This is a genomic window from Pseudoalteromonas sp. PAR1, assembly GCF_947311895.1.
GTDB classification, from domain to species: Bacteria; Pseudomonadota; Gammaproteobacteria; order Enterobacterales; family Alteromonadaceae; genus Pseudoalteromonas; species Pseudoalteromonas lipolytica_C.
In genome coordinates this window covers 1-57,671 of the sequence record NZ_CAMZMY010000011.1, presented here as the reverse complement: position 1 = coordinate 57,671, position 57,671 = coordinate 1, and the positions used below count along the sequence as shown (strand labels likewise).

Annotated in this window: 52 protein-coding genes; 34 read left to right on the top strand and 18 right to left on the bottom strand. The window is 40.5% G+C overall.

The window, feature by feature from the left end; genetic code table 11:
- Positions 1 to 369: 369 nt before the first annotated feature.
- From mraZ to lpxC, 16 genes are all read left to right on the top strand, one after another.
- Positions 370 to 828, top strand: coding sequence for a division/cell wall cluster transcriptional repressor MraZ (gene mraZ / locus QL229_RS11005; RefSeq protein ID WP_135923486.1), 459 nt, complete (start codon positions 370 to 372; stop codon positions 826 to 828).
- 30 nt (positions 829 to 858) lie between these two features.
- Positions 859 to 1,794 carry a 16S rRNA (cytosine(1402)-N(4))-methyltransferase RsmH gene (rsmH, locus tag QL229_RS11000; RefSeq protein WP_135923487.1) on the top strand — a complete coding sequence of 312 codons (936 nt, stop codon included), beginning with the start codon at positions 859 to 861 and terminating at the stop codon, positions 1,792 to 1,794.
- Positions 1,794 to 2,120 (top strand): cell division protein FtsL, encoded by a 327-nt coding sequence (gene ftsL / locus QL229_RS10995; RefSeq protein WP_135923488.1) that lies wholly within the window; start codon positions 1,794 to 1,796, stop codon positions 2,118 to 2,120. Before rsmH ends, ftsL begins: the two co-directional genes overlap by 1 nt.
- Positions 2,117 to 3,934 carry a penicillin-binding transpeptidase domain-containing protein gene (locus tag QL229_RS10990; protein ID WP_135923489.1) on the top strand — a complete coding sequence of 606 codons (1,818 nt, stop codon included), beginning with the start codon at positions 2,117 to 2,119 and terminating at the stop codon, positions 3,932 to 3,934. Before ftsL ends, QL229_RS10990 begins: the two co-directional genes overlap by 4 nt.
- Complete coding sequence (gene murE, locus QL229_RS10985) at positions 3,927 to 5,405, top strand: UDP-N-acetylmuramoyl-L-alanyl-D-glutamate--2,6-diaminopimelate ligase (protein ID WP_281546876.1); 1,479 nt, start codon at positions 3,927 to 3,929, stop codon at positions 5,403 to 5,405. The genes QL229_RS10990 and murE overlap by 8 nt, the downstream gene beginning before the upstream one ends.
- Complete coding sequence (murF, locus tag QL229_RS10980; protein WP_281546875.1) at positions 5,402 to 6,790, top strand: UDP-N-acetylmuramoyl-tripeptide--D-alanyl-D-alanine ligase; 1,389 nt, start codon at positions 5,402 to 5,404, stop codon at positions 6,788 to 6,790. The genes murE and murF overlap by 4 nt, the downstream gene beginning before the upstream one ends.
- Positions 6,784 to 7,866: a phospho-N-acetylmuramoyl-pentapeptide-transferase gene (gene mraY, locus QL229_RS10975; protein WP_135923492.1), complete on the top strand. Its 1,083-nt coding sequence runs from the start codon at positions 6,784 to 6,786 to the stop codon at positions 7,864 to 7,866. Before murF ends, mraY begins: the two co-directional genes overlap by 7 nt.
- Positions 7,867 to 9,192, top strand: coding sequence for a UDP-N-acetylmuramoyl-L-alanine--D-glutamate ligase (murD, locus tag QL229_RS10970; RefSeq protein ID WP_281546874.1), 1,326 nt, complete (start codon positions 7,867 to 7,869; stop codon positions 9,190 to 9,192).
- A complete protein-coding gene (gene ftsW / locus QL229_RS10965; RefSeq protein WP_135923494.1) occupies positions 9,189 to 10,364 on the top strand; it encodes a cell division protein FtsW in 1,176 nt (391 codons plus the stop codon). The genes murD and ftsW overlap by 4 nt, the downstream gene beginning before the upstream one ends.
- On the top strand, positions 10,361 to 11,434 hold the full coding sequence (murG, locus tag QL229_RS10960; protein ID WP_281546873.1) for an undecaprenyldiphospho-muramoylpentapeptide beta-N-acetylglucosaminyltransferase: 1,074 nt from the start codon (positions 10,361 to 10,363) through the stop codon (positions 11,432 to 11,434). The genes ftsW and murG overlap by 4 nt, the downstream gene beginning before the upstream one ends.
- 2 nt (positions 11,435 to 11,436) lie before the next feature.
- Positions 11,437 to 12,888, top strand: coding sequence for a UDP-N-acetylmuramate--L-alanine ligase (murC, locus tag QL229_RS10955; protein WP_135923496.1), 1,452 nt, complete (start codon positions 11,437 to 11,439; stop codon positions 12,886 to 12,888).
- Complete coding sequence (locus QL229_RS10950; RefSeq protein WP_199526636.1) at positions 12,885 to 13,805, top strand: D-alanine--D-alanine ligase; 921 nt, start codon at positions 12,885 to 12,887, stop codon at positions 13,803 to 13,805. The genes murC and QL229_RS10950 overlap by 4 nt, the downstream gene beginning before the upstream one ends.
- A gap of 1 nt (position 13,806) precedes the next feature.
- Positions 13,807 to 14,586: a cell division protein FtsQ/DivIB gene (locus QL229_RS10945; RefSeq protein ID WP_135923498.1), complete on the top strand. Its 780-nt coding sequence runs from the start codon at positions 13,807 to 13,809 to the stop codon at positions 14,584 to 14,586.
- Complete coding sequence (ftsA, locus tag QL229_RS10940) at positions 14,583 to 15,815, top strand: cell division protein FtsA (protein WP_036971185.1); 1,233 nt, start codon at positions 14,583 to 14,585, stop codon at positions 15,813 to 15,815. Before QL229_RS10945 ends, ftsA begins: the two co-directional genes overlap by 4 nt.
- A gap of 21 nt (positions 15,816 to 15,836) precedes the next feature.
- Positions 15,837 to 17,084, top strand: coding sequence for a cell division protein FtsZ (gene ftsZ, locus QL229_RS10935; RefSeq protein WP_135923499.1), 1,248 nt, complete (start codon positions 15,837 to 15,839; stop codon positions 17,082 to 17,084).
- A 104-nt stretch (positions 17,085 to 17,188) separates the two neighbouring features.
- Positions 17,189 to 18,100 (top strand): UDP-3-O-acyl-N-acetylglucosamine deacetylase, encoded by a 912-nt coding sequence (gene lpxC / locus QL229_RS10930; protein ID WP_135923500.1) that lies wholly within the window; start codon positions 17,189 to 17,191, stop codon positions 18,098 to 18,100.
- Positions 18,101 to 18,159: 59 nt separating this feature from the next.
- Here lpxC and yjjG read toward each other — a convergent pair whose 3' ends face one another.
- From yjjG to QL229_RS10915, 3 genes are read right to left on the bottom strand one after another with little or no spacing between them, the layout of a single operon-like run.
- Positions 18,160 to 18,834: a pyrimidine 5'-nucleotidase gene (gene yjjG, locus QL229_RS10925; RefSeq protein WP_281546872.1), complete on the bottom strand. Its 675-nt coding sequence runs from the start codon at positions 18,832 to 18,834 to the stop codon at positions 18,160 to 18,162.
- Between the two features lie 11 nt (positions 18,835 to 18,845).
- Complete coding sequence (gene yjjX, locus QL229_RS10920) at positions 18,846 to 19,385, bottom strand: inosine/xanthosine triphosphatase (protein ID WP_281546871.1); 540 nt, start codon at positions 19,383 to 19,385, stop codon at positions 18,846 to 18,848.
- Positions 19,386 to 19,433: 48 nt separating this feature from the next.
- Positions 19,434 to 20,333, bottom strand: a complete 900-nt coding sequence (locus QL229_RS10915; protein WP_135923503.1) for a phosphoribulokinase — start codon at positions 20,331 to 20,333, stop codon at positions 19,434 to 19,436.
- Between the two features lie 228 nt (positions 20,334 to 20,561).
- Here QL229_RS10915 and QL229_RS10910 point away from each other — a divergent pair, with 228 nt between their 5' ends.
- Both QL229_RS10910 and QL229_RS10905 read left to right on the top strand, forming a co-directional pair.
- The gene (locus QL229_RS10910; RefSeq protein ID WP_281546870.1) at positions 20,562 to 21,431 is read left to right on the top strand and encodes a hypothetical protein; all 870 of its coding nucleotides are present in this window, start codon (positions 20,562 to 20,564) and stop codon (positions 21,429 to 21,431) included.
- A gap of 64 nt (positions 21,432 to 21,495) precedes the next feature.
- On the top strand, positions 21,496 to 21,861 hold the full coding sequence (locus QL229_RS10905) for a hypothetical protein (RefSeq protein WP_135923505.1): 366 nt from the start codon (positions 21,496 to 21,498) through the stop codon (positions 21,859 to 21,861).
- A 38-nt stretch (positions 21,862 to 21,899) separates the two neighbouring features.
- On the opposite strand, the gene QL229_RS10900 is transcribed toward QL229_RS10905, so the two are convergent.
- The 6 genes from QL229_RS10900 to QL229_RS10875 form a co-directional block, all read right to left on the bottom strand.
- Positions 21,900 to 24,470, bottom strand: a complete 2,571-nt coding sequence (locus QL229_RS10900; RefSeq protein WP_281546869.1) for a M1 family metallopeptidase — start codon at positions 24,468 to 24,470, stop codon at positions 21,900 to 21,902.
- Positions 24,471 to 24,582: 112 nt separating this feature from the next.
- Positions 24,583 to 25,260, bottom strand: coding sequence for a hypothetical protein (locus QL229_RS10895; protein ID WP_135923507.1), 678 nt, complete (start codon positions 25,258 to 25,260; stop codon positions 24,583 to 24,585).
- A gap of 117 nt (positions 25,261 to 25,377) precedes the next feature.
- A complete protein-coding gene (locus QL229_RS10890; protein WP_054552718.1) occupies positions 25,378 to 25,728 on the bottom strand; it encodes a DUF2750 domain-containing protein in 351 nt (116 codons plus the stop codon).
- 17 nt (positions 25,729 to 25,745) lie between these two features.
- Entirely contained in the window at positions 25,746 to 26,324 is a 579-nt protein-coding gene (locus QL229_RS10885) for a glutathione S-transferase family protein (protein ID WP_138556730.1), read from the bottom strand.
- A 60-nt stretch (positions 26,325 to 26,384) separates the two neighbouring features.
- Positions 26,385 to 26,666 carry a peptidylprolyl isomerase gene (locus tag QL229_RS10880; protein ID WP_054552716.1) on the bottom strand — a complete coding sequence of 94 codons (282 nt, stop codon included), beginning with the start codon at positions 26,664 to 26,666 and terminating at the stop codon, positions 26,385 to 26,387.
- 73 nt (positions 26,667 to 26,739) lie between these two features.
- Entirely contained in the window at positions 26,740 to 27,315 is a 576-nt protein-coding gene (locus tag QL229_RS10875) for a glutathione peroxidase (protein WP_135923509.1), read from the bottom strand.
- Between the two features lie 75 nt (positions 27,316 to 27,390).
- On the opposite strand from QL229_RS10875, the gene QL229_RS10870 reads away from it, so the two are divergent.
- From QL229_RS10870 to QL229_RS10860, 3 genes are all read left to right on the top strand, one after another.
- Positions 27,391 to 27,882 carry a GNAT family N-acetyltransferase gene (locus QL229_RS10870; protein WP_135923510.1) on the top strand — a complete coding sequence of 164 codons (492 nt, stop codon included), beginning with the start codon at positions 27,391 to 27,393 and terminating at the stop codon, positions 27,880 to 27,882.
- A 144-nt stretch (positions 27,883 to 28,026) separates the two neighbouring features.
- On the top strand, positions 28,027 to 29,979 hold the full coding sequence (locus tag QL229_RS10865) for an ATP-binding protein (protein ID WP_281546915.1): 1,953 nt from the start codon (positions 28,027 to 28,029) through the stop codon (positions 29,977 to 29,979).
- A 15-nt stretch (positions 29,980 to 29,994) separates the two neighbouring features.
- Complete coding sequence (locus tag QL229_RS10860; protein ID WP_138556729.1) at positions 29,995 to 31,122, top strand: response regulator; 1,128 nt, start codon at positions 29,995 to 29,997, stop codon at positions 31,120 to 31,122.
- 1 nt (position 31,123) lies between these two features.
- On the opposite strand, the gene queG is transcribed toward QL229_RS10860, so the two are convergent.
- From queG to QL229_RS10835, 5 genes are all read right to left on the bottom strand, one after another.
- Positions 31,124 to 32,257: a tRNA epoxyqueuosine(34) reductase QueG gene (gene queG / locus QL229_RS10855; protein WP_138556776.1), complete on the bottom strand. Its 1,134-nt coding sequence runs from the start codon at positions 32,255 to 32,257 to the stop codon at positions 31,124 to 31,126.
- 70 nt (positions 32,258 to 32,327) lie between these two features.
- Positions 32,328 to 33,533 carry a methyl-accepting chemotaxis protein gene (locus QL229_RS10850; protein ID WP_138556728.1) on the bottom strand — a complete coding sequence of 402 codons (1,206 nt, stop codon included), beginning with the start codon at positions 33,531 to 33,533 and terminating at the stop codon, positions 32,328 to 32,330.
- A 96-nt stretch (positions 33,534 to 33,629) separates the two neighbouring features.
- Positions 33,630 to 34,328, bottom strand: a complete 699-nt coding sequence (locus QL229_RS10845) for a glycerophosphodiester phosphodiesterase family protein (protein ID WP_135923513.1) — start codon at positions 34,326 to 34,328, stop codon at positions 33,630 to 33,632.
- Complete coding sequence (locus tag QL229_RS10840; RefSeq protein WP_281546868.1) at positions 34,325 to 35,191, bottom strand: DMT family transporter; 867 nt, start codon at positions 35,189 to 35,191, stop codon at positions 34,325 to 34,327. Before QL229_RS10840 ends, QL229_RS10845 begins: the two co-directional genes overlap by 4 nt.
- Positions 35,192 to 35,298: 107 nt before the next feature.
- Entirely contained in the window at positions 35,299 to 36,147 is an 849-nt protein-coding gene (locus QL229_RS10835) for a DUF350 domain-containing protein (protein ID WP_281546867.1), read from the bottom strand.
- Positions 36,148 to 36,390: 243 nt separating this feature from the next.
- On the opposite strand from QL229_RS10835, the gene QL229_RS10830 reads away from it, so the two are divergent.
- The 5 genes from QL229_RS10830 to rlmB all read left to right on the top strand — a co-directional run bounded on the left by QL229_RS10830 (position 36,391) and on the right by rlmB (position 42,226).
- Positions 36,391 to 37,095 carry a tetratricopeptide repeat protein gene (locus QL229_RS10830; protein ID WP_171040380.1) on the top strand — a complete coding sequence of 235 codons (705 nt, stop codon included), beginning with the start codon at positions 36,391 to 36,393 and terminating at the stop codon, positions 37,093 to 37,095.
- A 74-nt stretch (positions 37,096 to 37,169) separates the two neighbouring features.
- Positions 37,170 to 38,255 carry a sensor histidine kinase gene (locus QL229_RS10825; RefSeq protein ID WP_199526627.1) on the top strand — a complete coding sequence of 362 codons (1,086 nt, stop codon included), beginning with the start codon at positions 37,170 to 37,172 and terminating at the stop codon, positions 38,253 to 38,255.
- Positions 38,252 to 38,854, top strand: coding sequence for a response regulator transcription factor (locus tag QL229_RS10820; protein ID WP_054561025.1), 603 nt, complete (start codon positions 38,252 to 38,254; stop codon positions 38,852 to 38,854). Before QL229_RS10825 ends, QL229_RS10820 begins: the two co-directional genes overlap by 4 nt.
- A gap of 145 nt (positions 38,855 to 38,999) precedes the next feature.
- Complete coding sequence (gene rnr / locus QL229_RS10815; RefSeq protein WP_135923515.1) at positions 39,000 to 41,483, top strand: ribonuclease R; 2,484 nt, start codon at positions 39,000 to 39,002, stop codon at positions 41,481 to 41,483.
- Positions 41,480 to 42,226 carry a 23S rRNA (guanosine(2251)-2'-O)-methyltransferase RlmB gene (rlmB, locus tag QL229_RS10810; RefSeq protein WP_135923516.1) on the top strand — a complete coding sequence of 249 codons (747 nt, stop codon included), beginning with the start codon at positions 41,480 to 41,482 and terminating at the stop codon, positions 42,224 to 42,226. The genes rnr and rlmB overlap by 4 nt, the downstream gene beginning before the upstream one ends.
- A 183-nt stretch (positions 42,227 to 42,409) precedes the next feature.
- Here the strand turns inward: rlmB and QL229_RS10805 are convergent, their stop codons facing one another.
- Positions 42,410 to 43,171, bottom strand: a complete 762-nt coding sequence (locus tag QL229_RS10805) for a hypothetical protein (RefSeq protein WP_281546866.1) — start codon at positions 43,169 to 43,171, stop codon at positions 42,410 to 42,412.
- 115 nt (positions 43,172 to 43,286) lie between these two features.
- Between QL229_RS10805 and QL229_RS10800 the strand changes: the two genes are divergently transcribed.
- The 6 genes from QL229_RS10800 (at position 43,287) to QL229_RS10775 (ending at position 52,544) form a co-directional block, all read left to right on the top strand.
- Positions 43,287 to 43,469 carry a helix-turn-helix domain-containing protein gene (locus QL229_RS10800; protein ID WP_281546865.1) on the top strand — a complete coding sequence of 61 codons (183 nt, stop codon included), beginning with the start codon at positions 43,287 to 43,289 and terminating at the stop codon, positions 43,467 to 43,469.
- Between the two features lie 192 nt (positions 43,470 to 43,661).
- Positions 43,662 to 43,952 (top strand): hypothetical protein, encoded by a 291-nt coding sequence (locus tag QL229_RS10795; RefSeq protein ID WP_281546864.1) that lies wholly within the window; start codon positions 43,662 to 43,664, stop codon positions 43,950 to 43,952.
- On the top strand, positions 43,949 to 45,643 hold the full coding sequence (locus QL229_RS10790; protein WP_281546863.1) for a type IV secretion system DNA-binding domain-containing protein: 1,695 nt from the start codon (positions 43,949 to 43,951) through the stop codon (positions 45,641 to 45,643). The genes QL229_RS10795 and QL229_RS10790 overlap by 4 nt, the downstream gene beginning before the upstream one ends.
- Complete coding sequence (mobF, locus tag QL229_RS10785; RefSeq protein WP_281546862.1) at positions 45,621 to 48,173, top strand: MobF family relaxase; 2,553 nt, start codon at positions 45,621 to 45,623, stop codon at positions 48,171 to 48,173. Before QL229_RS10790 ends, mobF begins: the two co-directional genes overlap by 23 nt.
- A 160-nt stretch (positions 48,174 to 48,333) precedes the next feature.
- Positions 48,334 to 48,609 (top strand): hypothetical protein, encoded by a 276-nt coding sequence (locus QL229_RS10780; RefSeq protein ID WP_281546861.1) that lies wholly within the window; start codon positions 48,334 to 48,336, stop codon positions 48,607 to 48,609.
- Between the two features lie 65 nt (positions 48,610 to 48,674).
- Entirely contained in the window at positions 48,675 to 52,544 is a 3,870-nt protein-coding gene (locus QL229_RS10775) for an N-6 DNA methylase (protein ID WP_281546860.1), read from the top strand.
- A 255-nt stretch (positions 52,545 to 52,799) separates the two neighbouring features.
- Here QL229_RS10775 and QL229_RS10770 read toward each other — a convergent pair whose 3' ends face one another.
- From QL229_RS10770 to QL229_RS10760, 3 genes are all read right to left on the bottom strand, one after another.
- Positions 52,800 to 53,369 (bottom strand): hypothetical protein, encoded by a 570-nt coding sequence (locus tag QL229_RS10770; RefSeq protein ID WP_281546859.1) that lies wholly within the window; start codon positions 53,367 to 53,369, stop codon positions 52,800 to 52,802.
- Positions 53,370 to 53,461: 92 nt separating this feature from the next.
- Complete coding sequence (locus QL229_RS10765) at positions 53,462 to 54,760, bottom strand: site-specific integrase (RefSeq protein ID WP_281546858.1); 1,299 nt, start codon at positions 54,758 to 54,760, stop codon at positions 53,462 to 53,464.
- Between the two features lie 152 nt (positions 54,761 to 54,912).
- The gene (locus QL229_RS10760; RefSeq protein WP_138558347.1) at positions 54,913 to 55,773 is read right to left on the bottom strand and encodes a YicC/YloC family endoribonuclease; all 861 of its coding nucleotides are present in this window, start codon (positions 55,771 to 55,773) and stop codon (positions 54,913 to 54,915) included.
- A gap of 179 nt (positions 55,774 to 55,952) precedes the next feature.
- Here QL229_RS10760 and rph point away from each other — a divergent pair, with 179 nt between their 5' ends.
- Both rph and pyrE read left to right on the top strand, forming a co-directional pair.
- On the top strand, positions 55,953 to 56,666 hold the full coding sequence (gene rph, locus QL229_RS10755) for a ribonuclease PH (RefSeq protein WP_063699765.1): 714 nt from the start codon (positions 55,953 to 55,955) through the stop codon (positions 56,664 to 56,666).
- Between the two features lie 22 nt (positions 56,667 to 56,688).
- Positions 56,689 to 57,333: an orotate phosphoribosyltransferase gene (pyrE, locus tag QL229_RS10750; protein ID WP_036973002.1), complete on the top strand. Its 645-nt coding sequence runs from the start codon at positions 56,689 to 56,691 to the stop codon at positions 57,331 to 57,333.
- Positions 57,334 to 57,671: the final 338 nt, after the last annotated feature.

The following is a 57,671-nucleotide window of genomic DNA, read 5'->3' as shown; positions in this document are numbered from 1 at the left end:
CTCTGAGATCAACATAATTTCTAGTAACTATTGCACAGTAGTTAAGTAAAAATTACAGGCTAAGAAAGATGTACGATTCATTTGTAATTATTCATTGGTTATTCATTAATCATTTTTCCCCAATTCGTCGCCAATAAAATAGTAAAAAAAATTTTTTTATTTGTTTTCCACTTTTTCCCACGTAATTCAGTGGCTTTGCTTGAAGCCTTATTTTTTCTGGCTTTAGAAGCCTATTATGATGATCAGCTTACTTGACAAAAAGCCTTGTCAAGCCCTAAACTGGAGCACTGTGGTAAAAAGTGGTTTTTAGTGGATCAAATTGGATCGGAAATAATCATTAACAATTTATAACCTATTTTAAGGCTAATTATGTTTAGGGGTGCAAGCTCGCTGAGTTTGGATGATAAAGGACGCTTTGCGGTACCAACCAAGTACCGAGACGCGATCTTGTCTGAAGATCAGGGAACGGTTATTTGCACAGTCGCACTGAATGAGCCTTGTTTGTGGTTATACCCACTAGCCGAATGGCTAGAAATTGAAGAACGATTATTAAAGATCTCTAACATGAATCCACGAGCACGCCGAATGCAACGTATGTTGCTTGGCAATGCTACAGAGTATCAACTAGATAAAAATGGCCGGATTTTGCTTGCTCCTTCTTTACGAGCTCACGCGGAACTTGGAAAAAAAATCATGTTGGTTGGCTTGATGAATAAGTTTGAAATTTGGGATGAAGATCGTTGGCATGAGCAAATGCGCCAAGATACTGAAATTGAACGCTTAGGTGAGTTTGAGGCAAATCCCGAATTCGATAACTTCTCGCTCTAACCACAATAATAAAAAGGCAAAAAATAGCTAATGACAGCGCAATTTGAACATGTCTCTGTACTGATGGACGAAACCATAGACGCTTTGGATATTAAACCCGAAGGCATTTATATGGATGGCACGTTTGGTCGCGGCGGACATTCAGGACAAATTCTTGCGCGCTTAAATGAGCATGGTCGTTTACAAGCAATTGACCAAGATCCACAAGCTATTAAAGCTGCTGAAAAGTTTGCAGATGATGCACGTTTTTCGATTGCCCATACCCGTTTTTCCAACCTTAAAACAGTCGCTGAAGACAATGATTTAATTGGCAAAGTAGACGGAATTTTATTAGATATTGGTGTGTCATCACCGCAGCTAGATGATGCTGAGCGCGGCTTTAGCTTCATGAAAGATGGCCCGCTAGATATGCGTATGGACCCAACCAGCGGCCGCAGTGCAGCACAATGGCTAGCTGAAGCTGAACTTGAAGATATCACTCATGTTATTAAAACCTATGGTGAAGAAAAGTTTGGCCGCCGTATCGCTCATAAAATCATTGAGACTCGAGAGCATACTCCAATCACTAGTACAAAGCAGCTTGCTGATTTAGTTGATGAAGCTGTACCAGTAAAAGATAAATATAAACACCCAGCAACACGTACATTCCAAGCGATCCGAATTTATATCAACAGCGAGTTAGAAGAAATTCAAACGGCACTACAAGCTGCTGTTGAAGTGCTTAAGCCCGGTGGTCGATTAGTGGTTATTTCGTTTCACTCGTTAGAAGATCGCATTGTTAAGCAGTTTATTAAAAAACAGAGTAAGGGAGAGGCGATACCCAGAGGTCTGCCTTTAACTGATGCACAAATAAATAAAAATCTGACGTTAAAGGCAGTGGGTAAAGCCATTAAGCCAAGTAAGGCGGAAATTGATGCAAATCCTCGTTCACGCAGTTCTGTGTTAAGGGTTGCTAAGAGGTTGTAATGAAAGCAAAAGCGACGAATCGCCAACCTAATTTATTTGTTGAAGTGTTTAAAGGTCTTGCTGCTAATAAGCTGACCTTAGCCTTGTTGGTTGTGATTCTCGCGTCGAGTTTAAGTGTTGTGCAGGTGACGCATTTAGCGCGTCAGCAGTTGATAACACAAGATGAGTTATTGCAAGAACGTGATGAGCTCGATCTCGAGTGGCGTTACTTGCTTGTAGAAGAAGAGTTTTATTCGCAGCATGCGCGCATTGAAGAAATCGCGACCATGCAATTAGAAATGAAACGGCCGACCAGCCAAGACGAACAGGTGGTAGTACTGCAATGAGAAGCAGAGGGAAAAAGCCAACTAATACCTTGATCACATGGCGCTTTATGCTTGTGTGCTCTGTGCTGCTTTTAGTCTTTATGACACTGGTTGCACGTGCCGCATTTTTGCAGGTTATTGAGCCCGATAAAGCACGTTCTGAAAGCGATAAACGTACTGTTCGCGTTGAAAAACAACATGTACAGCGCGGAATGATATTTGACCGTAACGGCAAAGAGCTTGCGGTGAGTGTGCCTGTTGTAAGTGTGTATGCTGATCCCAAGGCACTGCATAAATCATTAACGAGCAAGGTGCTGCGTCAAGCGCGTAAGAATGGTGAAGATCAAAATGCACTTGCTGAAAATACGGCTGAACTAAATAAGCGCATCGCTACTTATTATAACAATGACATTCGTTGGCGTGAGCTTGCGGATGTATTACGCATTGAACCAAGTAAAATCAACTCCCGTCTTCGTGATAATCCAAAACGCCGTTTTGTTTATTTAAAACGTCAAGTAACACCTGCAGTTGCAAACTATATTGGTGATTTACGTTTACCGGGTATCCATCTGCTGGATGAGTCTAAACGTTACTATCCGGCTGGAGAAGTGACTGCACATGTGATTGGTTTCACAAATATCGATGGTCATGGTATCGAAGGTATTGAAAAATTATACGAAAAATCGTTAACCGGTGTTGAAGGACAAAGAACAATCCGTAAAGACGCACAAGGCCGAGAGGTCGAAGTGCTTGATGAGCGTGAACGTGTTGAGCCAGAAAATATCCATTTAAGTATCGATCAACGTATTCAAGCGATTGCCTACAAGGCGATAAAATCGGCTGTGCTGACATATAAAGCGACCTCGGGCTCAGCTATGGTCGTGGATGTAAAAACAGGCGAAGTATTGGCTATGGTAAATAGCCCGTCGTTTAATCCTAATAATCTTAATGATGCTGCTCCACATAAGCGTCGAAATCGAGCAATTACTGATTTGTTTGAGCCAGGCTCAACTGTTAAGCCGCTAGCCATTTTAGCTGGTTTAGACTACGGCTCAATTCAACCGGATTCAATTGTTGATACTTACCCTGGCTGGATGCGTGTTGGTGGCAGCCTTGTCCAAGATACGCGTAACCATGGTGAAATGACATTAAGAGAAATCTTAAAATACTCAAGTAACATGGGTGTGACTAAAGTTAGCCAAGACTTACCAAAAGACTATTTTGTCGGGCTTTATCAAAAAGTCGGATTTGGTAGTGATAGTGGAACAGGCATGGTCGGTGAAAGTAGCGGCTTGTTTTACCCTAATCGTCGTTGGTCAGATCACGAAATAGCGGCATTATCATTTGGCTATAACTTAGCTGTGAGCACCGCACAAATGGCACGTTTTTATGCCATGTTAGGTTCTGGTGGCGTGATGCGTCCTCTTACTGTACTTAAGCAAGAGTCAGTGCCTGAAGGTGAGCGCATTTTTCAGCAAAAAGATGTTGAAGCTGTCGTCCATATGATGGAAAGCGTGTTCGAAAAAGGCGGTACGGCACAAAAAGTTCACGTCGATGGTTATCGCGCAGCTGGCAAAACAGGTACCTCTAAAAAAGCCGCTGTAGGTGGTTATGGTGATGAGTATGTCGGCTACTTTGCTGGTGTTGCACCGGCAAGCAATCCACGTTTAGCGGTAGTAGTATTGATCAATGAGCCGGGTGGAGATGTTTATTATGGCGGTGCGACGGCAGGCCCTGCATTTGCAGAGATTGTCTCCAATGCCTTAAGAATTTTAAACGTCGCACCGGATAAAGATGCGGTTGCGTACGTAGAAGGCAAAGATAACGATGCGTGATTTAAAACCAATTCTGAGTCAAATTGAAGTTGAGGCCACTAGTTTGCTGGTTAATCAACTACGTCTTGATAGCCGAGACGTAAAAACAGGCGATGTTTTTGTAGCTGTTAAAGGCCATCAACTAGATGGCGGACAATTTATAGATAAAGCCATAGAAAATGGCGCTGTAGCAGTCATTGCTGATAGGTTATGCGAATTTGAAAGTGATTTTGAATCGCTTTACTTGGTCACAGACCTCGCTAAGAAACTACCTGCTTTAGCTGCTGCGTTTTATCATCAGCCGTCAAAGCAATTAGATCTGGTTGGCGTTACTGGAACAAATGGTAAATCAACCACAACTGCGATGATCGCGCATTTAGCACAGCAATGTCATAAATCAGCAGCGGTGGTGGGGACGCTTGGCTATGGGCATCCAGAGCAATTAACTCCATTAGTAAATACCACACCATCAAGTGTTGATTTGCAGCGAATTTTGTTTGAATTACATGAACAGCACACCGATGTTGTTGCAATGGAAGTTTCATCACATGGCCTTGTGCAACAGCGTGTTGACCATTGTCAGTTTAAAGCAGCCGTTTTTACTAATTTATCTCGCGACCATTTAGATTATCATGGCACTATGGATGCTTATGGTGATGCAAAGCTGATGTTGATGCGTGATCACAATCCTGAGATTGTGGTTCTTAATCAAGATGATACACAAGTTGAGCAGTGGTTAGAAAAATACGACTTTAACAACTTAATTTGCTACGGCCATAAAAACTTAGCACCAGAAGGTGCGCGCTATGTTTACTTTAGCGATGTTGTTTATAGCAACACCGGGATTTCGGCAACATTCGAAACAAGCTGGGGTCAAGCACAGGTGCAGTCTGCATTATTTGGTGAGTTTAACTTGTATAATCTGGCTGCGGCGATGGCCACTCTACTTGGTATGGGGTATCCGCTGGCACAGTTAGTTGCTGCCTGCAAAACACTGCAACCAGTGGCTGGTCGTATGCAAGCGTTTAGCGTACCAGGGCAGCCAACCTGTATTGTTGATTACGCGCATACACCCGATGCGTTGGCATTAGCATTACAGGCTTTACAAAAGCATGTACCTGGAGGCGTAAGCTGTGTGTTTGGCTGTGGTGGTAACCGTGATAAAGGCAAGCGCCCAATGATGGCAAAAGCCGCTGAAGGCAACGCAGACCGTATTATTATTACTAGCGATAATCCGCGCAGTGAAGACCCTAATGCCATTATTGCTGATGTGGTGGCAGGTCTTGAGCATGCTGAAAAAGCCCATTGTGAAGCTGATCGCGCTAAAGCAATTAGTTATGCAATAGAGCAGGCCGGTGCTGATGATGTGGTTTTAATTGCCGGTAAAGGCCATGAAGATTATCAAATTATTGGCGATACACGAATCGACTTCTGCGATCGCCAATATGTACAACAACAATTAAAAGAAAAATCGCAAGGGGCGCAGTTATGATCCCTATGGATTTTGATTGGCTAGCAAAAGTTCTAGCAACTGATTACCAAGGTGGTAATCAAACGGTAAAAAATATTAACACCGACACCCGTACTCTGTGCGAGGGTGAAGTGTTTTTAGCGCTACAAGGGCCTAACTTTGATGGTCATAAATTTGTTGCGCAAGCAAAAGAGAAAGGGGCGATTGCAGCTATTGTAGCGCGTCCTGTTAATGTTGATATTGTGCAGTTTGTGGTGAGTGACACACGTATAGCGCTAGGCCAAATTGGCGCAGCTGTGATGGCACAGGTTGCACCAAAAACAATCGCTATTACAGGTAGTGTGGGTAAAACCACAGTAAAAGAAATGTGCGCGGCGATTTTATCAGGTCATGGTGAAGTACTGGCAACCAAAGGTAACTTTAATAATGACATTGGTGTACCTCTGACCTTGTTACGCCTTGAGCCACAGCATCAATATGCGGTAATTGAATTAGGCGCCAATCACATTGGTGAAATAGCTTACACAGTCGCGATGACTAAACCTGATGTTGCTGTGGTTTGTAATGTGGCTGAATCTCATTTAGAGGGATTTGGATCATTACAAGGTGTGGCTACCGCAAAAGGCGAAATCTACGACGGCCTGAAACCTGACGGTGTTGCAATCGTTAACAGCGACAGTGATTTTGCAGATTACTGGCTCGAAAAACTAACTGATCGCAATGTAAAACGTTTTTCTACTCAGCAAAAACTAGATTACTGGGCAGAAGATGTGGTGCTTGACGAGCGAGCGCGTGCGTCTTTTGTGCTTTGCAGTAAACAGCAAAAAGTTCCTGTTACTCTCGCATTACCGGGCAAACATAATATTGCTAATGCATTAATAGCGACAGCATTAACCACTGAGCTGGGTGTAAGCCTAGAAAGTGTTGCTAAGGCATTGGCTGGCATGGGAGAAGTCAAAGGTCGTGTCAATGTACTTAAAGTATCAGACACTCTAACCGTAATTGATGATACTTATAATGCCAATGTGCAGTCAGTAAAAGCGGCGATTGATTTATTAAGCGACATGCCGGGACGTCGAATTTTTGCGTTAGGTGATATGGGCGAACTTGGCGAAGAAGCCCGCTTTTATCATCAGCAAGTAGGCGAATATGCAAAACAAAAAGGCATTGATGAGCTATACAGTCTAGGCGTATTAAGCAAGTCGGCCAGTGATGTATTTGAAAAACCAAATCGTCACTTCTCGAACCGTGAACAACTATTACAACAATTACAAAGTGTGCTTACTGAATCTCAGCAAAAGACCACCCTTGTAGTAAAAGGATCGCGCAGTTCTCGTATGGAACTAGTGGTAGCAGATTTAGTTAATAGCCAGCAAGATGGCAACAATGGAGTATCGTCATGTTAGTTTGGCTGGCAGAGTATTTAACACAATATTATAGTGGCTTTAATGTTTTTTCTTACCTTACGCTGCGTGCGATTTTAGGTATTTTAACTGCGCTGCTTATCTCTCTTTATTTTGGTCCTAAGCTTATTCGTGGCCTACAAAAAATGCAAATTGGTCAGGTGGTACGTCACGACGGCCCCGAATCTCACCTATCTAAAAAAGGTACGCCTACCATGGGTGGCATTTTGATTTTAGGGGCGATTTTTACCAGTACATTACTGTGGGCTGACCTTTCAAACAAATATGTATGGGCAACCTTATTTGTGGTGGGGTCATTAGGTGTAGTTGGCTTTATTGATGACTACCGTAAAGTGATCCGCAAAGACCCTAAAGGCCTAATTGCGAAGTGGAAATACTTTTGGCAATCAGTGATTGCATTAGTGGTTGCCAGTGCGCTTTATTTTACTTCGCAACAAGGCAGTGAAACCTCGTTAGTTGTGCCGTTTTTTAAAGATGTGTTACCACAGCTAGGGCTGTTTTATATCGTGATGACCTATTTTGTAATTGTAGGTACTTCGAATGCGGTAAACCTAACGGATGGCCTTGATGGTTTAGCAATTGTGCCAACCATTTTGGTTGCTGCGGCGCTTGCTATTATTGCTTACTTAACCGGTAACGTTAACTTCTCAAGCTACTTACATATTCCGCATTTGCCATTAGCAAGCGAACTTGTGGTTGTATGTACTGCCATAGTTGGCGCAGGACTGGGTTTCTTGTGGTTTAACACTTACCCAGCACAGGTATTTATGGGTGATGTAGGCTCATTAGCACTCGGTGGTGCACTGGGTATTATTGCGGTGCTTGTTCGTCAAGAACTGGTACTTATCATCATGGGTGGTGTGTTTGTAATGGAAGCATTATCGGTGATTTTACAAGTAGGCTCTTATAAATTACGTGGTCAACGTATTTTTAGAATGGCGCCTATTCACCATCATTATGAATTAAAGGGTTGGCCTGAGCCGCGCGTAATTGTGCGCTTTTGGATTATTTCAATCGTGCTAGTTCTTGCTGGCCTTGCGACATTAAAGATCAGGTAAATGACAGTTATTAACGAGATAAAAAACAAACAAATCTCAGTGCTCGGACTCGGTGTAACCGGTCTGGGCATTGTGCGTTTTTTATTGTCTCAGAATATTAAACCAATTGTTGTTGATAGCCGCATGGCGCCGCCGGGTGCGGATTGGCTAAACGAGCATGCCAGCGAGTTAACTACGTTCTTTGGTGATTTAGAACAGGCAGACTTAGCCAGCAATGACATTATTATCATCAGCCCTGGTCTAAGCCTTGCTACACCGGCTGTTGCAAAGGCCATTGCTGCGGGCGTTGAAGTGATTGGTGACGTTGAGCTTTTTGCCCGTTTAACCGATAAACCAATTGTTGCGGTAACAGGTTCAAATGGTAAGTCGACAGTGGTTACCTTGGCGTTTGAAGTACTGAAAGCCGCTGGTTATAAAGTAGGGCTTGGCGGTAATATTGGCACAGCAGTACTTGATTTATTGTCGCAAGATTACGACGTTTATGTACTTGAGCTATCGAGTTTTCAGCTTGATACCACGCACAGCTTAAAAGCAAAAAGTGCCTGTGTATTGAATGTTAGCGAAGATCACCTTGATCGCTACCCAAGTTACCAAGCATACATTGACTCAAAGCAAAGTATTTATAACGGCTCAGAGCTTGCTGTTGTGAATGCCATTGATGTAGCAACCCATACAGCAAAGCAACCACAAGTAAGCTTTGCACTTGCAAATGCAGACTTTGCCTTAGTAGAGCATCAAGGTGAGACGTACTTTGCAGCACAAGGTAAACCTGTGTTACCTGCAAGCTGTTTGAAAGTTGTTGGCTCACACAATCAACAAAATGCACTAGCAGTTATGGCGCTACTAAGCCCGTTTAGCATTTCTACAGAGCATTATCAGCAAGCGTTTACTACGTTTACTGGGCTTGCACACCGTTGTCAGTTTGTCGCTGAAATTAATGAAGTGAAATACTTTAATGATTCAAAAGCGACCAACGTTGGCGCAACTATCGCAGCTATTGAAAGCTTAGCTGATCAAGCAAAGCAATTAGTTGTGATTGCTGGCGGTGATGCAAAAGGGGCTGATTTAGATGCCTTGAAACCCTATTTGAATGACAAAGTGAAAGCTCTTATTTGTTTTGGTAAAGATGCTAAAGCACTGGTGTCATTAACTGAAAAAGGTCATTTAACCACGAATATGCATGAAGCTGTGCAATTGGCAAAGCAGTTAAGTAGTTGCGGTGACATCGTATTGCTTGCTCCTGCGTGCGCCAGCATTGATATGTATAACAACTATATGCAACGTGGTGATGACTTTGCGCAGTGCGTATTGGCGGAGGCAATATGATCGCATTTGCCGACATTCGTGAAGCATTAACCCCTAAGCAATCGCCACAGCTTTATGATGTGCCGTTGTTGTATTGTATGTTGATGTTGATAGGTGTTGGTTTTGTGATGGTTACAAGTGCCTCAATGCCAACCGCAGAGCGATTATTTGATAATCCGTATCACATTATTATTCGCCATAGCATGTTTTTAATCATGGGCTTTTTTCTATTTTGGATTGCCACAAGTGTGCCTATGGACTGGTGGAAACGCAGTAATGCCTATTTATTGCTATTGGGTTTAGGTTTACTGGTGTTGGTACTTATAGTTGGCCGCGAAGTGAATGGTGCAAAACGTTGGATCCCCATAGGCCCTGTAGGTTTTCAGGTGGCAGAAGCCGCTAAGTTATTCTTTTTTAGTTATATTGCCGGCTATTTAGTTCGTAAGCGCGAAGAAGTACAAGAAAACCTAAAAGGCTTTTTTAAGCCACTCGTTGTCTTTGGTGTTTATGCATTGCTTATTTTAATGCAACCAGATTTAGGTACTGTTGTTGTACTTTTTGTAACCACTGTAGGTTTATTATTTTTAGCCGGTGCTAAGTTATGGCAGTTTTTTGGACTGATCTTAACGGGCATTGCAGCCATTGTGGTGCTAATTATCGCTGAACCATACCGTATGGCCCGTGTAACTGGCTTTTTAGAGCCATGGGAAGATCCGTTTGGTAAAGGGTATCAGTTAGTACAATCACTAATGGCCTACAGTCAAGGCGGTTGGTTTGGCCAAGGCTTGGGGAATAGCGTACAAAAACTGCAATATCTACCAGAGGCGCATAATGACTTTATCTTTGCCGTAATTGGTGAAGAGCTTGGCTTTTTTGGTGTACTGAGCATTTTGATAGTACTAGGTGTATTCGTATTTAGAGCCTTGTTAATTGGTCAAAAAGCCCTGAAGTGTGGCAAAGAGTACGAAGGCTATTTTGCCTTTGCAATAGGCATCTGGTTTGCGTTTCAAACTATGGTCAATGTTGGCGCAAGTGCCGGAATATTACCTACAAAAGGCTTAACATTACCGTTTATTTCTTACGGTGGTTCTAGTTTATTAATTATGACCATAGCAACAGGTGTACTTTTGCGGATCGATTTTGAAACAAAAATGGCGACTAAGCAGGCAACCTCACGTGGAGGTAAACGATGAGTAAAAAGTTACTTGTTGTTGCAGGCGGTACTGGCGGACATATTTTTCCGGGTATTGCCGTCGCTGATTTTTTAAAGCAGCAAGGCTGGCAGGTCAGCTGGATTGGCACGCCTGACAGAATGGAAGCGACAGTGGTACCTAAGCACCACATTGATATTGACTTCATTAATGTCAAAGGGGTTCGTGGTAACGGTATTAAACGCTTGATTAAAGCCCCGTTTATGGTGATGAATGCTATTTTTCAAGCGCGTAAAATTTTAAAAGCACAAAAGCCTGATGTGGTGCTTGCTATGGGTGGTTATGTGACCGGACCTACTGGAATTGCAGCTAAAAGCTTAGGCATTCCTTTGGTTATTCATGAGCAGAATGCAGTTGCAGGCATGAGTAACCGCTGGTTAGCAAAGTTTGCCAATAAAGTGCTTGCCGCTTTTCCATCTGCTTTTGCAAAAGAACACTGTGAAGTGGTGGGTAATCCGGTCAGAGCAAGTGTTGCAAATGTTACAGCTAAGCAGACGACTACGCCGATTAATGTGCTTGTGGTGGGTGGTTCGTTGGGCGCGCAGGTGCTCAATGAGACTTTACCTGCTGTATTCAGTGAACTTTCAGCGCTAACAACGCTTAATATATGGCACCAAACGGGTAAAAATAATGAACCGAATGTGACTGCCAGCTATCAACAGTTAGGACTAGCTGAAAATAGCAAAGTTGCTGAATTCATTGATGATATGGATAGTGCATATCAGTGGGCCGATTTGGTAATTTGCCGCGCTGGTGCGCTAACTGTTAGTGAGATTGCCGCAGCGGGTCGAATGGCGTTATTTGTGCCTTTTCCACATGCAGTGGATGACCACCAAACGGCCAATGCAAAGTATTTAGTGACTGAGCAAGCCGCGCTGATTATGCAGCAAAGCGAGTTTAATAAAACAGCGGTCGTTGAATTATTAACACCGTATGTAAACGCACCAGAGAAAATTTCAACAATGGCAAGTAAAGCAAAACAGCTTGCTATTTTAGATGCCACAGCCAATGTTGCCAAACGCTGTGAGCAACTAGCAGATAGAAGAGATTAGTAGTGAAAGAAAGCACGAAGAAAGAAAACAACACTCGTCCTGCGATGCGTCGTATCGACACCATCCACTTTGTTGGTATTGGTGGTGCAGGCATGGGTGGAATTGCCGAAGTACTTGCTTTTGAAGGCTACCGCATCACAGGTTCTGACATTGCGCACAGTGCGATGACTGAACGCTTAATTCAAGTGGGTGCAGAAGTATTTATTGGTCATGACGAAAACAACGTAAAAGATGCCAGTGTTGTGGTGGTATCAAGTGCTATTAATGAGCAAAACCCTGAGATTAAAGCAGCTAAAGCGGCGCGAATTCCTATTGTTCGCCGCGCAGAAATGCTTGCTGAATTAATGCGTTTTCGCCACGGTATCGCAGTGGCCGGCACCCATGGTAAAACCACAACAACCAGTTTAATTGCCAGCATTTATGCACAAGCCGGTCTTGATCCAACCTTTATTATTGGTGGCTTGTTAAACAGTGCTGGTAGTAATGCCAAGGTCGGTAAAAGCGACTTCTTAATTGCTGAAGCCGATGAGAGTGATGCGTCATTCTTACACTTACAGCCTATGGTTTCGGTGATCACAAACATTGAAGAAGATCACATGGATACTTACGGCGGCAGCTTAGAAAAAATGAAAGACACCTATGTTGATTTCATTCATAACTTACCGTTTTATGGTTTAGCTGTCGTGTGTATTGACTCTGAAGTTGCGGCAGAGCTTATTCCGCGTTTTGGACGCCCTGTTATTACTTATGGTGAATCGGCTGAAGCTGATTATCGCATGCTTGATTTTAGTCAAACTGCGAATACTTGTTCATTTAACGTAGTAAATAAGCAAGGCGAAAGCTTAGCTGTAACGCTTAATATGCCTGGCAAGCACAATGCACTTAACGCGACAGCGGCGATTGCAGTGGCAAAAGATCAAAACATTGCTAACCACGCGATTTTAGAAGCGTTAACAAAGTTTGAAGGGGTAGGCCGTCGTTTTCAGCATTACGGTACCTTTGAAAATGAGCGTGGTAGCGTGATGCTAGTTGATGACTATGGACACCATCCATCAGAAGTAGCAGCAACGATTGCAGCGGTTCGTGAGGGCTGGCCAGATAAACGATTAGTGATGGTTTATCAGCCTCACCGTTATAGCCGTACTCGTGATTTATACGAGGAGTTTGTCAAAGTACTGGCTGACGTTGATCAGTTATTACTGTTAGATGTGTATTCAGCAGGTGAAGAGCCTATTGTGGGAGCTGATAGTAAGAGTTTATGCCGTAGTTTACGCCAACGAGGTAAAGAACCATTACACATCGCTAGCAGCTCTGAGCTTGCGGGTGTTCTTGCAGATACCCTGCAAGATAATGATTTAGTTTTAACACAAGGCGCTGGTAACATAGGCCAGTTAGTGAAAAAGTTAGCAGCAACCAACTTGTCAGTTGAACAACTAAAGCAGGTAAATATATGAGCCAGTTAAGCGACAAATTTGGCAAAGTAGCGGTACTTTTTGGTGGCACATCTGCCGAACGAGATGTCTCGCTAAAATCAGGCCAAGCCGTATTGAACGCTTTGCAAAGCGTTGGCGTTGACGCCATTGCTTTTGATCCAAAAGATAACTCATTATGGCAATTAAAGGATTTAAATATAGAGCGCGTATTTATTGCGCTTCATGGTCGTGGTGGTGAAGATGGCACCATTCAGGGCGCTCTTGAATTTATGGGTATTCCGTATACCGGTAGTGACGTACTTGGTTCTGCGCTTGCGATGGACAAAGTTCGCTGTAAGCACTTGTTTAAAGCAATGGGCCTGAGCACTGCACCATATACTGTTGTTGATAGCCGTAATGAATTTGATAGCCAAGCAATTATTAATGAATTTGGCAAAGTGATGGTAAAACCGTCACATGAAGGCTCAAGCATTGGTATGGCAGAAGCAAGCAGCGCAGAACAGCTAGATGCCGCTTTAAACGCTGCATTTAAGTTTGATAGTCAAGTGTTGGTAGAGCAGTGGATCACTGGGCGTGAATTTACTGTAGCGGTACTTGGTCAAGATGTTCAGCCTGTTATTGAGATGACCACGCCAAATGGTTTTTATGACTACCAAGCTAAGTATCAATCGAACACAACTCAGTATCATTGCCCAGCTGATTTATCAGTACAAGAGACTGAGTTATTGCAAGATATGGCATTAAAAGCATTTGATTTAGTCGGTGCAAGTGGTTGGGGCCGTGTTGATGCAATGCGTGATCAGCAAGGTAACTTCTATTTATTAGAGGTTAATACTGTGCCAGGAATGACAGAAAAGTCGTTAGTACCTATGGCTGCAAAAGCAAACGGTGCTAGCTTTGAACAATTAGTGGTTCGCATTTTGGAGCAAACGCTTTAATATGCATCCGGTTTTAGAAAAAGCAAAGCAGTTAAAACAACAACTTAATTGGTCGTTGATATTTGGTGTGAGCTTTTTTTTAGTCGTGGTTTTTGGTCTAGTAAAAATCACGACAGGTGTGTCTGACTGGTTAGTTGAAAATAAAGATGCGCAAATAAAGCATTTATCGGTATTAGGACAACCCAAATATACAGATGAAAAAGCGATTATTGGCGCAATAAAAAAAGCGGATTTATCGAGTTTTTTTGAATTAGACGTGAAACATGTGCAACGCTTGGTACAAAGCTTACCTTGGGTTGCGACAGCTTCAGTAAGAAAGCAATGGCCAGATACTCTGCAAGTTTACGTAGTAGAGCATCAAGCAGTTGCGCACTGGAACAGTGGAGCGCTTTTAAATCAATCAGGTGAGGTATTTGAAGCAACTAGCGATAAGCTACCTGATACACTTCCTCAGCTTTATGGCCCAGAGGGAAGTGAAATTGAAGCCTGGACAGCATTTCGTCAATTTCAAGAAATGCTTAAGGTCAATAATTTAGAGCTGACAAGTTTAGCGCTTTCAGAGCGCTTTTCATGGCAGTTATGGCTTGATAACGGCATTCGCCTGAATTTAGGTCGTAAAGAAAAAGCAAAGCGTGTACAGCGTTTTATTGATGTGTATCCGCGCATGGAACAACGTGCAGATGCACAAATTGATGTTGTTGATTTACGGTACGATACCGGTCTTGCAGTGAGCTGGAAGCCACTTCAAGAAGAGCAATTAGAAAATAAGAGTAAGGCATGACTAAGTCAGCAGAAAGAAACCTAGTGATTGGATTAGACGTTGGCACATCAAAAGTAGTAGCCACCGTTGGTGAGATCACCGCAGATAATAAACTCAGTATTGTGGGTGTTGGCAGCCAAGTATCGCATGGTATGGATAAAGGCGGCGTTAACGACCTTAACCTTGTTTCTGAATCGATTCGTCGTGCTATTGACGAAGCGGAGTTGATGGCTGATTGCCGTATCAGCTCTGTTTACTTAGGTATATCTGGTAAACATATTCAATGTCAGAATGAAAGCGGTGTGGTTGCAATCAATAACACTGAAGTGACTGATGAAGACATCGAGAATGTAATTCATATCGCGCGTTCAGTGCCTATTTCGGCTGAACGCAAAATGTTACATGCTCTGCCACAAGAATACAGCATCGACATGCAAGAGGGGATTAAAAACCCATTAGGTATGAGCGGTGTACGTATGGAAGCCCGTGCACACATTATTACTTGCTCGAACGATATGGCAAAGAATATTGAAAAGTGTGTTGAACGTTGTGGCCTTGAAGTCGATCAGTTGATCTTTACGGCTCTGGCATCATGTTACTCAGTACTAACGGATGATGAAAAAGAGTTAGGTGTCGCTGTATTAGATATTGGCGGTGGTACAATGGACATCACTATTTATATCAATGGTGCGCTGCGTCATTCGGCTGTTATTCCGGTTGCTGGTAACCAAGTGACTGGTGATATTGCAAAAATATTTAGAACACCTATATCACATGCAGAGTCACTCAAAGTACAATACGCATGTGCAAGCAGCCAAATGGCAAGCAATGAAGACACTATTGAAGTACCAAGTGTAGGTGGACGTCCAGCGCGAATCATGTCGCGTCATACTTTATCGGAGGTTGTTGAACCTCGCTTTAGAGAATTATTTGAGTTGGCGATGGAAGAAATACGCCGCTCAGGTTTAGAAGACCAGATTGCTGCAGGTCTCGTCATTACAGGCGGAACAGCAAAAATGACTGGCGCAATGGAAGTGGCAGAAGACATTTTCCAAATGCCGGTCAGAATTGGCAAACCAATCGGGATTGTTGGTTTGACAGATTATGTAGATGATCCTTCGTACGCGACCGCGGTTGGTTTGTTACAATACGGCCGTACAATGCAATCGATGAATGCACAAAAGTCGAAAGCGGAAGGTGATAATAATTGGTGGAACCGTATTACTAAATGGTTCCAAGGTGAGTTTTAAGACTCAAGTCGGAGAGTAAACATGTTTGATATGATGGAACAGCACAGCGAAGAAGCTGTCATTAAAGTAATTGGCGTGGGCGGTGGCGGCGGTAACGCTGTTGAGCACATGGTAAAACAACAAATTGAAGGCGTACGTTTTATTGCTGCGAATACGGATGCACAAGCATTACGTAATTCGTCGGCTGATGTAACTGTACAGCTAGGCACACAAATCACCTCAGGTTTAGGTGCGGGGGCGAACCCTGAAGTAGGTCGAAACTCAGCAGAAGAAGACGCTGAGACAATCCGTGCCAGCCTTGAAGGTGCTGACATGGTATTTATCGCAGCCGGTATGGGCGGTGGTACAGGTACCGGTGCTGCACCAGTGGTTGCTAAAATTGCTAAAGAGTTAGGTATTTTAACGGTTGCTGTAGTAACTCGTCCGTTTGACTTTGAAGGTAAGAAACGCGCGGCAGCAGCTGAACAAGGCATTAATGAGTTGTCAGAAATTGTAGACTCGCTTATTACAATTCCGAACAATAAATTGCTTAAAGTTTTAGGTAAAGGCACTACACTATTAGATGCCTTCGCAAAAGCAAACGACGTTTTATTTGGTGCGGTACAAGGTATTGCAGAGCTAATCACACGTTCAGGTCTGATCAACGTGGATTTCGCCGACGTACGTACAGTTATGTCAGCGATGGGCACTGCAATGATGGGCACTGCATCAGCGTCTGGTCCTGACCGTGCACAAGAAGCGGCAGAAGCAGCTATTTCAAGCCCATTACTTGAAGATGTCGATTTAACCGGTGCTAAAGGTATCCTGGTTAATATCACAGCAGGTATGGATATTGCGATTGAAGAATTTGAAATTGTAGGTAATCACGTTAAGGCACTTGCATCAGAAAACGCAACAGTGGTTGTTGGTGCGGTAATTGACCCTGAAATGAGTGATGAACTACGCGTAACAGTTGTTGCAACAGGTTTAGGCGGCGATCGTCGTCCACAGTTTGGAATTGTTGATAATGGCTTTAAGAAAGCATCAGGCTCTGATGTACATAGCTCAATGAACCAAACGACTAGCAGCATGTATGTACCAAGCTTTGCAAGTCAAGGCAGCAGCGATGATGTAAGCATGTCTGCTGCACCTGAAAAGCAAGAGCCAGTACAACAAAGTACAGCGAGCAGCTCAGTATCTAGCAGCACTGAGAGCAGCAAAAAGTCTGATAAATCAGAAGGTGGCGATTATTTCGACATTCCTGCTTTCCTAAGAAAGCAAGCTGACTAAGACAGATTTTGTTGGTAATTTTGTTCGATAAATAAACAAATTGGCAGCTGAATGTATTTATGATACAATTTGCCGTCTAACTGTAACTATAAGTGAGCGAACCTATGATTAAACAGCGTACGATTGCAGAAGTAGTCAAAGCCATAGGAATTGGACTTCATAAAGGTGAGAAGGTCACTATTACTCTCCGACCTGCGAGCGCAAATACTGGGATTGTATTTCGTCGCGTAGACCTTGATCCGGTTGTTGATTTTGAAACAACACCTGAAGCCGTTGGTGATACGCAATTGTGTACCTGTTTAACAAACAAAGATGGCGTTCGCTTATCAACGACTGAGCACCTTATTGCGGCGGTAGCGGCAATGGGTATTGATAATCTAATTGTTGAATTAGACAGCTCAGAAGTACCTATTATGGATGGTAGTGCATTACCATTCATCTACTTGTTACAAAAAGGCGGCATTAAAGAAGTAAATGCAGCTAAGCGCTTTATTCGTATTAAAGAAAAAGTACGTATTGAAGAAGGCGATAAATGGGCTGAGATCGAACCATACGATGGTTTCCACATCGATTTTGAAATTGCGTTTGATCACCCTGCAATCAATGAAAGCCGCCAACGTATCGGTTTAGATATTACGACGCAAAGCTTCACAGAAGAAATCAGCCGCGCACGTACTTTCGGCTTTATGAAAGATATCGAGTATATGCACGCTAACAACCTAGCATTAGGTGGTAGCATGGATAACGCAGTTGTATTGGATGAGTTTAAAGTACTAAATCCAAACGGCTTACGTTATAGCGATGAGTTTGTTAAACACAAAATCTTAGACTGTGTGGGCGACATGTTTATGACTGGCCACAACATTCTAGGCAAAATCACGGCTTATAAATCAGGCCATGATTTAAACAATAAACTACTTCGTAAAATTATGGCGACTGAGTCAGCATGGGAATGGGCAACATTCGATACCCCAGTGACTATGCCAGCACCAGGCTTAGAAGTAGCGACAGCTTAATCGCAAGCATATTACAGTTATAAAAAATGACGCTTTAAGCGTCATTTTTTTTGTTTAGCTTATAAGCCTAGAATCGCTTCAAGCTCGACCAACTGATTGATTTGATAAGTTGGTTTAATATCTTCTGGTAACTCAACCCCAGGATGTTGCAACCAGCAAGTGTCGATACCAACATTATGACCGCCTAAAATATCGCTAGCAGCGGTATCACCCACCATTAAAATCTGCTCTTTTGGTGGATTACCCATTAATTGGAAAGTATGTTGAAAAATTTCTGGAGCAGGTTTGGCTTTACCGACTAACTCTGAAATAACCAGCCAATCGAACATCTCCTGTAAACCTGTATGCTCTAAACGCTTTTGCTGTAGTTTAGCAAAGCCATTGGTAATAATGCCTAACTTGGCGTGTGGCTTTAATTTGGTTAGTAGTTCAACCGCACCAGGTAGTGGCACACAAATAGAGGCCATAGCGTCTAAAAAGCCATCATTTAAGGTTTTTGCTGGCACATCTAGTTTATTAGCCCACTCTGTAAAGCGGGTGATCTGTAGCTCACAGGCAGTAATTTCGTGCTTTTGATAAGCAACCCAAAGCGGTTTATTAGTTGCTTGGTAATGATGATAATCAGACTCAGTAAATTCTACGCCATAATTGGCGAACATTACCCTGAGGCCTTCAAATGCATTAAAACTAAATAGTGTTTCATCGGCATCGAATAATACGTGGCTATACTTCATGGTTATCCTAATTACTGATTAAACAGGGTAGGGTGTAAAAATGGTGCCATTGCAAGCGTTAGCGCTTGTACATAAGTACTTTCGCGTGTCGCTAAGTGATTGGTCAATAAACCAATAGCGCCACCTTGCTGCTTGATATTAACAGTATTGAATGCATCATCCATTACATCTCCCAGCTCTTTACCGGCCAGTAAGGCATCATAAAAAGGTTGAGGTAAAGGTAGGTTGCTACTGCGGCCAACGCTAAATTGCTGCTTGTTTGCAATCACCACAAAGGCAAAGGTTGCTGCGCCATATCTAAATTGTTCTGCGCCTCCCTCCATTGCGGCATAAAAGTCGGCATCAAAGTGGTTTTGGCAATACTTAACACGGTTTTCAGCGCCGATACGGGTTTCATCTTCACCTAGTGGCTGATCTGGCACACCCGATGGTGCATGCTCACCTTTGCATTCAATGGTATAATCTGGGAAATAAAGACTAAAGACATGTTTAGCCGCGTTAATTTTTACAGGGTTCTTTGAACCGACAATAACACGTAATGTTTTTTTCAAGCTGGCGACTCCATTATTTCGGTTGAGCCAGCAGTGTACCCGAGTGAGTTAAATCGGCAAGTCAACTGGGGCTAAATTTTCAAGTGCGCGCTTTTTCAAAATAATATCTTTGATCAACGGTGTTAAGACCAATTCCATTGCAAGGCCCATTTTACCGCCCGGCACAACAAGCGTGTTTATGCGTGACATAAAACTGCCTTCAATCATGCGCAAATAATAGGGGAAATCTACGTCCTCTATGCCTCGAAAACGGATCACAACAAAACTTTCATCAAGAGAAGGAATATCTTTTGCACTGAACGGGTTGGAGGTATCAACCGTTGGCACCCGTTGGAAGTTTATATGTGTTCGTGAAAACTGAGGGGTAATATGGTTAATGTAATCATCCATACTGCGCACAATTGAGCCCATGACAGCTTCGCGCGAATGACCTCGTTCAGAGGTATCGCGGATCAATTTTTGGATCCACTCAAGGTTGATAATTGGCACCATGCCAATTAACAGGTCAACATGTTTGGCAACATCATGATTTTCATCAACAGCACCGCCATGCAGACCTTCATAAAACAACATATCGGTATTGGGTGCTAAGTCTTGCCAAGGCGTAAAAGTCCCCGGCAATTGATTATAAGGAACTGCTTCATCAAAGGTATGTAGGTAGCGCCTTATTTTTCCTTGGCCGGTTTCACCATAATGATAAAAAAGCTCCTCAAGGGCACCAAAATCGTTAGCTTCTCGGCCAAAATAGCTAATATGCTTGCCTTCTTGTTGTGCTTCACGGACCTTTTTATCCATTTCTGGACGTGTATAACGATGAAAGCTATCTCCTTCAATAAAGGCTGCATCAATATCTAAGCTTCTAAAAATATGCTTAATGGCATTGGTTGTGGTGGTGGTGCCAGCACCAGATGAGCCTGTAATTGCGATGATAGGGTGTTTAGCTGACATAATTATTCTCGTTATTTGTTGATACCAATCGACTTAAATATTGAAACATTCTAGCGCGCAGAATGGTCAGTAACTTAACACGATTGGTGTAGCGTGCATAAAATCAATCAGTCGAAACTGATAAAAAACGAACACTCCCTAGTTATAAAGGTCGAGCATGGTAAGGTCAAGTGACTGTCAGATTAATTAGCGCTATCATGGCATATAAAAATTAAAAGAGAGAACCCTATGAAATTGATTTCGTCTTTACTTTTCGTCGCCGCAGGGACATTTTTTACTAGTCACGTAAATGCTGCGATGCCAAAAAGCGAAATACTACTTGCTGATTTTGACACTCCTTACGGTATGAAAGTCTCGCGGATAACCGATAATAAAAGTTACAACAATCAGCCATTTTTAGTTGATTCAGGGCTGTATTACACCCATGAGGTTATTGCTGAAACTGGACAGTCACAAACAGATATTGTGTTTTATAACTTTGCAACAAAAACTAGCTTGAATATAACCAATACGGCTGTTAGTGAATATTCACCAACTCTAATGCCAAATCAGCAGGCTCTCTCAGCAATCGTTGTCGAAGAAGATGGCAAACAAAAGTTATGGCAATATCCGCTTGCTAATGAGCAAACTGCAAGCCGTATTTTTGAATGGATTGAACCTGTTGGCTACCATGCATGGGGCGCTGAAAACGACCTAATTATGTTTATTTTAGGTGAACCACATACCTTGCAGTACACGAGTATTGCAGCCGCTAAACCGCGAGTAATTGCAGCTGATATTGGCCGTACGTTAGTTTTTGATAAACACACAAACAGTTATTTATTTAGTTATAACAAAGATAATCAACATTGGGTTGCACGCTTTGCGCCGCAAACTGAAGAGGTCAGTGACTTATTTAGGTTACCTGACTCAGTGCAAGATTTTGCTTTAATTGATCAAAACACTTTGGCATATGCGGTTAATAACCGAATTTACAAGCGCAGCCTAACAGAGCCTGAAGTGGTATCACAATGGCTTGATTTAAGGCGTTTTTGTGAAGGATCAATTTCGCGTTTAAATTATAAACATAACAAACTGGCATTTGTGTGTAATAAATGAGTAACGGTTTTACACTGATTGCTGTACTGTGACTAATAATTAACGCTATTGATAAGGGACGCATTTGTCTTTTTCTGCCGAACAACTTAGTGTACAGCTGGTTAAAGCGGGCTGTCGCAGTAATTTTAAAATTAAGAATATTAACGAATTTATGCCTGCAAACTCAAAAGAAGCTTTTTATGTTCATGAGCAAGGTGGCCAAGCTAAAATCGTTATTAGACCAATTTTTGAAGTATTTAGTGCTGACTTTGATGCAATCGAAGGTATTACGCGTGTTAAAGACTATTTTCACAGCAGTGAAATGACACGCTTTCCAACGCGAATTTATAAAAGTGCGCATCCCATTCATTATGGTATCGCATTTAAAGTCACTTCCTCTGAAGCGGCTGAGCAATTTATAAATAAATTAAGCGCTATTTTGGCGCAATAAAAAGGGCCACATTGTGGCCCTTTTTGCATCTAGTAGGGTTAGCGTTTAAGGAAGCTATTTACTGAACTTAACTCACGTTTTTTCAGTGCAATACAATCATTAACGCTTTCTTCAAGCTTACTAAGAGAGCGTGCATACCCTGGTACTTCAGTGATTTTATCATTGAAGAAGGTTTTGGTTTTCTCTAGGCTTTGTGCATCACAGCTTGCGGTAGTGAAGAACGGCAAGTTTGGTACAAAGAACGGTGGTAAGTTCTTAGTGATCGCATCGTAATTGTTGTAAATCCATTCAATAAACAGTGCTTCACGTTCTTTACCATAGCCTAAACCACCTAACACCGTGCGCATATCTGAGGCTGTTACGTCATCAGTTAAGCTGTATTCAAGTACTGCTTTTTGTAACTCTGGTTTACCAAAGTAACCCATTGCTGCCAGCATCTTAGTACGTACTTGTGGATCTTTTGTGGTTTTAAAGGTTTGCTTGTACTTTTCAAGTAACTTCGCATCACCATGGTAAGCAGCAAGATTTAAGTAAGTTGATGCTAAGTATGGGTCTACATTTTCAGGATTATTTAAGTAAAGTGCTGCTTGCGCTTTTGCGGTATCAATTACTTTTTGATCTTCACCATCAAAACCTAAACGCGTAATCACTTGCGCACGTAATTGTGATACTGCCGCGTCTTCATCTGCTTTTGCTGTTAAACCATACTGCTTGGCAGCAGGTGAAATGCTGTTACGGATAAACTTAGGCCATAGCTCACGGTTGCTGTCGTCTTCGAATACACGTTTTTGAGAAGCAAGGTAACCTAATGCTGTATTTGCGACTAATGGGTGCGCATCACTTACGAAGGCTTCTAAAGTTTGCATTAAGTGAGCGGCAGAAATAACACCTGCATCAAGTAATGAATCAACAGCAGAAAGCAGCGCTAAGCGTTCACGAACCGTTAGTTTGTCAGCAGCGTTATCGAGTAGGGCATTGAACTGTGCGTCATCTAATACCCAGCGGTAATAGCCCATTGCACCTTGATCTGGGTAGATCCACTCAGGTTCAAAGTCGAGAGTCAGTTGCTGTGTTTCTTTGTTAAGCAGTACACTTGCGGTTTTAACTTTGTCGCCCGCACCATACTTAATCGCAACCGGAACATTCCAAAGTTGTGCAGGTGCATCAACGCCAGCATTTACAAAACGGCTTTGGCTGATATTAATTTTTTTACCATCTTGCGTTACTTTGATAAGTGGGAAAGATGATTGTTCGATAAACGATTTTAGAACACTGGCTACATCTTTATTAGACGCTTCGCCTAGTGCTTGCCATAGATCCGCGGCTTCTGCATTCTTATACGAGAATTTCTTCAAGTAAGCACGAATACCTTGCTGGAATGCATCTTCGCCAATCCAGTTTTCAACCATAGATAAAACTGCACTACCTTTGCTGTAGGCAAGGCCAAGGCCATCCATAATGTCAGCTTCAGTTTTGATTGGTTTACGAATAGGCTTGGTACTTAAACGTGCATCTAAGGCCATTACATAATTTTGTGGTAAATCTAAGTGCGACTCAAACTCAGGGTTAATTTGTGCTGTGATTTTCGCTGCCATCCAGCTTGCGAACGCTTCGTTTAACCATAAGTCATTCCACCATTTCATGGTCACTAGGTTACCGTACCATTGGTGGGCTAACTCATGGGCAATAATTGATACATTACGCTCTTTTTTGCTGCGCGTTGCTGTCGCTAGGTCTACCAGTAAAATGTCTTCACGGTAAGTCACTAAGCCTGCATTTTCCATCGCGCCAAATGGGAACTCTGGTACTGCCACTGAGTCTAGTTTTTTGTAAACGTAAGGAATGCCAAAATAATCTTCCAGTGCTTTTAACACGCGAGGCATATTTTCTTTTGCGTAATCAGCAAGGTGAATTTTACCTTGTGGAGTCAATACGCGGCCAGGGATCGGCATGCCTTTAATTTCAAGCTCTTCAAACGGGCCTACAGCCATGGCGACTAAATAAGAAGGAATAGGCGGCGTTTTATCAAAAAAGTGTGTTGTCATATCGCCATCAACTTTGGTTTTTAATACCGGTGTGTTGGCATACACTTTTTGTGATGTTGGCGCTGTGATTGTTAGCTGAAAAGGTATTTTATAACTAGGCTCGTCAAAAACGGGGAATGCACGACGAGCATCACTCATTTCAAATTGGGTGAAAAGGTAAGGCGTACCTTGGTCTAAGGTTTTATATAAACCAACACTTTGACGGTTATAAGGTGCGGTATAATCAACTTTTAAAGTGTATTTACCAGGCTGAATTTTTTCTTCACACGCGAATTTAACTTTGCCTGTTTTTAGCATTTCAGCGCTTAGGTCGCAGTTTTCTGCACCTAAAATTTTCGCCATACTAACGGCATAATCAATACCGTTTAATTCGATGTAATTCGTTGCTTTTAGAACTTCTAAAGCAATTTCGGTATGACCAGAAAAATTGTCTTTTGCAGGATCAAGCGTTAGTGCTACTTGTTGTGAGCTAGGCTTGGCAAGCTTTTCGATAACATATTCATTGGCATGGGCAGAGCTAACAGCAAGTGCAACACTTACCGTTAATAGGCTTTTTAAGAACATAAATATCCCTGATTTTTTGTTGTTAGAAAGGCACCTGCTATGAGGAGCGAATCACCATGCTATCAGGTTTTAATTTGAACAGTAATAAATAGTTAGTAACAAAGTTTGTCAGTTAATTATGACGGTCGATGAAACGTTGCCAATGCAGTTGCGGGTTTATTTGTCGGACGTTTTGTAGCACGGCATTTAATAACGGCATATCAGTAAAGCGTTGCTCGTTGAAATCTTTAAAACCAAGTAAGTAGTTAAAAGCATCTTTGCTGTTTGCTTGCAGGGCATGAATTCGCACTTGTTGTTCGAAGTTAAGCCGTAAGCTGCTAATTGCGGTTTTCATACCTTGTTGATCAACATTTGGAATCGCGCATTTTTGTAAATAACCAGCTCGCTCACCTTCGCCAGAAAACCAAATACGTACTTTTTCGCTATAGCGACCTGACTTAGCGGGTAAATCAAACATTAGTCGTTGCTGGTTTTGCTCGTTTAAAAAGTCTAAGTACTGATCAAGTCCTGCATCGAGTAATGCATTATGAATAGGCACATAGCGGGGCTTGATCTTGCCATGAGTATGAAAGTCAAAGCAGCGAATGCCATCAAGGGTCACTATATTATCAAGGGTTAAATGGCCAATTTCATCACTGTAGGCACCGGTGTAATAAGCAAATAAAGGTAGCCAAAAATGCCAATGCTTAGCTTGTTCACGAACTAAACGCTGATCACCATAGATGTAACCATTATACAGGGTATGTAATTCCATGGCCGAAAAGGGCCTACGACCAAGATGGGACTTCAACCTAAAACCTTGATAATAAAGATGTGTCCAGAAGAGTATACCTGATAAGTATCAAGTTGCCAGCTTAACGACACAGCCATAAATACGGCCGTGTCGTTGTAAGCTCAAGGATTGGAGTTAATCGCAAAGTGCTTTAGCTAGACCAACAGGTTCGATTTCAACGCATACTTGATCATCGTTCCAGTTTAAACCAACTAGCGCATCATCTTCGTTTAGGTCTTCAACCCATTCGTCCAAAAATTCATCTAGGCCAATTTCGACTGGCGTATAGTCTTGCCACTCGTCTTTACATTGTGCTTTTGCTGCGTCTTCAGTGCCCCAAAGTAATAGCACATCAGTGTCGCTAAATTGGTTTGATTCACAGACAACAAAACCACCATCTTCGGCACCCAGTGCCCACATAGATTCGTTCAAGCGAACTTTTTCAACAAAGCTAACTAATTCTGATTCAATTTCGATATCGCTCATTTGCGTAACCCTTATCTTTATTTTCGTGGATCTGTTTGTTGTACCGCCGCGTTATCTGCAAATTTATGATAAAACTCTACTAAGCGTGTTAGTTGACTAAAATCAGTTAATTCACGAAAGCGGATCCAATCTAGCAAGCAGTATAAACTGATGTTGAGGTATTCACAGCTTTTAAATACTGGCTCAGATAAATGATCATTTAAATAGGCTAATGTTTCAGCAATTCGTTCGTTTTGTAAATTAAAAAACAATTTATCGTCGTGGGTATTAAATCCAGAGCGCTGGCAAAGTAACATTTCTACGAGTGAATCATTGCAAGCATTAATAATGGTTAAATAATTTTCTTGTTGCCAACTGAGTAATGTTTGATCTGTATTTTCTAGCAAGTAGCGAATTATTGAGTTTGAGTCAAAAACATGAAAGCCTTTATCAATTAACACAGGAATTTTTCTAGCCGGATTATGAGCAATCATGGTTTTACGGTCTTGCTCAGAGAAAATATCTAGGTTTATAAATTCAAGAGCTTGCTTATTGAGTGCAGCCCAAATACGAATACGGCGCACAAAAGGTGAGGTGGTCGAGCCTAAAAGTTGCATTTTGAGATCCTTCGCAAAAAAAAGCCGCTGGTTAGGCGGCTTTCAAATATTCGTATGAAATCAGTCAGTACGGCTTGTTACTTCAAGCAGGTGGTAACCGAACTGTGTTTGGACCGGACCTTGTACTTGGTTAATGGGAGCTGAAAAAACCACTTTATCAAACTCAGGTACCATCATGCCTGGACCAAACTCACCCAGTGCGCCACCATCTTGCCCCGATGGGCAATTAGAGTGAGCGCGCGCAAGTTCTGCAAAATCAGCGCCCTGTTCAATTTGCTGTTTTAAATCTAAACAGTGAGCTTCACTGTCTACGAGAATGTGTCTTGCACTGGCTACTGCCATAACATCTCCCTACTATGTGTTTTAGTATTAAATTACTAGTCTAGTTCAATATTTACTGAACGAAAAATTAAATTTATTTTGCAGCTAGTTCTGCTTCAATCGCATCACGTAACTCTTTAGATTCTGGCTTGGTTTTACTGTTGAAGCGCTGCACTGTCTTACGGTCTGCAGACACTAAGTATTTGTAAAAGTTCCAGTTAGGTGAGCTGGTTACTTCGTTTAAATGTTTAAATATAGGGTTTGCATCACTACCGCGAACAGCACTGGTAGCCATCATATTAAAAGTCACCCCATAGTTAATAAAACAAACTTTTGCTGTGTCTTTTTCATCGTCTTCTTCTTGAAAGAAGTCATCAGAAGGAAATCCTAATACAACTAACCCGCGGTCTTTGTATTCCTTATGGATGGCTTCTAAGCCTTCAAACTGACCGGTAAAACCACAATTACTTGCGGTATTGACGATCAATAGCGGCTTGTCTTTAAATTCACAAAAGTTAATTGATTCTTTTGAGCGCAATTTTCGTAATGTAACGTTGGTGAAATCGTCGCATTGGCTAGTTGATTTTGCTGTTGGCGTCGCTTCTGTGGTTTGTGCTGCAAGGTTTGTTGTAATTAGACCTGCTGCAAGTAACAAAGCATATTTATACATACTAATTTCCCGCTAGTTATTTGTGATGAATATACGCTAATATGCGAAAAAGTGATCATTTAATTTCAGCTATTTATGACGATTCGTACAGCAACTCAAAACGATTTAACTGATATTGTCGCGATTTACAACGAGACAATTCCTGGACGTATGGTAACCGCAGATACCGAAGAGGTGACGGTTGCGGACAGGCAAGTATGGTTCGATAGCCACTCAGAAAAACGACCTATTTTTGTATGTGAACAGGCAGGAAAGGTGGTTGCGTGGATGAGCTATAAATCTTTTTATGGCCGTCCCGCTTATGATGGTACTGTTGAAATCAGTATTTATATTACCCAGCGAGCACAAGGACAAGGGCTAGGAAAACAATTGCTTACATTTTCAGAGCAACATGCAAAAACGCTTGGAATTAAGGTGTTGTTAGCTTTCATTTTCAGCCATAACATGCCGAGTATAAAACTGTTCAAGCGCTTTGATTACTTGGTGTGGGGAGAATTGCCTGAGGTGGCTATTATGGATGGAAAACCTTATAGCTTAACCATTTTAGGTAAGCATATTGACGCATAACATGCGGTAAAACAGATAAAAAGTGCTAAGTCATTTGTGATGCTTCGAGTTTTTAGACTACGCTAATATAGGTAATTATTCTTATAGTGGGTGTGGTTTACAGTGCGCAGAATCTTAATTGTTGATAGCAATAGTGTTTTAGCGATGCGAGTAAAAGTGCTGCTGGAGCTGATCGGCTGCAGGGTTGAGCTATTACACTTTTCTATGGTTGATGATTCAGTAGTAGAACAAGACTTTGATCTTGTGGCTGCTTCTCATGGTGTACCAACGACAGTTATTCGAAGATTAATGGGCGGGTTTTCGCATGACCGCTTTTTATTGCTTGCTCCAAAAGCACAGCGAAGCGACCTGCTTGAGCACTTCAGCGTGGTCAATCGATTACTGCCAAATGCAGTCGTTATTTATCCTTTTTTTGCCAATAAGGAAATTAGCTCTTTACTAGAAGAGGTGCTTGAGCTCGATAGTGACAATATTCTTCAACTTCCTAAAGTGCTACTTGTTGATCACTGTGCAGAGCGTCTAGAAAAAATAGCGCTTAACCTTAAAGGCGCACATATCGAGACGTTAACTGCTGACAACTCATCCTCTGCAATAGAACTTATCAAAGAGCATGATATTGATCTATTAATCAGTGATTTTACGTTTGCTGATGGCACGGGGCTTGAGTTATTCATAAAGCTTAAAGCGTTACAACCGCATAGCCGTTGTTTATTGTATACCTCAAAACCGGATCAGGTTTCTATGGTTGCTGCTATTCGACAAGGGGTTGAGGATGTCTTGATCAAGCCTGTTGACGATAATAGCTTATTGCAGTCAGTGCATAAGCTTTGGCAAACCGAGTTATTAAAGCGTCACAATGCTGAGCTTGTTGAGCGATTACAAAATACCGTTGATGCTCTTATCGAAAAAGACAGCTTACTGCGGGTTATTTTCAAACATACTCCCGATGCCATTATTTTATTTGATCGCCATGGCAAGATAATCGAAACCAATGATGCATGTGAACAGCTATTCGATAAGCCTTTGAAGGAGTTTGAAAACTGTTCAGTATTCGATTTTTTTGATGCAACATCTATTTTACGTATCAAAGAAAAAATAGCGACGCTAAATAAAAATCGTCAGTTTAGTTGTGATTTAAGGTTACTTAAAGAAAACGGTAACACAGTTCCTTTGGTGGGATCGTTCAATGAGATAGACCATCATGGTGAAATAGCGCTTGCGGTAATCTTTAAAAATGTGACGCACTTAAAAGAAAAAGAAGACCTACTTTTAGAAGCGAAAGATATGCTTGAGGAAGAAGTCAAAGCGCGAACGGCACAACTAGAGCACGCAAAAAATGTAGCAGAAGCTGCAAGCCTCAGTAAATCTGAGTTTCTAGCGAATATGTCTCACGAATTAAGAACACCAATGCATTCTATTTTAAGCTTTGCTCGTTTTGGCTTAGAAAAAGTTGCCAATGACGACTTAAGCAAAGATAAATTAAATAAATATTTGTTACGAATAGAGCAAAGCGGAGAGCGGCTTTTATCTTTACTTAATAACCTTCTCGATCTGTCAAAGCTTGATGTCGGTAAGTTTCCTTTTAATCCGCAAAAGCACAACCTCAGTAACATTATAAAAACCAGTATTGATGATGTTTCGGGCACCGCCCTTGAAAGAAACATTATTATTCGTTTATCGGGGGGAGAACAAGGTATTACCCTTGATTGTGATGAAGAGCAGATCAACCAAATCATGCGTAATTTATTAGGTAATGCTCTGAAGTTTAGTGAGCCTAATAGTGAGATTGAAATTAGTTTGTCGTCACAAGAAAAAATGGCCGAAATCGCTGTTATTGACCATGGTATAGGTATTCCTGAGCAAGAACTTGAAAAGGTATTCGCTAAGTTTGAACAAAGCAGTAAAACTAATAGCGGCGCCGGAGGAACTGGGCTTGGGCTTGCTATTTGTCGCGAATTTGTCACTTTGCATCAGGGCACAATTAAGGCACTTAATAATGAACATGGCGGTGCGACAATTATCGTTCGGTTGCCCCTGCAGATAGATTTACCAAAACACTTAACGAATGACACTAAACCAATAACACTTAATTCATAAAACGGAAGAAATAACATGGCCTTAAAGCGAATTTTAGCCGTAGATGATGAACCATTTAACTTAGAAATCATTGAAGAGATTTTTGAAGATCTCGATTTTGAGCTGAAGATGGTAAATAGCGGTCCAGAATGTTTAAACGTTGTTGAAGAATTTGCTCCACAAGTCATTCTGCTTGACGTAAGTATGCCTCAAATGAGTGGTTATGAGGTTTGTCGCAAACTAAAAGAGAATCCAAGTACAGAAAAGATTATTGTCATGTTCGTATCGGCAAGAGGCACTGTAGAAGAGCGAATGGAAGGCTATTCCGCTGGTGCTGAAGACTATATTGTGAAGCCATTTAGCCATCAAGAGCTAAAATTAAAATTATTGAACCTCAATCAAGTCCTTATTGAAAAAGAGGCTCTAGAGCAGCAAGTAGAAGATGCCACATCAACTGCGTTTAATGCGATGGCTAATAGCAGTGAAATGGGGCAAATAGTTAATTATATTGAACATATAGGTTTGATTGAGAGTGAACGTGAGTTAGGAAAAGCCTTTTTAAACTGCCTAAAGTCATTCGATTTACAAAGTAATGTCGAGTTTAGATTAGGTACGCATGTTGAGCATTTTTCTGTAACGGGTGTGTGCTCACCGATCGTCATTGAATTGTTCGACATGTTAAAAAGAAAAGGGCGACTTCATGAGTTTTCGAACCGCATTTTAGTTAATTACGACATGATTAGTCTGCTTATCTTAAACATGCCAGAGCAAGACCCCGATAAACATGGTCGAATTCGCGACCATATTTGCTTTCTAGTGAGTGTTACAGAGCAACAATTAAAAGCGATCATTACTAAAAAAGAATTATTAAAACAGCAGCAACAACTAAATGAAGCTGTGAGTAATGTACATAGAAAATTTACTGGCTTAATCAAGCTGTTAGATGACAACCGAATTAGTAATGAGGCAGTATTTAAACAGCTACAAGAAGATCTTGAGCAGCGAATACCCACAATGGGCTTAGATGAAGACCAAGAGATATTTATTTATCAAAAGGTGGATGAAACGATTCAAAACTCGGTAGCCAGAGAAGAGTCTGTCAAAGGAGTTAAATCAGCGTTTCATGAAATCGAAAATGATTTATCGCAACTATTAACACGTTAATTTAGGCATCCCGCGGCAATCCTTTTTCAACAATACGAATTAGCCGCGCAGTTTTGCGTAACTTAATTTGTCGCTTGTTTTGCTGTTGCTCGAGCGCCCATTCGATATGCTCGGCAACTAAAGGGCTGGCATTAACAAGCGTATCGCTCAAAGCTTGGATGATGTTGTCGTTGTAATCGGCATTACCTAATCCTACAGCGAGGTTTCGTTGCCAACGTTCGTGACCAATACGGCGGATAGGGCTGCCTTCGGTATTTTTTAAAAACGTCGCTTCATCCCATGCAAAGAGCGTCAGTAAATCTTGGTCTTTAAGCTGTTGTCTGGGATGAAAGTCAGCTTCATCGGTTATTTGTCCGTAACGATTCCACGGGCAGACTAACTGGCAGTCATCACAGCCATACACGCGATTACCTAAAAGTGGGCGATACTCTTCAGGGATTGCACCTTGCAATTCAATAGTAAGGTAAGAGATACATTTACGCGCATCAACAACATAGGGCTCAACAATGGCACCGGTAGGGCAAAGGGTCATACAGGCTACACATTTACCACAGCCTTCAAAGCTATTTTCTTGATCAATAGGCAGCGGTATATCAACAAACAATTCACCTAAGAAAAACCATGAACCCGCTTCTTTGTTGATTAATAAGCTGTGCTTTCCACGCCAGCCTAGGCCTGCTTTTTCGGCCAGTTGTCGCTCAAGTACAGGTGCAGAGTCAACAAATGGACGAAAGCCTAACTGGCCAACATGTTGTTCAATTTGCTGGCCTAACTTTTTTAGGCGGTTGCGAATTAACTTATGGTAATCACGACCTAGTGCATAGCGACTAATATAGGCTTTATCGGTCTGTTTGAGATTTTTAGCAAAACTTGCATCAGGTGGTAGGTAGTTCATTTTTACTGAGATGACTCGCTGCGTGCCAGGTACCAGCTCAGCGGGGCGCGCTCGCTTCATTCCATGGGCTGCCATATATTCCATCTCACCGTGATAGCCTAAATCTAACCAGCGCTGTAATTGTGCCTCGTGTTTAGTAAGATCAATATCAGTGATCCCGACTTCTGCAAAGCCAAGGTCTTTACCCCATTGCTTTATTTGCAGTGCGAGTTGTTCATAATCAGTAGCAGGTGTTGTCACGGTCAATAAAAAAGTAGCCAAGAAGTGGCTACTTTATCATAGATTAGCTACATTCAGCAGCTAAAAGAGACTATACAAAGCGTTTAAGCTGCTCTTGGGTTTGTTGGCTGAGTAGATGAGATTGCTCACAATCAGCCAGGGATTCATCTATTTGCTGTTTAGCTTGCTCACCTAACGCCACAATTTGCTCAACACTTTGATGAGTTTGGGTTTGAGTTTGCTCTAATAAACGCACCGCACTAACAATTTGTTGCAGTTGCTGTTGATTTTGCTCAAATTCAGCGAGCATGTTACTAAACCCAGTTGATGTGTTGCTAATTGCTGTTTCGGCTTCACTTGAGTGGCTAATGAGCTGCTCAGATTCTTTATTGGTTTCGCTTACTAGACTATTCATTTGATTGATGAAATCGCTAATTTGGCGGGTTGCATCATTGACTTTTACTGAGAGGGTTCTTACTTCATCGGCAACCACGGCAAAACCACGGCCAGCTTCACCAGCACGGGCTGCTTCAATGGCCGCATTGAGAGCAAGTAAATTAGTTTGATCTGAAAACTCTTCGACCATTTTCAAAATAGCGCGAATGTTTTCGCTGTTCTCTTTCAACCCTGATACGGTAGCTGAGAAGTTACCGAGTATTTGGCTGATCATTGCTACTTTTTTAACGAGGGATGACAGTTCATGAGCTGAGTTTTGTACAAAACTCAGGTGCTCACTGTTAACATGATGCACGCTGTCAGTATTTGCTGATATATTTTCAAGGCTCGAGGTAATTTGATTGCTTGAGTCAGTAATTGTTTGACTGAACTCAATTTGCTGGTGGCTCAATTGCGCTGTTTGCTGCATTGACTGGGTCATTTTTGAGCTACTATCAGCACTCGCTTGGGCACTTTGATATGTAGTGGCTAACAACTGACTCAAATGGGTAGTAAAAGTGTTGTATTGTTCACTTAAATCTCGAAATTCATCGTAAGTAAAGTGGGGTAACTTTGCAGACAAGTCGGCATCATGTTGATTAATTTTTTCTAATGTATCGCGCATTGCCTGCACCGGGCGAACAATTAAAAAGCGCATATAAAACACAGTAAAAATAAAGCTGGCAAAAATGATAAAAGTCATCAGCCAAAATAAACCCATACTGGTTTGTTGTTCTGAAAGACTGCTGTAAAGCCAGATAAGCGTGATCGCTTGAAACGCAAACACAAAACCTAAATTACCGACAATCTTACGTGTTAGGGTGTAAAAGAAAGTTTGTTCGATAAAATTATAAATGCGCATATAGCTACTCAATATGGTGTTGTGTTGATTCATTTTGGCGTATTTTAGTATTGTTCATTTTCACATAATTCAACAGTATAGCTTAGTTTTGTTGAGTTACAGTGACTGTAGTGTCATTTGTGTATGACATGGAAAATTAGTGAAAATACCATCTACGCCATACTCTAGCATAAGCTCTATATCTTCTACCTTATCGACCGTATAGGCATAAACTTGAAGACCGCGTTGCTTAGCATCCGCAACAAACTCATGGTTTATAAAGTTTTTATCTACATGAATGCTATAAGCATGCAGTTTTTGCGCAAATTCACTGTAATTAATTGGGATAGAGGCGGTGAGAGCACCAATCTTTACCCAAGGCAGTTTTTGTTTAAGCCACATTAGTTGGTGATGATCAAATGATGAGACTAAAAGGTTATCTCTAGAAATTTTCCCGGTACTGACATTTGACTCAATAAGCTCAACAAACTTGTCTAATGAAAAGGTATGCTTTAGCTCTAAATTGAGCAAAGTTTTATCATCGACCCAATCAATAGCTTGCTGTAAAGTCGGCACTACTTCGCCATTACCCGCATCGTACTGTTGAATTTGCTCTTTTGAGCAAGCATTCACTTTACCGCGACCTGAGGTTGTGCGATCAAGCCAGGTGTCATGAATAATCATGTAGTCATCAAGGCAGCTTTGTACATCAATTTCGATACCATCTACTGCCAAATCTACGGCGGCGAGAATGGCGCTCTTGGTATTTTCTGGGTAGGTACCGCTGGCACCTCTGTGAGCGAATACTTTTATCATTGCTTATGTTTCCGAGTCACTGACCATGTTTCATAAAAAGCGGCGCTTATCACTAACGCACCGCCCAATAGGGTGCTAATTGAAGGTTGCTCATGCAAAATTAAAAAAGCGAAAAACGTGCCATATAAAGGTTGCAAACAAGATATTAAACCAGCCGTTGAAGCCGATAAGTTTTGCAGACTTGCCGCAAACAATGAATGGGGCGCTGCTGTAAAAATAACCCCAACGGTAATTAATAGCAGCCAATTAATTGTATCAACTTGTAATGGCGGCACTTCAACAAAGGCACAGAGCATGATACTGGCAATCCAGGTTTGATAAAGCATGGTTTGAGGGCCGCCATATTGGCTAAAGTAACGCTTGTGAACAATATTCCTAAAAGCAAAAAAGAACGCCGATAAAATGCCAATGACAATGCCCATAGTTACATCATTGCCTAAACTAGCATCAGGAATGAGCAAGTAAATGCCAGCCATTACAACCAAAGCACTAAAAATATCTTTCAGTTGTGGTTTGTTACCATGAAAAAAAGGTTCTAAAAACACTGTGATAACAGGGTAGGTAAAAAAGGCAATCATACCTACAGCGATACCAGCCAATTGCATACCAGCAAAGTAGGTGAGCCAATGAATCCCAACCGTTACGCCAAGCAATAAGGCGATGAGGTAATCACGACGAGAGCGGAGCTTGATGGCTTTCTTTTGAATTGTGAGTAAGATCACTAATGCACAGCCTGCAATCGCTGTTCGGTAAACGGTAATATCTAATGCACTTAAGCTGACTAACTTTGCAAATAATGCCGTTCCACCAAATAGCAGTACTGCAATGTGCAAGTATATTAGGCTTTGTTTGTGTGCCTGCATTACTGACCTTATTATTGTTGTTATTAACTCTCTTTGTAACGGTAATCCTTTACTTTGTAAACTCCCCAAATAGGCTAATCCATTCGTTTAATTCCAAAATTACAACTTTAAATAGCGATAGTAATAATAACGGCAACACAGATAGCAATGCTGCTTTCTATTACAGCGACTGCTGTGTTTTTATCCTGCATTGCTTGATCAATCGAAATTTTACTGAAAATAATTTTATCAACTAAGTAACGAACAACCGGTAAAATTAAAAAGCCAAATAATGCGTCAATAAAGAATAAACTTAAACTTTGCTGCCAAGAGTGAAAGCCACCAATAAGCGCATGACATAAAATAATAGCCAATGCCAACATGGTGCCCGAAAAACTCAGCGCAACAGCTTTATTGCCTTTTTCTAGTTGCTCATTCAAGTTAAAAGCTGTGAGGTGATCATAGCCTTTAGCGAAAATAATTAGCATAAGTTGACCTAACAAGTAGAACACTATTGCTGATAACCAAGTACCTTCTCCCGTTAAAGCGCCTCCAATGATCAAGGCTGCAGCCATGTAATTAGCGGCTTGAACCAAGCCAACCGCTTCATTTTGTTGGTTTATTAGCTGCTCTTGGTTGCAAAATAAACGAAGTAATAATTTGTCATTTAAAATACGTGAACATGTTAACAACACCATTCCTAGTAAACTGTAGAGCGAAACATTTATTAAATCGGTAATTAAGCCTTTACTTGGGCCTGTTAAAACAAAACCATAGATAATAGTGATTGCTCCCAAATACCCTCCAATTGAAAGACCCAGAGCGCTATTTGCATTATCGGTTAATTGACTGGTGGTGTTATAAGGAGTTGCTAAGTTATACGACAGTTTTGCAACGGCTATAATTGCAATGAATAGAGCTATGTAGGCGCTATTGTAAGCCATGCTTGAAAGATAGTGAGTTAAGTTAATATCCATAACGGTTGGGTTATTTTGTTGTTATTTTCCGAAAATATTAACACAGAGTGTTTGTTGCAAAGAATATCAACGCTTCATTTTTGGCAGAATTAATCAATTTCTTAAAAGTTTCATCGCTTTTTTATGACAATTGTCATGATGTATTGCTTACAAATGTCGTTAAATACTCATTCTTTTTTAAGTAACACTATACCTGTACCGATACATGTCGGTTTGTCATTCATTAATATAAAGGGTATAGCTATGAATCTAATTACTAAAAATATTTACTCGTTATTCGCTGCGGCAATTACATTTAACACAAATTACGTATTTGCTGAACAAAGTACTATAGATAGTATTGAACTTGCATCTCAACAGCATAACTTGTCAGAACTTACCGAAATAGCAAAAAATGCAGCAGGGTATGATGCAGCGCTTGTGAATTATCGCCTTGCTATTGCACATAATATCATGGGTGAAACTGAAAAAGCGCTTGCCTTACTTGATATTGCACAAGCAGTGCTTTTAGACGATAAACTTGGCGCAGATAAAAGTGAGGCAAACGCATTGCTTGCTCAAGTGTATGGTTATCGTATTTCGATTAAACCTATTACAGGTTTTTACTACGGCATAAAATCGAACAATGCGTTAAATAATGCGGTGCAAATTGACAAAAGTAATCCTCGTGCTCATCTAGTTAAAGGTATAATTGCTTTAAACACACCTAGCATGTTTGGTGGAAGTAAACAGCAAGCGCTAAGCTCATTGAATGCGTCTCTTATTCACTATCAAAATGATAATAATGATGGTTATAAATGGGGGCAGGCGGAAGCATATGTCTGGCGTGGGTTAACATATTTAGCACTAAATGATGTGCAAAAAGCAGTGCAAGATTGGCAAACATCACTTGACCTTGCACCAAACTATACATGGCCTAAAGTTTTGATAAATAACAATAAGCAGTAACTAATCGTGGGCAGCCATATGCTGCCCAAGTTTAGATAAGATTTAAAAAAGCCAAAAAATGGGATTGAGCATAAATGAAAAGTGATAGTTTTAGACAAAGCTTAGCAATTGAAAAAAAGCCTTACTGGGTCTGGGGTCCACTTGTTTTTTCAAGTTTTTATTTTTTACCGTTGATTCTAAGTTTTGAGCAATTCGCAGCTTTAGATATTTTTATTATAGTTATGATATATATAACTTTTATTTTTTACTATGTTAAAGCTGCTAACGCAAAAGGTGAAGATGCGCTCATTCCAGTGTCTATAATTGTTATTATCGCAACTTTTGGTACATATTTAACTCTTGGAACACAAACTTTATTTGGCTTTGCTTGCTATTTTTTTGGGTTCAACTTTAGACAAAAAAAAGGCGTTTTAGGGCTAGTTGCTGTTGCTTTAAGTATTTTTCTCGCGGTGTATTTATTTGATTTGAATAATCCATATTTTATTGCGCCAGCACTCATCATCAGCATTGCACTTTATTTTATGGGACGTGCTGAGAGGCGTGAACGAATACATCAGTTAAGTGAACAAAAAAGTCAACATCAAATAGAACAGTTGGCAATGATTGCTGAACGTGAACGCATTGCACGAGACCTTCATGATTTAGCTGGTCACAGTCTATCGTCGATTGCTCTAAAAGCAGAACTAGCCGAAAAGTTAATTGTTAATGATAACGTTGAGCAAGCACAGAGTGAAATAAAGCAAGTGGCGGCCATTAGCCGAGATTTACTCAGTGATATTCGTAAAGCAGTAACAAATATGAAACAGTTTAACCTCACTAAACAGTTAGAGTTTTTGCAAGAAGAGCTAACACAAAATGGCTTTAATGTAATAGTAAACAATGAATTAACAAACTTATCGACAGCAACACAAAAAACCGTATCGCTTATTGTTACTGAGGCTTGCACTAATATTTTAAGGCATAGTAAAGGGAATGAAGTTTTAATTGATATTAGTAAGGAACTAATATCAATTAAGGATAACGGTATAGTAACCACATTTAAAAGTGGCAATGGCATTAATGGCATTAAGCAGCGTACTGAAGCACTTGGCGGAGAGCTTATTGTGGAAAATAAAAAAGGGTTTAACCTGACTATGAATTTTCAAGCGAATTTATCATGATTAATTTACTCATTGTTGAAGATCAGCAAATGGTTAGGGAAGCAATTAGTGCGCTTGTTGGACTTGATCCATTTATTAATGTCGTTGGGCAAGCAGAGGATGGCAAAGCTGCACTTAAATTTATTGAACAAAATAAGATTGATATGGTGTTATCAGATATTGAAATGCCCAATATGTCAGGCATCGAATTGGTAGAAATACTGAGTAAGCGCCATTCTGATATTAAAACCATGATAATAACTACATTTTCAAAGGCAGGTTACATAAAACGTGCTATGAAAGCAGATGTTCGCGCCTTTATTTTAAAGGAAGCGCCATCAGAGCATTTAATTAATGCAATAAAATCAGTCAATCAAGGCCGAAGAGTCATTGATCCCGAACTTGCTTTACTTGCATTATCTGACACTGATCCATTGACTAATAAAGAACGCAAAGCATTAAAATTAGCCGGTGATGGCTTAAAAACTCAAGATATTGCAAAAACATTGTTTTTATCAGAAGGGACGGTTAGAAATTATCTTTCAGAAGCAATGAGTAAACTAAATGCGGTAAACCGAGTAGATGCTGCTCGCATAGCAAGACAAAAAGGGTGGTTATAAGGTCCTTAATTTTGCTATTAAATTATTGAACAATTTGAGTGCGAAAACTGGTTTGATCAATTTCTTAAAAGTTTAATAGCTTTTGCCTGTCTCATTGTTAGGATATGGGTTAAAATAACCACATAACCAACTAACAAGATAGTGAATGTCAAAACAGGATCCAAATCTCAGTCGAGAACAAGAAAAGTACGAAAACCCAGTCCCTAGCCGTGAGTTCATACTTGCTCACTTAGAATCACGCGCAAAACCAGCTAATTTCACACAACTTTGTGACGAATTACACGTGAATGATACAGAGCGTCAAATAGCGTTCAAACGTCGTTTGCGTGCAATGGAGCGCGATGGTCAATTGTATTTCAATAAATTTAAATGCTATGCATTGATAGATGAATCAGGCTTGGTAAAAGGTAAAGTCATAGGTCATCGTGACGGATTCGGCTTTTTAGAAGTTGAAGGCGAGAGTAAAGATTGGTTTATCGCGAAACATCAAATGAATATGGTGTTGCACGGTGACATTGTGCTTGCTAAAGGTAACCGTAAAGGTTCAAGTGGCAAATGCGAAGCACGCATCATTAAAGTGCTTACCAATGAACGCGCGCCAATTGTTGGCCGCTATTTTGTTGAGCACGGAATTGCCGTTGTGGTAGCGGAAGACCCGCGTATTACGCAAGACATTATGATACTGCCGGGTAGTGAAAATGGCGCACGTCATAATCAAATGGTACAGGTGCAAATTACGCAAAACCCTAGTCGACATATGAATGCTGTGGGTAAAGTGACAGAAGTACTTGGTGAGCATTTAGCTCCCGGTATGGAAATTGAAGTCGCGCTGCGTAATCACGATATCCCTCATGTATGGCCTGAAGCGGTTGAAAAACAAGTTGCTCATTTAGGTGAGTTTGTTGATGAGCAAGCTAAACAAGGTCGAGTTGATTTACGTGATTTACCACTCGTTACTATTGATGGCGAAGATGCCCGTGACTTTGACGATGCGGTTTATTGCGAGCGTAAACCCTCTGGTGGTTGGCGCTTATGGGTGGCAATTGCCGATGTGTCGCATTACGTTGGTATGAACACGCCACTGAATAAAGAGGCAATTGAGCGCGGTAACTCAGTGTATTTTCCTGAGCAAGTTATTCCGATGCTACCAAAAGTGCTATCGAATGGCCTATGTTCATTAAACCCAGAAGTTGACCGTTTATGTATGGTCGCAGAAATGACAGTGTCTGATGCAGGCAAGTTATCAGGGTATAAATTTTACGAAGCGGTAATGAATTCACACGCTCGTTTTACCTACACTAAAGTAAATGCAATTTTACAAGGTGATGAAAAACTGCGTGAAGAGTATGCCCAGATGGTGCCACATTTAACTGATTTGCACCAAATGTACATGGCACTTAAAGCTGCACGCCAAGAGCGTGGTGCGATTGAGTTTGAAACCTTAGAAACGCGCTTTGTGTTTAATGCGCATCGCAAGATTGAATCAATCGTTCCTGTGGTTCGCAATGATGCACACAAACTTATCGAAGAGTGTATGATTCTAGCGAACGTATCAGCAGCCCGCTTATTAGAAAAACACGAAGCAAGTGCGCTTTATCGTGTGCATGATGAGCCTGATGCTGAAAAGTTAGGTTTTTTCCGAAACTTTTTATCAGAGCTTGGTATTGAAGCGGCGATTTCTGATGAGCCAACACCAAAAGAAATCACTCAAGTGTTAGCTAAATTAGGCGACCGCCCAGAAGCAGAGCTTATTCAAACTATGTTGCTCCGTTCAATGAAGCAAGCTGTTTATCAGCCTGATAACATTGGCCATTTTGGGTTAGCCTTACCAGCTTATGCGCACTTTACATCGCCAATTCGTCGTTATCCAGATTTAGTCGTGCACCGTGCTATTAAAGCGGTGCTTAAAGCGCAAGGCCAGCAAACTTCGGGTGAGTATGCATACACTGATGACGAAGTAGATATTTTAGGTGAGCAGTGTTCAACCACTGAACGCCGTGCCGATGATGCGACTCGCGAAGTGGCAGATTGGCTTAAATGTGAATTTATGCAAGATCATGTTGGTGACGAATTTGGTGGGGTGATCTCATCGGTGACTAACTTTGGTTTATTTGTACGCTTAGACGATTTACAAATAGATGGCATGATCCATGTGACCAACTTAGGCAACGAATACTTCCATTATGATGGCGCTAAGCATTGCTTGATTGGGGAGCAAACTCACACAGTGTATCGTTTAGGCGATAAAGTGACGGTTCAGGTGTCATCTGTAAGTCTTGATGAGCGCCGTATAAACTTAGTATTAGCGGGTGAAGCACCACAAGATCGTTATGCTCGTCGTCGTGGTCGCAGTGAACCTGCAAAACCAAGCGTTCGCGCGCAGCTTAAAGCTGGTAAAATTCCCGGTAAAAAAGGGGAATCAAATCGCTTTGAAGCAAAGTCAGGTGACAAAGATAATGAAAAACGTGGTAAGTCTTCTCATGCTAAAGGGCGCAAAAAGCCCAGCGGCAAACAGGCTGATGCTGTAAAAGCCAGTAAAAAGAAGAGCAAGAAAAAAGCCACTAAAAAGGCAAAAAGGCCGGGCAAGAATGCCCGCAAACAAAGTAGCCGAGGAGCAAACAATACGTGAGTAATGAATTAATTTTTGGTTTTCACTCAGTTGAAGCAATTTTAGAAAAAGAGCCGGAGCGCTTTTTAGAAATTTATGCTTTAAAAGGGCGTGAAGATAAACGTTTAAATCCGGTTATTGACCAAGCACGTAAATTCGGTATTTCTGTTCAGTTTATGCAGCGTAAAGCGCTAGACAATAAAGCAAACGGTGAGCAACACCAAGGCATTATTGCTAATGTTAAAGCTGCACGTATGTATAGTGAAAAAGACCTTGACGAAATTATAGCCCGCGAAGAAACCCCTTTCTTATTGGTGCTAGACGGCATAACGGATCCACATAATTTAGGTGCATGCCTACGAAGCGCTGATGCTGCCGGTGTACACGCTATTATTGTTCCTAAAGATAAATCAGCTAAATTAAATGGTACCGCGCGCAAAGTAGCGTGTGGTGCTGCTGAAACAGTGCCACTTGTGCAAGTGACAAACTTAGCGCGTACTTTACGTGAAATTAAAGACGCTGGTGTTTGGGTCGTTGGTACTGCTGGTGAAACCGACACTGAGTTATTCGATGCAAACCTCACTGGGCCAATGGCTGTAGTAATGGGAGCTGAAGGTGACGGAATGCGTCGCCTTACCCGAGAACATTGTGATTTACTAGTAAAAATTCCAATGGCAGGGACGGTATCGAGCTTAAATGTATCTGTTGCCACGGGTATTTGCTTATTTGAAGTACTTCGTCAAAGAAATGCGACGCAACTTTAATGTCAGGTCGTTAATTTATGCATTAAAAAGCCAGTGAATATTCACTGGCTTTTTAATGGTCTAGAGCAAATAAACCTTATTCGATATTCTGTTTGTGAATATTGATTACTTTTATTAGTTCATTGTTTTAATTGGGTTAATTTTAGTTGTTTTGTTTTAACTATGTATTTAGTCACCAATAAGTCACCTCTGTTTTGTGGCTTTCTTTTCTGATGCTATTTTTCCTACCCAAGTTGCTGATACTCTTAGTCGTTTCGCTATATGGCTATAAACAACTTTCTCACCGGTCGAGTTGGCCCGATCGATTTCTTGATGAACAGCTTGTCTAATATCTTCATTGCGGCCATATCCTTTTGGCTTACCTAATTTTTTATTCAGAATTACTTCCTGATAGAGTTCATGACGATGGAGAACATGGACAAGAGTTTTCAACCAAATATCGCTATCATATCTATTGACGGCACTTGAAAAAGTTTTTGTTCTTGGTGTAACTCCGTCATTCAATGCCATCTCTATACCTTGTAATAGGTAGCTTGTATCAGCATATTCAGTTTTGAAAACAGTTTTTACTTTCTTGTAAGTAATCGGTAGTTGAATGCTTATTTCTCGTAGTAGAGATGCAATCCGCTGGCTCTGGTTAAGTTTGGGGTTTGTAATTTCCTTAAATATCTTTTTTTCGAGCTTGTTAGACCTTGATAAGGCCGAGTAAAGCTCTGCATAAAAAATCGAACTACCAACTTTCTTATTCAGGAATTTCGCATGTACTGCTTGAAACTTTTCATCTGAGCCCACTGCTTTTGAAATAAGTCGCCTGTCTCTGATGTAGTTTTTTTTCGTATTTCCCGATGGCAAATGATAATCACAAAAGTAACTTGAACGCCCAGATTTTTGTTTATTTTTCAGTACACTTCGCCAACATAGAGAGCAAAGGTGAACATTGTCCATATAGAACTCCTTAACTGGTTAATCGTTATTATAAACACATTTGTGTAACTTTTAGAGTCCATTCCACACATGTCCGTTAATATCCTTTTTGTAATAGATGTAAGGAGGAACTGACATGGAACAAAAGCCGCTATTAACACCAGATGACCTAGCAATGTTGTTAGGCATTAGCAGAACTTCACTGTGGCGATTGCAACAAGATGAAAAACTGCCCGAGGCTATTCGTTTAGGTCCACGAATGGTTAGATGGCGACGAGAAAGTGTTGAAAAGTGGTTGCTTGATTATGAACAGATGTAGTTCATTCAAAAAGCATATAAACCTCTTACACCCCATGCACCTGCGGTGCTACCAAGCAGCAATTGGAATTCGGTCTATAGCCAATATTTATATCGGGTTCCGGCGAGATTAATACTGGAATCAATTCATATAAAACGGTCTGGTAACTCATAGATTTACAAATGGTTTCATTGAATTCATGGAGGATTGAGAATGAAAACCCAAAAAAACAACAAGCAAATCAGTGTGCGGTTATCCGCTCAGGACTATGAACGCTTAGCATTGGAGGCTGAGTATCAAGGGACCACGATTGCGGAAATTGCACGTCAACGAATTCAGCTCGCCGAGAAACAGGTTGAACTAAAAGACTTGCTCAATCACCTGCAAGCCCAGATAACCCAAAACACATTTGTGATTACCTCTGTAATTGCTGGACTTGACCCTGATGAAACCCAGGCTGCTAAAGCCTCTATCAGAAAGCAAATGACAAGGAGGTCACGATGACACAATCAAAGTTATCGCAAAAATGGGGGCACTTTATTGTTGCTTTGATTCTCTCTTGCATCATTTTCTTGATTTCAGAAATAACGATATTGGAAACCCTTGGGGGTTCATCCGTATTAGTTAAGTTAGTTGTATGGGGCAAGGATTTACTGCTATCAGCCTTTCTTTTGCAGCAGGGCCCCACGGCTTTTTCCTTGTCGTCAACAGCTATGTTTGGCAGCTTATCTATATTGATTTTATCAATTCTCATCGCCTCTACAATAGTTTGGAAGTTTCGAGTTAAACACTATAACCAAACTGATTTATTTCATATCCGTGGTCCGCGTTTACTTAGAGGTTCAAAAGCGACACGTCATTTTAGGCGCGCTACAAAACGAGAAGGTAAGCGAGGGCTATTTATACATCCCTCACTTCAAATCTCTTTGAAAAAGGAGGTTGGGAATTTTCTTATCTGGGGAATGCAAGGGGCTGGTAAATCGAACTTAATAAAGTTCCTCATCAAACAGATCCTTCAGCGTAAAGATCGAGCACTGATTTACGATATCAAAGGCGAATATACCGAGCTATTTTTGGAGAACAGTTGCTTATTGTTGAGTCCTAGAGATGAGCGTAGCGTAAATTGGAATTTGGGTTTGGATATAACTGATGTTGGACTTGCTGAAGTGTTTGCTGAATCCGTTATCTCATCCAATATTACCAAGGAGACTTTTTGGGTCGATTCTGCACGGGTTGTGCTGATTGGTGTAATTGTTGGCCTTATCAAAGCGGGTAAACCTTGGTCTTGGACTGAACTCTCAAAACACTTGTTCTGTAAAGATGACGAGTTACTAAAGTGGCTGGCAGACGCTTATCCTCAGGCTGCCACGCTTATTCAACCAGAAGATAAAACTACTGCCTCCATTCGCTCCATGATTGCAACCCAACTTTCGTGGGTGAAGACACTTGCAGAGTTAAATCAAAATAACAGCGACTTTTTTTCAATTAGATCATGGTTGCAAAGTACATCTCAAAAAACACTTATTGTACAAGGTGATCTTACTTCACCACTGATGAGCTCAGCGCTAATAACCGCATTACTCGCTATATTGACCAATACAGTATTATCTAAACCAGATAACCAGACAGAGTCTATTTGGCTTGTTTTAGATGAACTCGCTACATTGAATAAATCGAAGCGTTTAGAAACTTGGTTAGCTTTAGGGCGAAGTAAAGGTTGTAAAACGATTGCAGGTGTTCAACTACTTTCTCAACTCGAATCGATATACGGCAAAGACGACGCAAACACTGTGTTAGGACTATTTGCCAATATCGTTACATTCAAGCTTGCTCCAACTGGTGACTCAACTGAGAAAGCATCAGTCTCATTAGGTAAAAGAAGGATCGAATACAAGACTGCAACAACTAACGAAAAGGGTGAAAAGTCTTATTCTCTGCACCAAGAAGAAGTTGCCATTGTAAAGCCTGAGGACTTAATTCATTTACCTCAACCTTCCTTAAAAAATGGCATTGAGGGATTTGCTTTAATAAGCGGAACAAATGCTGTTTACCACCTCAACTGGCCAATTAATTCAATGTTTGAAAAGGTTGCTGAGCCATTTGTAAAACGACAAAAGAAAACATCGGAGCCCCGCAAAGGATCTACAAATAGACTGAACAGGAGAGTTCGAAATGATGACTTTTGCAAAAATTAAAAATGACGGTAAATATTACCTAGATTTAGCACGCGAAGATTATTACTTGAATGGTGGTGAGCCTGATGGTGTTTGGGGTGGTTCAGCTAGCTCTGCACTCGGGTTAAAAAGTTTGATAGATGGCGATGATTTTAAAAACATCCTCCGAGGTTTATCACCTTGCGGTAAATTTAAACTTTGCCAAACTTCTGGCGAGAAACATACTCCAGGGTGGGACCTAACTTTCAATGCTCCAAAATCAGTGTCTGTGTTGTGGGCAGCAGCTGATGAGAAGTTGCGCCAAGAAATCCAAAAGGCGCAGCTTAGAGCCGTTCGTGAGGCCGTAACTCTGTTAGAAGCGAATGCTGCATTTACTCGACGCAGTAATGGTGGAAAGAGAAAAGAACAAACCGAAGGTTTAGTTGTCGCTTTTTTTGAGCACTCAACGAGCCGTGAATTAGACCCCCACTTACATACTCATGCAATTGTTGCAAATTTAGCCCCTAGGACAGATGGTTCTTGGGGGACTGTTGATTCTAGGTCAATCATGCTTTGGCAAAAAGCCGCTGGAATGATTTATAAAATCAGTCTGGCAGAATCTCTTAGAACACTTGGTTTTCAAACATCTCCTGACGGTGACGCTTTCAAAATAGAAGGTGTACCACAGCAAGTTTGCGAGCATTTCTCTAAACGCTCAAAGCAAATCATTGAAGTGCTTGATAAAAGAGGTGTTAAAAAACGAGCTTCTGCAACGGGCGACGTCGCTTCACTCAGTACCAGAAATAAAAAAGGCGACATTAATCGTGGTGAACTCTTTAGAGCATGGAAATCTGAGTTAGTAGGATTTGGAGTTGATCAGCATACTATTACTGCCCTTCGTAATTTTAAACGACCGATTCAATTTGGTGAAGCGATGTGCTCAGACACACTAGCGGCAGAACTAACAAGCACTAACGCGGTATTTACTCGGCAGGATATTTATTTTCAGGGTGGTTTAAAAGCCCTCGAAAACAACATGTCTCTAAAATCATTACATGCGATTGTAAATGAGCTGCAAGCGGATGGTAACACTGTTGATTTAGGATGCGACTGGCGAAACTCTCATGTCTATACCACTAAAGAAGTACTCGAAACCGAGAAAGCGTTAATTGTTAATGCTAAACAGCTTAGCTCTTCACTGTGGTGTGATATTTCAGAGCAAATCATTGAACAATGCATCCGCACCCAAAAGTTTGAACTCAGTGATGAGCAACAGTTTGCTGTTAGAAACGCTTGTAATGATTCCCAACTTGCAATTATACAGGGGTCTGCTGGTGCGGGAAAATCTGCATCAATGAGATGCGTTCGAGATATTTACCACGCATCAGGTAAGCGTGTTTTTGGGGCTGCGATAGCTCGCTCAGCTGCAAACAATTTAAGCAATGAGGCAGAGATTGAAACGTACACTATAGCTAGGCTGCTCGCTTGGCTGGATACAAGTAAGCCTCCAATAACAGAAGGTGATGTCTTAATTGTTGATGAAGCAGGTCAAGTAGGCTCTCGTGATATTGAACAGCTAATGGACTTTGCAAATCAAAATGCCTTTAAAGTCATTTTAGTCGGTGAGGATAAACAATTAAATGCGATTACACATGGCGGCGTATTACGGTACTTGTCATCCCCTGATGTTATCGGTGCAACCCGTGTAGAAACAATTCGAAGGCAATCCCAAATATGGGATCGACAAGCTGTTGCTGCTTTTAGGGATGGGTATGCCCAACAAGCTCTGATCCAATATCAAAAACGAAGGCAGCTGCATATTGAGAAGAATGAAACTTCAACAAAATCAGCTTTGGTTGATGCCTGGACTCATTACCGCCATCAAAACCCTCACAATCATTCTATGGTCATTGCACACAGTTGGGCTGATGTAGTTCAACTAAATAACGAGATGCGCTCCCAGTTACAACGAGAGAATCGATTGGGTCATGAAAATATACTGGTGCCAGCAACAGTGAGTGACCGTGAAATTGATATTAATCTGTCGCTTGGTGAACGGATACGCTTTACACAAAACGATTATTCGCGCAATTACACCAATGGGGATCTAGGCACAGTTACTAAACTTGAGACTTTACCCGATGGTGATGTTTGGATTCGAATAAAGCTGGATTCAGGTCGTGAAACCCAATTCAAAGCATCAACCTATTCGAATGAACAAGGCCGAGTTTATCTGACTCAGGCATATGCACAGACCGTTTATAGTGCCCAGGGTCTAACTATAAACGGTGACGTATTTGTTTACTACACATCAGGTATGGATAGAGCGCATAGTTACGTAGCATGTTCACGTCATAGAGACGCAGCGCATATTTTCGTAAACAAGCAAGAGTTTGAAGCTGACATCCCCGCTGATTTTAAAAATGCTCCACAGCATATTGCGCTGCGAGAAGCTATAGCTCGAAATATGTCCCGAGATCTGCGGCCTAAATTGGCCTGTGAATATTTGCCGCTAGCAGTGGCGCATAAAATACAAACTTTGCGCCAAACTGGCCACAAGGTAAGCATTTAAATAACAAGAAACCATCGTTTCTTGTGTGTTCCCTGGTTTTCCCAAAATATTCTCTAAGCTTTTTAGAGAATATCGCTAATGAGATATAAAATTTTAACCCATACTTTGATATTGAAACAATATTTGATATTGTTTCAATATCTATTATTGGGGGTAAGCTGTGATATCAGGTATTAATGGTGGAAACTGCATTCTAAGCTCGATGGCAAAGAGTAGAGTTGAAAGCAATATGATTGATGGTGCTGAAGTTATAGGTTCCAAAGGTAACTATGTCGTTGTATTCAAAGGCAGTGCGGCAGAGTGGAATGAAAAGCCTGTTGTTTTAAGTAGTTCTAGGCAGCCTTATGAGCCAAGAATATTTAAGAGTTTGGACGGTGCAATCGCAGAATTAAATCGTATAGGACTTCATGAGATAGCTGTAAAGGTAACAGACTAATAGAAGTCTGACTTGAAGGTATAAGAACAACAAACTTAACAATATAAAAAACGGATCATAGCGAAATGCTAACTATTGATAATTTTAAAGATGTATTGATAAATCTCGGATTTTCGGAAGATAAACATCAATTTACAAAAAGCTTTTCAGAACCAGATGTAAAAATGATTGTCGACTTCAACAAAAAAGAGTTGATTTACCCAGAAGATAAAGGTCTTACAATTAATGAAAGGCAAACATGTAACTTTTCTCAAAAAGAAAATTTTGTTGTGTTTGAGTGTGTCGTTAAATTGTTAGACAAAGGGTATAAACCTGAGCACATTGAATTAGAGCCAAGGTGGAAGGTGGGTCACGGTGCAAGCGGTGGTAGAGCGGATATTCTAGTAAAAGACAACTCGCAAAAGTCACTGCTAATTATTGAGTGTAAAACTGCGGGCAAAGAATTTGAGGATGCTTGGAAAAAGACCCTAATTAACGGAGGTCAACTTTTAACTTACGCAAAACAGGCTGGAAGTACGCAATTTGTATGTTTATACGCTTCCGATTATATCGATCAAAAAGTTGTGCGTGATTATTATTTGATAACTTTGAAAGATAACGAAAGCCTATTAAATGAACTATCGGATCAAGAGCCATTATCTTTTGAGGATGCTAAGAAACTTGAAGTAGAAGATATATTTAAAGCTTGGAAGGAAACTTATAGGCAAGACTATTCTACAAGAGGAATCTTTGAGGGAGATATTCCACCTTATGAAATAGGTAAAACAAAGTACTCTCTTGAAGATCTAAGCTCTGTTAGTAGTAGAGATATTCAAGGTAAATATCATCAGTTTGCAACCATTCTTAGACAACATAACGTATCAGGTAGAGAAAACGCCTTTGATAAATTAGTTAATTTATTCTTGTGTAAAATTGTGGATGAAACTAACAACCCAGAAGAACTCAAATTTTATTGGAAAGGCGTAGCCTACGACAGCTACTTTGAATTACAAGATAGGCTGCAAAAGCTTTATCAAGAAGGTATGAAGCGCTTTTTGGGGGAGGATGTTACTTATATTGATAATTCCGCCATTGATGATGCATTTCGTTTTTTCAAACAAGACCCAGATGCAACCAGAGACACCATCAAAAAGTATTTTAGAGAATTAAAGTTTTTTACCAATAATGATTTTGCATTTATAGACGTGCATAATGAAAAATTATTTTATCAGAACTCTCAAGTACTTCTAAAAATAGTACAAATGCTACAGGATATCTTACTCAAATCTGATGAAGATAATCAATTCTTAGGTGATATGTTTGAGGGCTTTTTAGATCAAGGGGTTAAACAATCAGAGGGGCAATTTTTCACTCCTATGCCAATTGTTAAATTTATCCTCAAATCTCTACCTTTAGAGCAAATTATTGAAGAAAGTGAACAACTTCCTAAAGCTATAGATTATGCATGTGGTGCAGGTCATTTTTTAAATCAATATGCTCAAGAAATTCAGAACTATGTGAATGAGAAAAAAGATATTCCTATAGAAAAATATTATGAGAATATTGTAGGGATCGAAAAAGAATATCGATTGTCTAAAGTAGCTAAAGTTTCAGCATTTATGTACGGACAAGACGATATTGATATCGTTTACTCAGACGCTCTTAGTAAATCGCCAACCATAAAAGATGGCGACTACTCAATTCTTACGGCTAATCCACCATATAGTGTTAAAGGCTTTTTAGAAACGCTTTCAGACTCAGATAGAAATGATTACCAACTTTTGTCTACGATAGATGAAAAAAGTTTTTCTAATAACAATGCGATAGAAACCTTCTTTATTGAAAGAGCAAAACAACTACTAAAACCAGGTGGTGTTGCTGGTATCATTGTACCTTCTTCAATACTAACAAAGGGTAAAGCAAAGAGTACGTCTAAGGCCACAAACCTTTATGTTGCAACAAGAGAATTGTTAATTAAGTATTTTGACATTGTAGCGATCGCTGAGTTTGGTAGTGGTACATTCGGAAAAACGGGAACAAATACCGTAACTTTGTTTATTAGAAGAAAAGAAGAGAATCCGTCATTAGCTGAGCATTATGAAAATAGAGTAAATGACTGGTTTAGTGAATGTGGTGATAAAGATCTTATATTTGAAGATGAATATTTGATCAAAGATTATTGCTCTGAAATAGAGGTACCATATGAAGAGTACAAATCTTTACTAATTGGAAAGCCAACAGAAAAGCTTTTAGATTCTGATATTTTTCAAGATTATAAAAAGGAGTTCAGTAATTGGACTGAAATAAAAAATCGTAAAAAACAGAAAACTTTTAAAGAGCTAAATAAAGAGCAGCAACATAAAGAGCTATCAGAAAGGTTTGTATCTTACTTAACGAGAGTAGAAAAGGATAAGATTTTGTATTTTTCATTAGCTGCTCTAAATCCTCAGAAGGTGCTCATTGTTAAAAGCCCATCAAACAACACTAAAATTAAAGAGTTTCTTGGGTATGAATGGAGTAGTGCTAAAGGTAACGAAGGTATTAAGTATCTTGGCAGTGAAGATAATATTGTAATAAAAACTGAAAATGATGACGATAGTGAAGCTTCACTTGACGATGAAGATAAGAGAATTATTAATAACATATTTAATTTAAATAATATTAAAACTCCTCTTTACGACCCTGCAAGTGTTTTTAATCCAAGCAAGATCAATACACTTATCTCTCGTAATTTTTCAGGTGAGGACATTACGATACCTTCAGAGTTAGCTGAATACGTTTCACAAGCAAGTCTAATAAGTATGCTTGATTTTGTATCAGTTAACTTTAACAAGGGAATTTCTTTATCTCCTAGGATTGATGATGAGCCTGTTGTAGAAACAAAGTGGGACACTGAACCTCTAGGTAAGGTCGCACCATATGTTAAAGATAAAATTAACCTCTCTGAAATTGACGTTACCTCATATGTTACAACTGATAACTTACTTCAAAATAGAATGGGGGTTGTAGATTTTGATGGCACGCCAAATGTAGATAGGATTACAAGATACCTAAAAAATGACGTTTTGATTTCAAATATACGTCCATATTTAAAAAAAATCTGGTTTTCAAGTAAGGAAGGCGGTTGTTCCAATGATGTAATGGTATTTCGAAGCTCAAATCCAACAAAAGTTCTGCCCAAATATTTATATCTAAGCTTAAGTACAGATTTGTTTTTTGATTATGTAATGGCTGGAAAACAAGGCGTTAAAATGCCTAGAGGTGATAAGGACAAGATACTTAAATATCCTCTAGCTATACCGCCTAAAGAAGTTCAAGAAAAAATTATACTAGAGTGTGAATCTATTGATAGTGAAGTGGATAAAGCCAAGAATACAATAGAAGTTGAGTCACAAAAGATAGAGTCACTATTCCAAGAGTCTATGAACTCTAAGTTAAAAAGTTATAAGCTCAGTGATGAAAATTTATTTAAGGTTTCTATAGGGAAGAGAGTTCTAAAGAAGGAAATAAATCATGAACAAAAAGGAGTGCCTGTATACAGCGCGAATGTTTTCGAAGCTTTTGGTCATATAGAAAAGAAGTTGATAGATAATTTTGATATAGAGTCGGTTTTATGGGGTATTGATGGCGATTGGATGGTTAATACTTTACCAAAAGATGTGCCATTTTACCCCACTGATCATTGTGGTGTCTTAAGGGTGTTATCTACAGATATAGAACCAAAATTTGTAGCGTGGGCATTAAAAAATGAAGGTCAAAGGGTCAGGTATTCTCGACACAATAGAGCATCGATGGACAGTATTAAGACGTTATCTATCCAACTACCAGACAGTAGCAAACAAAAAGGCATTGTAGATAAAGTATTAATTTGTGAATCACAAATAGAATCAGCTAAAAATCTTATTAGAGGGGCTCAAGCAAGAAAAGAAGAAATTCTTAATAAATACCTAAAATGACGGTAAACGGAGACAGGGACTGTCTCTTGGATTTCTTTCAGTATTTTAATGGTGAACTATAGTATGATTGATTTTCAAAATTATGTTCTCATCCAAAACGATTTTATTTGGTCTAATAACAATTGAAATATTGGTTTTATTATAGGACGTTCATAAAACCTGATGTCTAGCGGAAATTAGAACACTCTTCTAACTTAAGGTTATGTTTCTTATAAGAGGTAGGTTACCATAAGTAACCTGCCTCTAACTAAAGCATTATTTTTTGAGCGCCGTTTGCGCAGCTTCATAAAACTCTGTTGGTATATCTTTAAAGTGCCATTGTATGTCATAGCCTTTAATGGCTATCTCTTTGCCAACAAACCCACTGAACTTGTCTGCTAGTGCCGAGTTAACAGGCTCATGAATGCCTAAAAACTTTAGTCCTTTGGTGCCAGGAAAAATGATCGTTTGCCAATAGTCATTTAGGAAGTCGCTTGTATTATCTAGCCCCGTGTTTGTTGTATAAATATGGTAAACAACATTGTCAGCATATTTTGTAAAGTAGGGGCGCCTTTTTCCAACCCAAGAAATGGCTGCTCTATGAAGCCCTTCAAATTCAAACATCAGGAATACTTCTGATGATCTGGCAAGATCAGGTCGGGGCTTTATTGCAAAGTTGGCATGTAAGCCTCCATCCCCAGTTATTTCTCCGTTGGAAAGAAGTGCAAGCGCCTCTTCAACAGTAGTGCCATGAAATAACGTCTGGAACATTTTGGAATGTAGGCTAGGAATAGCGCGGGTGTTGAGCTCGATGTTCGAAGCCAGCTCTGTAGTTGTAAACTCCATGTCAATTTTTCTCCTTGATTTTAATGACACCATAATTGTATCACAGACCGTCGAGTTAAGAATTTTGCAATAGCTAAAATGTTAAAATTAAATTACCAGATCTCTTGTAACCGATTAGCCAATTTTTCCATTACTGTTTTTCGCTCTTCAAAATATGAGTGATGGTCATAAATACCTAAAACGCCTTTTAATTTATGGTTGAGAAACTTCTCACCAACAATTGCACTTGCTCCTAGTTCTGATAGCAAAGTTCTTCCTGAATGTCTCAGATCATGAGGTACAAATTCTTCGATATGATATTCGGCAAATACATTAGAAAGCGATTTTGAATTCGCGCGGACTTTTTTACCAAACATAGCAGCAACAGCATGGTTTAATGTATTTTCACAAACGAAATCACTTTTCGATGTTCTTCTCGGTGGGAACAGGTAAGCGCTGTTGTTCGAACGGATTTTTAACTCATCGAGTAACACTAAAACTGGTGGAGCTAATGGAATTTCTATAGCTGGTGAGTTTTTCATGGCGCGCTTTTTCGGTAAACGCCAAATTTTCTTTTCTAAGTCAAACTCGTGCCATGGGGCTTGTAACAATTGATTTTTCCTGATGCCTAAAGCCGTTAATAGGCATAGAGCGATATAGTTATCACGTGTGAATCGCTCTTTATGTTGTCGTAAGACTTTAAATACAATTTCTAATTCATCAAATGACAATTTTCTCTCGCGCGGTTTTTCTGTTCCACCGGCATCCTCAGCGGATAAAATCTGGGTGGGATCAAACTGTATTAAGTCCATTTTTTGTGCAAGTTTAAAAATTTGCTTACAGTAGTGGAGGGCGTCATTGGCTATTGATGGTCTACCTGAGTTATTAATTTTACTTACTAAGTTCATTATATTGCTTGTCTTGACTTCAGTCAGTTGCATTCCCCCAATTGCTGGCTTGATATCATTCTTATAAACACGTTCATGAATATGAGCACTTTGGATTTTTTGCTGTTTTTTTCGTAGCCACTCTTGGGCGACATAGTCGACAGTAGTCTCATAATCATTACTAGGTAAACGAGATTTAGTTTGAGACTGAGGATCTAACCCTTGTCTTACCATTACCTTGAATTCAGCAACTTTATTTTCCGCTTGGGATAAGGTTGAACCTTTTTTTGACGCATAACGCGTATAGTCGGCAAATGTGTACTCTTTTCTTTTTCCGCCAAATGAATAGCGATAGATCCAAGAAGCATTTCCAGTTATTAGGGCTTTTAGGTATAAGCCATTTCCTATCGGATACTTTTTATTATCTTTGAGCCCTGAAAGATCATCCGCTGCTGAAATTCGTTCTGGAGCAGTTTTTGCGCTTTTAAAGATTTGTAGGGGAGTTTGTTCTTCTTCCTCTTGCATAATGGTGACTCAATTTTTAATGGTAATACATGGTGACCTAAAGACACCAAAAAGTCACCAGTAAATTTAGGTGGTATGCAATTTTAAGAAGTTTTATGAACTTTAAGCCCTTTAAGATAAAGGGCTTGGAGGTGTGTGGAAGTAATGAAACCCTATTCTATATTCTGAATTTGTTCGCGCATTTGCTCAATTAGCACTTTTAATTCTACTGCTGCATTGGTGATGTCACTGTTGATAGACTTCGATGCTAATGTGTTTGCTTCTCGGTTAAACTCTTGCATCATAAAATCTAAGCGTCGGCCACATGCACCACCTTTCACTATAATTTTCTTTGTTTCTTTAACATGTGATTTTAAACGATCTAGTTCTTCAGCTACATCTTGCTTTTGCGCTAGGTAAATAAGTTCTTGCTCAAGACGTGATTCATCAATGTCTGTTTTAAGCTCTTCAAGTTTTTGATTTAGCTTTTCACGTTGCCATTTAGCGATTTCTGGTAAGTGGCCCTCAACAATGGCAACTTGCTCTAATATTGCATCAAGGCGAGTGGTGATCATTTCTTGTAGGTTTGCACCTTCATCACCGCGAGCTTGTTTGAAGTCTTCAATTACTTTGTCAAAACCTGCAATCAGCGCTGTATTAACGCTATCCATATCGAGCTCTTCGGCTTCCATAACGCCAGGCCAACGCAAAATATCAACAGGATTAATGTCACCATTACTCTGTTGTTGCACCCATTGTGCGCTTTTAATTAGCTGCTCAGCCAGTGATTCGTTAATCGTTAACTCACCAACATGAGCTGGATTTGCAGCAAACTTTAAGAAAACTTCAACTTTACCGCGTTGTAAGTGTTTACGTAAACGCTCACGAATAACAGGTTCCATGCCACGAAATTGCTCAGGTGCGCGGATAAAAGTCTCAAGGTAACGTTGGTTAACTGAACGAATTTCCCAAGTGCCAGTGCCCCATTCGCCTTTAATTTCGCGACGCGCATAAGCTGTCATGCTGTGGATCATGGATAATTTCCTAGTGTTATTTATATTCAAAGTTGCTTGATTATACCGTATCAGCTTTTAACCTCTAGCGTAAATTTTCTGAAATCGGCTTTTCAGATACAGTTAATTATGTAAATCACATGGCATCTGCCACCACATCGACTTATAATGTGGCAAATTCAGAATTAAGGGGATCGTTAATGCGTCCAAGCGAAAGAACACCTAATCAAATTAGACCGGTTACATTTACACGTAATTACACTATGCATGCTGAAGGCTCAGTATTAGTAGAGTTTGGAAACACTAAAGTTTTGTGTACAGCAACTGTTGAAGCTGGTGTACCACGCTTTATGAAAGGCCAAGGTAAAGGTTGGGTTACGGCTGAATACGGTATGTTACCTCGTTCAACACATACTCGTAATGGTCGTGAAGCGTCGCGCGGTAAGCAGGGCGGTCGTACAATGGAAATTCAACGCTTAATTGCACGTGCACTTCGTGCTGCAGTTGATTTAAAAGCGTTAGGTGAAAACACCATTACTATCGATTGTGATGTTATTCAAGCTGATGGCGGTACACGTACAGCATCTATTAGTGGTGCGTGCGTTGCGTTAGTTGATGCACTCACTTACATGCGTAGTAAAGGTATGATCAATTCAAACCCACTTAAGCATATGATTGCTGCAATTTCAGTCGGTGTATATAAAGGTCAACCAATCACAGATCTTGAGTACCTAGAAGATTCTGAAGCTGAAACAGATATGAACGTGATTTTGACGGAAACAGGCAAAATCATCGAAATCCAAGGTACAGCTGAAGGTGAACCTTTCTCATTCGACGAACTAGATGAGCTACTTACATTAGCTAAGCACTCAATTCGTGAAATTATCGACGTTCAAAAGCAAGCATTAGCTTAATAAAGAAGTAGGTTTATTAGTTATGAAAGATTATCAAAAAGAGTTTATTGAATTCGCACTTGAAAAGCAGGTGCTTAAATTTGGTGAGTTTACTTTAAAGTCTGGCCGTACTAGCCCTTATTTCTTTAACGCTGGTTTATTTAATACTGGTCGTGACCTTGCACGTTTAGGCCGCTTTTATGCAGCTGCACTTGAAGATGCTGGCATTGAATACGATGTATTATTTGGCCCTGCTTATAAAGGTATTCCAATTGCAACGACTACTGCGGTTGCTTTAGCTGATCACCACGACAAAGATGTGCCTTACTGTTTTAACCGTAAAGAGAAAAAAGCACACGGTGAAGGTGGTACATTAGTAGGTTCTGAACTTAAAGGGAAGATCATGTTAGTCGATGACGTGATCACTGCGGGTACAGCGATTCGTGAATCGATGGAAATCATTGCAGATAATGGTGCAGACTTAAGTGGCGTTTTAATTGCTCTTGACCGCCAAGAGAAAGGCAAAGCTGAGTTATCGGCTATTCAAGAAGTCGAGCGTGACTTTGGCACTAAAGTTATCTCGATTGTAAAACTAGCTGACTTAATTAGTTACCTAGAAGCGAAAGGTACAATGGATGAGCATTTAGCGGCTGTAAAAGCATACCGTGATCAATACGGCATTGCATAACAACTAAAAACGCGAATTTTTTAAAAGCCCAGCTATGTTGCTGGGCTTTTTTGTTTTTAGAGCGTTGTGCTTTTATAGCCTTAAATACAGCTAAAAGTTACTAAAGCGTTAATAAAGTTTCTCTTTTGTACTGTTTAGACTAAAAAGGATGCAAAAGGTAGTTTTTTTAAAGTTTTCTCAAAAAAGTGCTTGCGTTAATTCGCTGCATCCCTATAATGCGCATCCACCGACACGGCGGACTGCTTACAAAAAAGCGAAACGACGAGTTGGTTGAGTCAAGTAAGACTGAGTTTTGAAAAAATAAACTTTTCTCAAAATTAAGTGTTGACAAAAATAAC

Coding starts and splice junctions, on each gene's coding strand:
- QL229_RS10840 (WP_281546868.1), bottom strand. CDS start 35,191: ATGCAGGCACACAAACAAAGCCTAATATACTTGCACATTGCAGTACTG.
- QL229_RS10990 (WP_135923489.1), top strand. CDS start 2,117: ATGAGAAGCAGAGGGAAAAAGCCAACTAATACCTTGATCACATGGCGC.
- QL229_RS10900 (WP_281546869.1), bottom strand. CDS start 24,470: ATGTTCTTAAAAAGCCTATTAACGGTAAGTGTTGCACTTGCTGTTAGC.
- QL229_RS10775 (WP_281546860.1), top strand. CDS start 48,675: ATGCTAACTATTGATAATTTTAAAGATGTATTGATAAATCTCGGATTT.
- QL229_RS10790 (WP_281546863.1), top strand. CDS start 43,949: ATGACACAATCAAAGTTATCGCAAAAATGGGGGCACTTTATTGTTGCT.
- QL229_RS10845 (WP_135923513.1), bottom strand. CDS start 34,328: ATGATAAAAGTATTCGCTCACAGAGGTGCCAGCGGTACCTACCCAGAA.
- QL229_RS10835 (WP_281546867.1), bottom strand. CDS start 36,147: ATGGATATTAACTTAACTCACTATCTTTCAAGCATGGCTTACAATAGC.
- QL229_RS10760 (WP_138558347.1), bottom strand. CDS start 55,773: ATGATCCACAGCATGACAGCTTATGCGCGTCGCGAAATTAAAGGCGAA.
- QL229_RS10820 (WP_054561025.1), top strand. CDS start 38,252: ATGATTAATTTACTCATTGTTGAAGATCAGCAAATGGTTAGGGAAGCA.
- rnr (WP_135923515.1), top strand. CDS start 39,000: ATGTCAAAACAGGATCCAAATCTCAGTCGAGAACAAGAAAAGTACGAA.
- QL229_RS10890 (WP_054552718.1), bottom strand. CDS start 25,728: ATGAGCGATATCGAAATTGAATCAGAATTAGTTAGCTTTGTTGAAAAA.
- murG (WP_281546873.1), top strand. CDS start 10,361: ATGAGTAAAAAGTTACTTGTTGTTGCAGGCGGTACTGGCGGACATATT.
- QL229_RS10860 (WP_138556729.1), top strand. CDS start 29,995: ATGGCCTTAAAGCGAATTTTAGCCGTAGATGATGAACCATTTAACTTA.
- QL229_RS10830 (WP_171040380.1), top strand. CDS start 36,391: ATGAATCTAATTACTAAAAATATTTACTCGTTATTCGCTGCGGCAATT.
- QL229_RS10885 (WP_138556730.1), bottom strand. CDS start 26,324: ATGCAACTTTTAGGCTCGACCACCTCACCTTTTGTGCGCCGTATTCGT.
- ftsW (WP_135923494.1), top strand. CDS start 9,189: ATGATCGCATTTGCCGACATTCGTGAAGCATTAACCCCTAAGCAATCG.
- QL229_RS10910 (WP_281546870.1), top strand. CDS start 20,562: ATGAAATTGATTTCGTCTTTACTTTTCGTCGCCGCAGGGACATTTTTT.
- QL229_RS10795 (WP_281546864.1), top strand. CDS start 43,662: ATGAAAACCCAAAAAAACAACAAGCAAATCAGTGTGCGGTTATCCGCT.
- murF (WP_281546875.1), top strand. CDS start 5,402: ATGATCCCTATGGATTTTGATTGGCTAGCAAAAGTTCTAGCAACTGAT.
- QL229_RS10915 (WP_135923503.1), bottom strand. CDS start 20,333: ATGTCAGCTAAACACCCTATCATCGCAATTACAGGCTCATCTGGTGCT.
- QL229_RS10765 (WP_281546858.1), bottom strand. CDS start 54,760: ATGCAAGAGGAAGAAGAACAAACTCCCCTACAAATCTTTAAAAGCGCA.
- QL229_RS10770 (WP_281546859.1), bottom strand. CDS start 53,369: ATGGAGTTTACAACTACAGAGCTGGCTTCGAACATCGAGCTCAACACC.
- rsmH (WP_135923487.1), top strand. CDS start 859: ATGACAGCGCAATTTGAACATGTCTCTGTACTGATGGACGAAACCATA.
- QL229_RS10880 (WP_054552716.1), bottom strand. CDS start 26,666: ATGGCAGTAGCCAGTGCAAGACACATTCTCGTAGACAGTGAAGCTCAC.
- mraZ (WP_135923486.1), top strand. CDS start 370: ATGTTTAGGGGTGCAAGCTCGCTGAGTTTGGATGATAAAGGACGCTTT.
- lpxC (WP_135923500.1), top strand. CDS start 17,189: ATGATTAAACAGCGTACGATTGCAGAAGTAGTCAAAGCCATAGGAATT.
- QL229_RS10870 (WP_135923510.1), top strand. CDS start 27,391: ATGACGATTCGTACAGCAACTCAAAACGATTTAACTGATATTGTCGCG.
- QL229_RS10800 (WP_281546865.1), top strand. CDS start 43,287: ATGGAACAAAAGCCGCTATTAACACCAGATGACCTAGCAATGTTGTTA.
- murD (WP_281546874.1), top strand. CDS start 7,867: ATGACAGTTATTAACGAGATAAAAAACAAACAAATCTCAGTGCTCGGA.
- QL229_RS10950 (WP_199526636.1), top strand. CDS start 12,885: ATGAGCCAGTTAAGCGACAAATTTGGCAAAGTAGCGGTACTTTTTGGT.
- pyrE (WP_036973002.1), top strand. CDS start 56,689: ATGAAAGATTATCAAAAAGAGTTTATTGAATTCGCACTTGAAAAGCAG.
- mobF (WP_281546862.1), top strand. CDS start 45,621: ATGATGACTTTTGCAAAAATTAAAAATGACGGTAAATATTACCTAGAT.
- QL229_RS10825 (WP_199526627.1), top strand. CDS start 37,170: ATGAAAAGTGATAGTTTTAGACAAAGCTTAGCAATTGAAAAAAAGCCT.
- murE (WP_281546876.1), top strand. CDS start 3,927: ATGCGTGATTTAAAACCAATTCTGAGTCAAATTGAAGTTGAGGCCACT.
- mraY (WP_135923492.1), top strand. CDS start 6,784: ATGTTAGTTTGGCTGGCAGAGTATTTAACACAATATTATAGTGGCTTT.
- QL229_RS10945 (WP_135923498.1), top strand. CDS start 13,807: ATGCATCCGGTTTTAGAAAAAGCAAAGCAGTTAAAACAACAACTTAAT.
- QL229_RS10805 (WP_281546866.1), bottom strand. CDS start 43,171: ATGGACAATGTTCACCTTTGCTCTCTATGTTGGCGAAGTGTACTGAAA.
- yjjG (WP_281546872.1), bottom strand. CDS start 18,834: ATGAAGTATAGCCACGTATTATTCGATGCCGATGAAACACTATTTAGT.
- ftsZ (WP_135923499.1), top strand. CDS start 15,837: ATGTTTGATATGATGGAACAGCACAGCGAAGAAGCTGTCATTAAAGTA.
- QL229_RS10850 (WP_138556728.1), bottom strand. CDS start 33,533: ATGCGCATTTATAATTTTATCGAACAAACTTTCTTTTACACCCTAACA.
- ftsL (WP_135923488.1), top strand. CDS start 1,794: ATGAAAGCAAAAGCGACGAATCGCCAACCTAATTTATTTGTTGAAGTG.
- QL229_RS10865 (WP_281546915.1), top strand. CDS start 28,027: ATGCGAGTAAAAGTGCTGCTGGAGCTGATCGGCTGCAGGGTTGAGCTA.
- QL229_RS10875 (WP_135923509.1), bottom strand. CDS start 27,315: ATGTATAAATATGCTTTGTTACTTGCAGCAGGTCTAATTACAACAAAC.
- rph (WP_063699765.1), top strand. CDS start 55,953: ATGCGTCCAAGCGAAAGAACACCTAATCAAATTAGACCGGTTACATTT.
- ftsA (WP_036971185.1), top strand. CDS start 14,583: ATGACTAAGTCAGCAGAAAGAAACCTAGTGATTGGATTAGACGTTGGC.